The organism is Algoriphagus algorifonticola (assembly GCF_007655305.1).
Lineage (GTDB): Bacteria > Bacteroidota > Bacteroidia > Cytophagales > Cyclobacteriaceae > Algoriphagus > Algoriphagus algorifonticola.
In genome coordinates this window covers 1-57671 of sequence record NZ_VLOG01000041.1, presented here as the reverse complement: position 1 = coordinate 57671, position 57671 = coordinate 1, and the positions used below count along the sequence as shown (strand labels likewise).

At 40.2% G+C, this 57671-nt stretch carries 57 protein-coding genes (1 of these 57 running past the window's edge); 32 read left to right on the top strand and 25 right to left on the bottom strand.

Going from position 1 to position 57671, the window contains the following annotated elements:
* The 7 genes from dinB (FL972_RS10455) to FL972_RS10425 form a co-directional block, all read left to right on the top strand.
* Nucleotides 1-528 carry the final stretch of a DNA polymerase IV gene (dinB, locus tag FL972_RS10455; RefSeq protein ID WP_262710899.1) on the top strand. The gene continues 573 nt to the left of window position 1, outside the view, so the window shows 528 of its 1101 coding nt (coding positions 574-1101); its start codon lies beyond the left edge, outside the window; the stop codon is at nucleotides 526-528.
* Between the two features lie 85 nt (nucleotides 529-613).
* Entirely contained in the window at nucleotides 614-2092 is a 1479-nt protein-coding gene (gene miaB / locus FL972_RS10450) for a tRNA (N6-isopentenyl adenosine(37)-C2)-methylthiotransferase MiaB (protein ID WP_144605340.1), read from the top strand.
* Nucleotides 2089-3384 (top strand): sigma-54 interaction domain-containing protein, encoded by a 1296-nt coding sequence (locus tag FL972_RS10445; protein ID WP_144605339.1) that lies wholly within the window; start codon nucleotides 2089-2091, stop codon nucleotides 3382-3384. The genes miaB and FL972_RS10445 overlap by 4 nt, the downstream gene beginning before the upstream one ends.
* Complete coding sequence (gene lptE / locus FL972_RS10440; RefSeq protein WP_144605338.1) at nucleotides 3368-3907, top strand: LPS assembly lipoprotein LptE; 540 nt, start codon at nucleotides 3368-3370, stop codon at nucleotides 3905-3907. Before FL972_RS10445 ends, lptE begins: the two co-directional genes overlap by 17 nt.
* Before the next feature lie 31 nt (nucleotides 3908-3938).
* Entirely contained in the window at nucleotides 3939-4685 is a 747-nt protein-coding gene (locus tag FL972_RS10435; RefSeq protein WP_144605337.1) for a hypothetical protein, read from the top strand.
* 10 nt (nucleotides 4686-4695) lie between these two features.
* On the top strand, nucleotides 4696-5055 hold the full coding sequence (gene secG, locus FL972_RS10430) for a preprotein translocase subunit SecG (RefSeq protein ID WP_144605336.1): 360 nt from the start codon (nucleotides 4696-4698) through the stop codon (nucleotides 5053-5055).
* Between the two features lie 144 nt (nucleotides 5056-5199).
* The gene (locus FL972_RS10425) at nucleotides 5200-6129 is read left to right on the top strand and encodes a sterol desaturase family protein (RefSeq protein WP_144605335.1); all 930 of its coding nucleotides are present in this window, start codon (nucleotides 5200-5202) and stop codon (nucleotides 6127-6129) included.
* 11 nt (nucleotides 6130-6140) lie between these two features.
* On the opposite strand, the gene FL972_RS10420 is transcribed toward FL972_RS10425, so the two are convergent.
* Nucleotides 6141-6851 (bottom strand): hypothetical protein, encoded by a 711-nt coding sequence (locus FL972_RS10420; RefSeq protein WP_091655180.1) that lies wholly within the window; start codon nucleotides 6849-6851, stop codon nucleotides 6141-6143.
* A 426-nt stretch (nucleotides 6852-7277) separates the two neighbouring features.
* On the opposite strand from FL972_RS10420, the gene FL972_RS10415 reads away from it, so the two are divergent.
* From FL972_RS10415 to FL972_RS10405, 3 genes are all read left to right on the top strand, one after another.
* The gene (locus FL972_RS10415; protein WP_091655179.1) at nucleotides 7278-7556 is read left to right on the top strand and encodes a co-chaperone GroES; all 279 of its coding nucleotides are present in this window, start codon (nucleotides 7278-7280) and stop codon (nucleotides 7554-7556) included.
* A gap of 36 nt (nucleotides 7557-7592) precedes the next feature.
* Nucleotides 7593-9221, top strand: a complete 1629-nt coding sequence (groL, locus tag FL972_RS10410; protein WP_144605334.1) for a chaperonin GroEL — start codon at nucleotides 7593-7595, stop codon at nucleotides 9219-9221.
* Nucleotides 9222-9386: 165 nt separating this feature from the next.
* A complete protein-coding gene (locus FL972_RS10405) occupies nucleotides 9387-9782 on the top strand; it encodes a response regulator (RefSeq protein ID WP_144605333.1) in 396 nt (131 codons plus the stop codon).
* Between the two features lie 4 nt (nucleotides 9783-9786).
* Here the strand turns inward: FL972_RS10405 and FL972_RS10400 are convergent, their stop codons facing one another.
* From FL972_RS10400 to FL972_RS10385, 4 genes are all read right to left on the bottom strand, one after another.
* Entirely contained in the window at nucleotides 9787-10878 is a 1092-nt protein-coding gene (locus FL972_RS10400) for a serine hydrolase domain-containing protein (protein WP_144605332.1), read from the bottom strand.
* Between the two features lie 13 nt (nucleotides 10879-10891).
* Nucleotides 10892-12409, bottom strand: coding sequence for a S10 family peptidase (locus FL972_RS10395; RefSeq protein ID WP_144605331.1), 1518 nt, complete (start codon nucleotides 12407-12409; stop codon nucleotides 10892-10894).
* A gap of 178 nt (nucleotides 12410-12587) precedes the next feature.
* Nucleotides 12588-13871 (bottom strand): metal-dependent hydrolase family protein, encoded by a 1284-nt coding sequence (locus tag FL972_RS10390; RefSeq protein ID WP_144605330.1) that lies wholly within the window; start codon nucleotides 13869-13871, stop codon nucleotides 12588-12590.
* Between the two features lie 47 nt (nucleotides 13872-13918).
* Nucleotides 13919-14326: a GNAT family N-acetyltransferase gene (locus FL972_RS10385; protein WP_144605329.1), complete on the bottom strand. Its 408-nt coding sequence runs from the start codon at nucleotides 14324-14326 to the stop codon at nucleotides 13919-13921.
* Nucleotides 14327-14355: 29 nt separating this feature from the next.
* On the opposite strand from FL972_RS10385, the gene FL972_RS10380 reads away from it, so the two are divergent.
* Nucleotides 14356-14613 carry a hypothetical protein gene (locus tag FL972_RS10380; protein ID WP_144605328.1) on the top strand — a complete coding sequence of 86 codons (258 nt, stop codon included), beginning with the start codon at nucleotides 14356-14358 and terminating at the stop codon, nucleotides 14611-14613.
* On the opposite strand, the gene FL972_RS10375 is transcribed toward FL972_RS10380, so the two are convergent.
* The 6 genes from FL972_RS10375 to FL972_RS10350 form a co-directional block, all read right to left on the bottom strand.
* On the bottom strand, nucleotides 14610-14891 hold the full coding sequence (locus FL972_RS10375) for a GNAT family N-acetyltransferase (RefSeq protein WP_144605327.1): 282 nt from the start codon (nucleotides 14889-14891) through the stop codon (nucleotides 14610-14612). The genes FL972_RS10380 and FL972_RS10375 overlap by 4 nt on opposite strands.
* 1 nt (nucleotide 14892) lies before the next feature.
* Entirely contained in the window at nucleotides 14893-15312 is a 420-nt protein-coding gene (locus tag FL972_RS10370; protein ID WP_144605326.1) for a VOC family protein, read from the bottom strand.
* Between the two features lie 45 nt (nucleotides 15313-15357).
* Nucleotides 15358-15717 carry a DUF2116 family Zn-ribbon domain-containing protein gene (locus FL972_RS10365; protein WP_144605325.1) on the bottom strand — a complete coding sequence of 120 codons (360 nt, stop codon included), beginning with the start codon at nucleotides 15715-15717 and terminating at the stop codon, nucleotides 15358-15360.
* 139 nt (nucleotides 15718-15856) lie between these two features.
* Entirely contained in the window at nucleotides 15857-18508 is a 2652-nt protein-coding gene (locus tag FL972_RS10360; RefSeq protein ID WP_144605324.1) for a PQQ-dependent sugar dehydrogenase, read from the bottom strand.
* Nucleotides 18509-18608: 100 nt separating this feature from the next.
* Nucleotides 18609-19307 (bottom strand): XRE family transcriptional regulator, encoded by a 699-nt coding sequence (locus tag FL972_RS10355; RefSeq protein WP_144605323.1) that lies wholly within the window; start codon nucleotides 19305-19307, stop codon nucleotides 18609-18611.
* Nucleotides 19308-19509: 202 nt separating this feature from the next.
* Complete coding sequence (locus tag FL972_RS10350; RefSeq protein ID WP_144605322.1) at nucleotides 19510-19809, bottom strand: four helix bundle protein; 300 nt, start codon at nucleotides 19807-19809, stop codon at nucleotides 19510-19512.
* Between the two features lie 264 nt (nucleotides 19810-20073).
* On the opposite strand from FL972_RS10350, the gene dinB (FL972_RS10345) reads away from it, so the two are divergent.
* The gene (gene dinB, locus FL972_RS10345) at nucleotides 20074-21264 is read left to right on the top strand and encodes a DNA polymerase IV (RefSeq protein ID WP_144605321.1); all 1191 of its coding nucleotides are present in this window, start codon (nucleotides 20074-20076) and stop codon (nucleotides 21262-21264) included.
* A 198-nt stretch (nucleotides 21265-21462) separates the two neighbouring features.
* Here the strand turns inward: dinB (FL972_RS10345) and FL972_RS10340 are convergent, their stop codons facing one another.
* The 8 genes from FL972_RS10340 to FL972_RS10305 form a co-directional block, all read right to left on the bottom strand.
* Nucleotides 21463-22134 (bottom strand): hypothetical protein, encoded by a 672-nt coding sequence (locus FL972_RS10340; RefSeq protein WP_186300101.1) that lies wholly within the window; start codon nucleotides 22132-22134, stop codon nucleotides 21463-21465.
* A gap of 456 nt (nucleotides 22135-22590) precedes the next feature.
* On the bottom strand, nucleotides 22591-22872 hold the full coding sequence (locus FL972_RS10335; RefSeq protein ID WP_144605319.1) for a hypothetical protein: 282 nt from the start codon (nucleotides 22870-22872) through the stop codon (nucleotides 22591-22593).
* 28 nt (nucleotides 22873-22900) lie between these two features.
* The gene (locus FL972_RS10330) at nucleotides 22901-23284 is read right to left on the bottom strand and encodes a DUF4174 domain-containing protein (protein WP_186300100.1); all 384 of its coding nucleotides are present in this window, start codon (nucleotides 23282-23284) and stop codon (nucleotides 22901-22903) included.
* A gap of 105 nt (nucleotides 23285-23389) precedes the next feature.
* Nucleotides 23390-24016 carry a hypothetical protein gene (locus tag FL972_RS10325; RefSeq protein ID WP_144605317.1) on the bottom strand — a complete coding sequence of 209 codons (627 nt, stop codon included), beginning with the start codon at nucleotides 24014-24016 and terminating at the stop codon, nucleotides 23390-23392.
* Nucleotides 24000-24380: a GntR family transcriptional regulator gene (locus tag FL972_RS10320; RefSeq protein ID WP_144605316.1), complete on the bottom strand. Its 381-nt coding sequence runs from the start codon at nucleotides 24378-24380 to the stop codon at nucleotides 24000-24002. Before FL972_RS10320 ends, FL972_RS10325 begins: the two co-directional genes overlap by 17 nt.
* 1 nt (nucleotide 24381) lies before the next feature.
* The gene (locus FL972_RS10315; RefSeq protein WP_144605315.1) at nucleotides 24382-25224 is read right to left on the bottom strand and encodes a hypothetical protein; all 843 of its coding nucleotides are present in this window, start codon (nucleotides 25222-25224) and stop codon (nucleotides 24382-24384) included.
* The gene (locus tag FL972_RS10310; RefSeq protein ID WP_144605314.1) at nucleotides 25221-26069 is read right to left on the bottom strand and encodes an ABC transporter ATP-binding protein; all 849 of its coding nucleotides are present in this window, start codon (nucleotides 26067-26069) and stop codon (nucleotides 25221-25223) included. Before FL972_RS10310 ends, FL972_RS10315 begins: the two co-directional genes overlap by 4 nt.
* 80 nt (nucleotides 26070-26149) lie before the next feature.
* The gene (locus FL972_RS10305) at nucleotides 26150-26986 is read right to left on the bottom strand and encodes an alpha/beta hydrolase (RefSeq protein ID WP_144605313.1); all 837 of its coding nucleotides are present in this window, start codon (nucleotides 26984-26986) and stop codon (nucleotides 26150-26152) included.
* A gap of 443 nt (nucleotides 26987-27429) precedes the next feature.
* Here FL972_RS10305 and FL972_RS10300 point away from each other — a divergent pair, with 443 nt between their 5' ends.
* On the top strand, nucleotides 27430-27873 hold the full coding sequence (locus FL972_RS10300; RefSeq protein ID WP_144605312.1) for a DoxX family protein: 444 nt from the start codon (nucleotides 27430-27432) through the stop codon (nucleotides 27871-27873).
* A gap of 152 nt (nucleotides 27874-28025) precedes the next feature.
* Here the strand turns inward: FL972_RS10300 and FL972_RS10295 are convergent, their stop codons facing one another.
* The 3 genes from FL972_RS10295 to FL972_RS10285 all read right to left on the bottom strand — a co-directional run bounded on the left by FL972_RS10295 (nucleotide 28026) and on the right by FL972_RS10285 (nucleotide 29317).
* On the bottom strand, nucleotides 28026-28274 hold the full coding sequence (locus tag FL972_RS10295) for a GIY-YIG nuclease family protein (protein ID WP_144605311.1): 249 nt from the start codon (nucleotides 28272-28274) through the stop codon (nucleotides 28026-28028).
* Nucleotides 28275-28615: 341 nt separating this feature from the next.
* Complete coding sequence (locus FL972_RS10290; RefSeq protein ID WP_144605310.1) at nucleotides 28616-28846, bottom strand: hypothetical protein; 231 nt, start codon at nucleotides 28844-28846, stop codon at nucleotides 28616-28618.
* A gap of 192 nt (nucleotides 28847-29038) precedes the next feature.
* On the bottom strand, nucleotides 29039-29317 hold the full coding sequence (locus FL972_RS10285; protein WP_144605309.1) for a hypothetical protein: 279 nt from the start codon (nucleotides 29315-29317) through the stop codon (nucleotides 29039-29041).
* A gap of 357 nt (nucleotides 29318-29674) precedes the next feature.
* On the opposite strand from FL972_RS10285, the gene FL972_RS10280 reads away from it, so the two are divergent.
* The 12 genes from FL972_RS10280 to FL972_RS10225 all read left to right on the top strand — a co-directional run bounded on the left by FL972_RS10280 (nucleotide 29675) and on the right by FL972_RS10225 (nucleotide 48275).
* Nucleotides 29675-31882 (top strand): sodium-translocating pyrophosphatase, encoded by a 2208-nt coding sequence (locus FL972_RS10280; RefSeq protein ID WP_144605308.1) that lies wholly within the window; start codon nucleotides 29675-29677, stop codon nucleotides 31880-31882.
* Between the two features lie 427 nt (nucleotides 31883-32309).
* Nucleotides 32310-35396 carry a SusC/RagA family TonB-linked outer membrane protein gene (locus FL972_RS10275; protein ID WP_144605307.1) on the top strand — a complete coding sequence of 1029 codons (3087 nt, stop codon included), beginning with the start codon at nucleotides 32310-32312 and terminating at the stop codon, nucleotides 35394-35396.
* Nucleotides 35397-35415: 19 nt separating this feature from the next.
* The gene (locus FL972_RS10270) at nucleotides 35416-36825 is read left to right on the top strand and encodes a SusD/RagB family nutrient-binding outer membrane lipoprotein (protein ID WP_144605306.1); all 1410 of its coding nucleotides are present in this window, start codon (nucleotides 35416-35418) and stop codon (nucleotides 36823-36825) included.
* A 61-nt stretch (nucleotides 36826-36886) separates the two neighbouring features.
* The gene (locus tag FL972_RS10265; RefSeq protein WP_144605305.1) at nucleotides 36887-38194 is read left to right on the top strand and encodes a D-alanyl-D-alanine carboxypeptidase; all 1308 of its coding nucleotides are present in this window, start codon (nucleotides 36887-36889) and stop codon (nucleotides 38192-38194) included.
* 1 nt (nucleotide 38195) lies between these two features.
* Nucleotides 38196-40271 carry a S9 family peptidase gene (locus FL972_RS10260; RefSeq protein WP_144605304.1) on the top strand — a complete coding sequence of 692 codons (2076 nt, stop codon included), beginning with the start codon at nucleotides 38196-38198 and terminating at the stop codon, nucleotides 40269-40271.
* 2 nt (nucleotides 40272-40273) lie between these two features.
* Nucleotides 40274-40699 carry a DUF1801 domain-containing protein gene (locus tag FL972_RS10255; RefSeq protein WP_144605303.1) on the top strand — a complete coding sequence of 142 codons (426 nt, stop codon included), beginning with the start codon at nucleotides 40274-40276 and terminating at the stop codon, nucleotides 40697-40699.
* Nucleotides 40696-41409 (top strand): DUF1835 domain-containing protein, encoded by a 714-nt coding sequence (locus FL972_RS10250; protein ID WP_144605302.1) that lies wholly within the window; start codon nucleotides 40696-40698, stop codon nucleotides 41407-41409. The genes FL972_RS10255 and FL972_RS10250 overlap by 4 nt, the downstream gene beginning before the upstream one ends.
* A gap of 475 nt (nucleotides 41410-41884) precedes the next feature.
* A complete protein-coding gene (locus tag FL972_RS10245; RefSeq protein WP_222116023.1) occupies nucleotides 41885-42793 on the top strand; it encodes a GSCFA domain-containing protein in 909 nt (302 codons plus the stop codon).
* A 203-nt stretch (nucleotides 42794-42996) separates the two neighbouring features.
* On the top strand, nucleotides 42997-45021 hold the full coding sequence (locus tag FL972_RS10240; RefSeq protein ID WP_144605300.1) for a thioredoxin domain-containing protein: 2025 nt from the start codon (nucleotides 42997-42999) through the stop codon (nucleotides 45019-45021).
* A gap of 4 nt (nucleotides 45022-45025) precedes the next feature.
* Nucleotides 45026-47545 (top strand): replication restart helicase PriA, encoded by a 2520-nt coding sequence (gene priA, locus FL972_RS10235; RefSeq protein ID WP_144605299.1) that lies wholly within the window; start codon nucleotides 45026-45028, stop codon nucleotides 47543-47545.
* A gap of 63 nt (nucleotides 47546-47608) precedes the next feature.
* Nucleotides 47609-47875, top strand: a complete 267-nt coding sequence (locus FL972_RS10230; protein WP_144605298.1) for a DUF6364 family protein — start codon at nucleotides 47609-47611, stop codon at nucleotides 47873-47875.
* Complete coding sequence (locus FL972_RS10225; protein WP_144605297.1) at nucleotides 47859-48275, top strand: type II toxin-antitoxin system VapC family toxin; 417 nt, start codon at nucleotides 47859-47861, stop codon at nucleotides 48273-48275. Before FL972_RS10230 ends, FL972_RS10225 begins: the two co-directional genes overlap by 17 nt.
* Here the strand turns inward: FL972_RS10225 and FL972_RS10220 are convergent.
* Nucleotides 48227-49114: an alpha/beta hydrolase gene (locus FL972_RS10220; protein WP_144605296.1), complete on the bottom strand. Its 888-nt coding sequence runs from the start codon at nucleotides 49112-49114 to the stop codon at nucleotides 48227-48229. The genes FL972_RS10225 and FL972_RS10220 overlap by 49 nt on opposite strands.
* A gap of 133 nt (nucleotides 49115-49247) precedes the next feature.
* On the opposite strand from FL972_RS10220, the gene FL972_RS10215 reads away from it, so the two are divergent.
* The 4 genes from FL972_RS10215 to FL972_RS10200 are packed head-to-tail and all read left to right on the top strand — an operon-like array spanning nucleotide 49248 to nucleotide 53499.
* The gene (locus FL972_RS10215) at nucleotides 49248-50336 is read left to right on the top strand and encodes an efflux RND transporter periplasmic adaptor subunit (protein WP_144605295.1); all 1089 of its coding nucleotides are present in this window, start codon (nucleotides 49248-49250) and stop codon (nucleotides 50334-50336) included.
* Entirely contained in the window at nucleotides 50333-51589 is a 1257-nt protein-coding gene (locus FL972_RS10210; protein WP_144605294.1) for an ABC transporter permease, read from the top strand. Before FL972_RS10215 ends, FL972_RS10210 begins: the two co-directional genes overlap by 4 nt.
* Nucleotides 51586-52275, top strand: coding sequence for an ABC transporter ATP-binding protein (locus tag FL972_RS10205; RefSeq protein WP_144605293.1), 690 nt, complete (start codon nucleotides 51586-51588; stop codon nucleotides 52273-52275). Before FL972_RS10210 ends, FL972_RS10205 begins: the two co-directional genes overlap by 4 nt.
* Before the next feature lie 21 nt (nucleotides 52276-52296).
* Nucleotides 52297-53499, top strand: a complete 1203-nt coding sequence (locus tag FL972_RS10200; RefSeq protein ID WP_144605292.1) for a serine hydrolase domain-containing protein — start codon at nucleotides 52297-52299, stop codon at nucleotides 53497-53499.
* Nucleotides 53500-53637: 138 nt separating this feature from the next.
* Here FL972_RS10200 and FL972_RS10195 read toward each other — a convergent pair whose 3' ends face one another.
* Together FL972_RS10195 and FL972_RS10190 are read right to left on the bottom strand one after the other, a co-directional pair.
* Nucleotides 53638-54633, bottom strand: coding sequence for a fasciclin domain-containing protein (locus FL972_RS10195; RefSeq protein ID WP_144605291.1), 996 nt, complete (start codon nucleotides 54631-54633; stop codon nucleotides 53638-53640).
* A gap of 70 nt (nucleotides 54634-54703) precedes the next feature.
* Complete coding sequence (locus FL972_RS10190) at nucleotides 54704-55579, bottom strand: hypothetical protein (protein ID WP_144605290.1); 876 nt, start codon at nucleotides 55577-55579, stop codon at nucleotides 54704-54706.
* Between the two features lie 229 nt (nucleotides 55580-55808).
* Between FL972_RS10190 and FL972_RS10185 the strand changes: the two genes are divergently transcribed.
* From FL972_RS10185 to FL972_RS19580, 3 genes are all read left to right on the top strand, one after another.
* Nucleotides 55809-56615 carry a metallophosphoesterase family protein gene (locus FL972_RS10185; protein ID WP_250161334.1) on the top strand — a complete coding sequence of 269 codons (807 nt, stop codon included), beginning with the start codon at nucleotides 55809-55811 and terminating at the stop codon, nucleotides 56613-56615.
* Nucleotides 56616-56723: 108 nt separating this feature from the next.
* Nucleotides 56724-57329, top strand: coding sequence for a mercuric transport protein MerTP (merTP, locus tag FL972_RS10180; protein WP_144605289.1), 606 nt, complete (start codon nucleotides 56724-56726; stop codon nucleotides 57327-57329).
* Nucleotides 57326-57535, top strand: a complete 210-nt coding sequence (locus FL972_RS19580) for a GDCCVxC domain-containing (seleno)protein (RefSeq protein ID WP_144605288.1) — start codon at nucleotides 57326-57328, stop codon at nucleotides 57533-57535. The genes merTP and FL972_RS19580 overlap by 4 nt, the downstream gene beginning before the upstream one ends.
* Nucleotides 57536-57671 lie beyond the last annotated feature (136 nt).

The following is a 57671-nucleotide window of genomic DNA, read 5'->3' as shown; positions in this document are numbered from 1 at the left end:
TTCGGAATTGGGAAGGTCACCACCGAAAAGATGCAAAAACTCGGGATTCATAACGGCAAAGATCTCAAGGACTTTTCCTTGCAGTTTTTAACCAAAAAATTCGGAAAATCAGGCTTACATTATTATAACATTGTGAGAGGAATCCATCTCTCCGAGGTTCAGCCTCATAGAATCCGAAAATCTCTAAGCGCAGAAAATACATTTGACCGGGATTTGATTACGGTTCAGGAAATGGAAGAACAATTTTTTCCAATTTTTGAAGAAGTTATACGAAGGCTGGAGAAGTCCGGAGTCAAAGGCAGAACGATTACTTTGAAACTGAAATATTCTGATTTTACCCAGCAAACCCGAAGTAAAACTTTGGAACAATATCCTGAAAAAGAACTGATTTGGGAGATAGCAAAGGAATTACTTTATCAGGAAGAAATCCCCAAAGCGGTGCGCTTACTGGGCTTGGGAGTTTCCAACCTCAATATTACAGAAGAACAGACGCATTTTGGAGAGCAATTGAGGATTCCTTTTGAATAAACACTTATGAATAAATATCGTTAAGAAATCTGCCATTTTGTCCGCTTTTTGTTAATTTCGCATCCCTTAAGATTCAAAATACTACATGGACCAACTGATCAAAGATATCGACATTATCACTGGAGAAGAGGCGCAAGCAGTCGATTATAAAACCACCGTTGAGGAAAATACCGGTAAATCCAAGAAAATCTACATTGAGAGCTATGGCTGTCAGATGAATTTTTCTGACTCAGAAATCGTGGCTTCCATCATGAAAGAGAATGGATACGATACAACTTCGGATTTTCAGCAGGCTGATGTGGTCTTTTTGAATACCTGCTCTATCCGTGAAAAAGCCGAGCAAACAGTCCGAAACAGATTGAATCACTTCAATGCTGTAAAAAAGCATAAGCCTGAGATGACTATTGGCGTCTTAGGCTGTATGGCTGAGCGTCTGAAGGATAAATTACTTGAGGAAGAAAAAATAGTAGACGTAGTTGTCGGTCCGGATGCTTACCGGGACCTGCCTAACTTGGTCAATGCTGCTGAGGATGGAAGAAAAGGGGTAAATACCTTTTTATCCAGGGAAGAAACCTATGCGGATATTGCTCCAGTAAGGTTAAATTCCAACGGAGTGACGGCCTTCATCTCTATCATGAGAGGTTGTGACAACATGTGTTCCTTTTGTGTGGTTCCATTTACTCGTGGAAGAGAAAGAAGCAGGGATCCACATTCTATTGTTGCAGAAGCTCAGGATCTATTTAATAAGGGTTATAAAGAAGTCACACTTTTAGGTCAAAATGTGGACTCTTACAAATGGTCTCCTGAAGAAAATAACAAAGCGCGTCTCAATAAAAAAGAAGGTGATGTCACAGAAGTGGTCAATTTTGCTAATTTGTTGGAGATGGTCGCCAAAGTGAGTCCTCTTTTGAGAGTAAGATTTTCTACCTCCCACCCTAAGGATATTACTGATGAGGTGTTGTATACCATTAAAAAGTACGACAATATCTGTAAATACATTCACTTGCCTGTTCAATCAGGAAACAGCCGGGTTCTTGAACTTATGAACAGAACCTACGATAGAGAATGGTATTTGAATAGAGTGCAGGCTATCCGTGAAATCCTTGGTGAAGAGTGTGGCATATCTTCTGATATGATCGCAGGTTTCTGTACCGAAACTGAAGAAGAGCATCAGGATACCCTGACCATGATGGATATTGTGAAATATGACTTTTCCTACATGTTCTATTATTCTGAGAGACCGGGAACTCTAGCAGCCAAGAAATATGAAGATGACATTCCTTTGGATGTCAAGAAAAGAAGGTTGGCAGAAATCATTTCTAAGCAAAGTCAGATTTCATTTGAAAGAAACAAGCTGGATTTAGGGAAAGAACAAATCATTTTGATAGAAGGAACTTCCAAAAAGTCTCAGGATGAGCTAAAGGGAAGAAATTCCGCAAATAAGGTAGTCATTGTGCCAGCTTCAGGATTGAAAATGGGTGACTATGTCAAAGTAAAAATTACAGACTGCTCGCCTGCAACACTGTTTGGAGAAGTTTTGGAAGTAAATCCAAGCTTTGCATGATCACAGCCCAAGAGATACATAGCGTCAAACTCCGGTTTGGAATCATTGGTAATAGTCCCCTACTGAACCATGCCATTCAAGTAGCAATGCAGGCTGCCCCTACAGATATGACGGTCTTGATTACCGGAGAAAGTGGGAGCGGTAAGGAGAGTTTTTCAAAAATCATCCATTCCATTTCTACCAGAAAGCATGGAAAGTTTATCGCGATCAACTGCGGAGCGATTCCGGAAGGAACTATTGATTCTGAATTATTTGGTCATGAAAAAGGATCATTTACCGGAGCTCATGAAGCTAGAAAAGGCTATTTCGAGGTAACAGACGGAGGATCTATTTTCTTGGATGAAATCGGAGAAATGCCATTGGGAACACAGGCGAGATTACTTCGGGTTTTAGAAAATGGAGAATTCATTAAAGTGGGTTCTTCCAAAGTTCAGAAGACGAATGTCCGCGTCATCACTGCCACCAATGTCAATTTATTAAAGGCAGTAGAAAAAGGAAAATTCCGGGAAGACCTTTACTACAGGTTAAATACAGTTCCAATTTATGTCCCCCCTTTGAGAGAGCGTGGCGAGGACGTGGTTTTACTTTTTAGAAAATTCACCTCTGACTTTTCTGAAAAATACCATGTTAAGCCTATTTCTCTGGACGAGCAGGCACAAACCTTATTGATGCGCTATCCTTTCCCTGGAAATATCAGGCAGTTGAAAAATATTGCTGAACAAATTTCTCTCTTGGAAGAGCAAAGAGAGGTAGATGCAGAAACTTTATCCAGGTATTTACCAGCAGAAAATTCCCGCCTCCCAATGACCCTCCCAAATAATCAGGGCAAAAGCGAAGGGATGGACTTTTCAGAAAGAGATATTCTGTACAAGGTTCTTTTTGATATGAAAAAGGACATGAATGAGCTCAAAAAATTGGTATTAGAGTCTTATCAAAGCGGTGGTTTAAACCAAAGTATAATTCAAAAACACAGCGGACTATTTGAGGATATGGAGAGCAATTTAGCTCCTGCTGAAAACAAAAGCGACAACAGTCCCAATTACAATGTTCCTCTGGTACTAGAATCTCAGAAGCCTTCTTCTGTAGATACCGATGAATACGAGGAAGAAGCAATTGAAGATATCATTCACGAAGAAGATGACAATTCACTTTCTTTGGAGAAAAAGGAAAAGGAAATGATTCTTCGGGCGTTAAGAAAGCATAACAATAAAAGAAAGTATGCGGCAAGCGATTTGGGAATATCTGAAAGGACCCTTTACAGAAAAATCAAGCAATATGAAATTGATCAATAAGAATCTTGGCCTAGTACTAGGATTGATTTTTCTATTATTCCAAAGCTGCTCGGTCAAATACAGTTTTACCGGAACCAACATTAATTATGAATTGGTGAAGACATTCTCTGTTGATAATTTTTTCAATGATTCTGGTGGTGGTCCGGCAAATATGGAGCAGCTATTTACAGAAAGTCTGAAAGAATATTATCAGAGAAATACCCAACTGGAATTAGTAAGGAGCAATGGAGATCTTCAGTTTTCCGGTGCAATTAAGCGCTACACCTTGACGCCACAATCGGCTGTTTCGAGTGGCAACCCAAATCTACCAGATAGAGCGGGGCAAATGCGATTAACCATTGCTGTGGAAGTAGATTATATCAACTTGACCAATGAAGAGGAAAACCTCAAAAGAAGTTTTTCCTTTTTTCAGGATTATGACCCGAGAACTACTACCCTATTGGATGTAGAAAGTCAGTTAATCGAGGAAATTTTCAAAAACATCATACAGGATGTATTCACTGCAACTGTAGCAAATTGGTAAATTTTCTATATTTTCACCCAAAAGCCAGAAAGTGAACGCCAGCCAATTTCAAGAAATAATCCAAAAAGCCGACTCCTTGGAGAAGAGTGATATCCTCCAATTGAAGAAGGTGCAGGAAAACTTTCCTTATTTTCAAATCCCTCATGTTTTGATAGCCAGGTATGAATTTCAAAAGAAATCCAAATCCAGCGCTTTGGGAATGGCTGCAATCACCAGTCCGGATAGGATTTGGTTGAAAAAACTAATAGAGCAAAAAATAAGTGCAAACGATATAGGCTCCAGAAAAGACGATCTTCTTCCGGAAGACCAGCCTGAAAAACCTGATCAAGCGAGCAGAACCCAGTCTTTAAAAGCATTGGGTGATCAATTGAAAGGTACTGTCCCCCAACCTGAGAAGCCAAAAAGCCCTGAAAAGCCTAAAAAGCGAGTAAAAAGACCGGGAGCGGGAGAAGATTTGATCGAAACGATCAAAAAGAAAGAGAAGAAGCAAATTCTCGATTCCAAAAAGCAGGAACAAATTGACCTGATCAAGGCGTTCAGCAAAAAGGATATCAAGCTGGCTACCATTAAAGAAATCGAGGCCAATCAAAATACAGAAAACCTTGCTGCAGAAAGCACTAAAATTAATGACAATCTGATTTCAGAATCTTTTGCCAAACTCTTGGTAAAGCAAGATAAACAGGCAAAAGCCATTGAAATTTATAAGAAATTGAGTTTGAAGTTTCCGGATAAAAGGGCTTACTTTGCGGACTTGATTGAAAATCTGAAAAAATCTTAATTAAAAACATATGTTTACCTTATTAATCACCATTATCCTAATCTTAGCTGTTCTTTTGATCCTTGTGATTTTAGGACAAAATTCTAAAGGTGGAGTTGGGGCAGCTTTCGGTGGAAGTGCTTCCCAAATCATGGGTGTAACTCGTACAGGAAATGTACTTGAAAAAGCCACTTGGGTATTGGCAATGGCAATTTTGGTTCTTTCCTTGGCATCTTCAGCTTTCTATACTGGAAGCCAGCCAAATCAGTTTGCATCACCAAATATTGAAAGTGCAAAGCAGCAAGTAGTTGCTCCGGCATTTGGAGATACCGAGGGTGAAAGCGTTCTTCCAGCAGAGACTACCACTCCGGACAGCAGTTCCAACCAATAATGGAAAATTAAGACCATTTAAGAATATATTTAGAGTCCGCCTTTACAAGGCGGACTTTTTTATTTAATTTAGTAGATAAGCGTTTTTTCAGCGGATAGCTAATCACCGTTCTTTAAATCTGCTGCTTCAACCAAATTATCCTTTATGAATAATCAAACACTCCGAGTGGAGGATCTTAATCTAGAAAGCTGGCCTAATCTCATTTTATGGGCGGCTCCGATCATGTTTTTTCTGGTATTCTTAGAATGGGGAATTAGCTGGTATCAAAAGAAAGATTCATACGATGCCAAAGATTTCTTTGCGGCAGCCACTATTGGTTTTGTAAATGTGGGCATCAGCGCAATGATAAAATTGGCCACTTTTGGTTCTGCTTTGTTCTTCTACAACATCTCCCCTTTCAAAATCCCAGCGACTTGGTGGTCTTTTATCCTTTGCTTTATCGCAATTGACTTTGCCAGGTATTGGGCGCATAGAGTTGCGCATGAGCAGAGATTCTGGTGGGCCACACATATTACCCATCACAATTCATCCAAGTATAACTTATCCGTTTCCTTCCGTTTGGGATGGACACAGCATATTAAAATCATTTTCTTTTTCCCTGTGATGTTCATGGGTTTTGATCCATTTGTATTCTTCATTTGCCACCAGATAGCCGTTCTCTATCAGTTCTGGATCCATACAGAATACATCAAAAAACTTCACCCGGTAATTGAATTCATTTTCACCACTCCTTCCCATCACCGAGTTCACCACGCCAGTGACGAGCATTATTTGGATAAAAACTACGGTTCAACCTTCATTATTTGGGACAGAATGTTTGGCACTTTCATGCCGGAAGGCGAAAGACCTAATTATGGAATTACCAAGCCGGTAACTTCTTACAATCCCATTTATTTAGTATTTCATGAATGGAGAGATATTTTCTCAGACTTAAGAAAAGCTCAAAGCTTTAAAGAAGCCTGGAGAATATTATTTGACAAGCCTGGCGCTGAGGTAATTGCCAATAGGGAGAAAAAGTTGGTTCCCGTGGAAAAGAAAATAGACAAAAAAGAAGAATTAGTGGAGGCCAGTTAGGCCTCCTTTTTTTATGAATTGACTTTTTGAAGCAATAGCCTTTTACTGATAGGTATCAACGTTTCATCAATGGGAAAAGCCTGGTGGGAGTGCATTCTCCAAGTAGCTGGATTGGGCAATTCTTTTACCTCCCGGATTAATTCAAGTTTGAGCATTTCCAATGTCTTGACAAGGGTTTTCTGAAAAACACCCAAAAGCCATAAGCTGATACTTCGGAATTTTTCTCCTGCAAGTTGGAGCAAACTGGATTTATACCTGTATGCATAGACATCAGAGTCTTTCTCTCTTGTCAGAAAAACAAAGCCTTCCCTGTTGTAAATCGGCTGAATTCCTACTGGTTCAAACTCCACTTGATCCTCTACATAATCATAGATATTTCTTCCTTCCACGATTTTTTTCTCAATGCTGGGCAATGCGAAATCCGCAATTTGGTTAACCTCCTGCAGCACCTGATCTTCTTTTTCCAGGTCCTTGTAGTGAAGTTTAACTTGCTTCAAATCCACATGTGAAAGAGCCTTGGGAAAGAAGTCAGAGATAGACTTTTTCCCGGATTTAAACTCATTGAGGTTTCGATGATGCTCAATCAACTCCCCTAGATGCGGATACAGGCGAACCGCTTTAAACTGCTTTTCTGTTTCCTGCAAATAGGCTAACAATTGATACTTCTTATACTCGAAATCAATCAGCCCTTCTGTCATCCAGTTTTTCGACAATGTTTTCATCTGTTTATAATTTGTTTTTTAGAGGTCAGATGGAATCTTCGCATTAATTATAATCGTCTCTCTGTGTGTCACTTTGGGTCGTGCTCGATTTCATCTGTTTATAATTTGTTTTTTAGAGGTCAGATGGAATGCCCAGGATAATCATCCCTCTCCCGAAACAAGTTCGGGACAAGTTGTGTGAGATTTTTCCTCATGGGCATTTCATAGGCAACATAGGTTTACCAAAATTTACAGAATTCTGACATTTTATCCAGCATTTTTGGAAATTTTGGCAGACAAAAAGTAGCTCAAAATTCGAATTGGCAGTCCTCTACCTGACAGGATGTAGCCGATTTGTCAGACTTTTCATGAAAAACTCCCTTGGCACAGGAATCGCTCATTAGGGAGTATAGAATTTTAATCTAACCTTTAAACAATTTCATAACTATGTCAAAAGTGAACATCAAACCTCTTGCGGACAGAGTTCTAGTAGAACCTGCTGCAGCTGAAGAGAAAACCGCATCCGGTCTTTACATCCCGGACACTGCCAAGGAAAAGCCTCAAAGAGGAACCGTAGTAGCAGTTGGCAATGGTAAAAAAGATGAGCCCTTGACTGTAAAAGTTGGAGACACTGTTTTGTACGGAAAGTATTCCGGAACTGAACTCAACGTAGATGGTGCAGATTATCTTATCATGAGAGAATCTGACATTTTCGCGATCCTTTAATCATTCAACAAGAACAAACACTAAAAAATCAAGAAAATGGCTAAAGAACTATTTTTCGATACAGACGCAAGAGACAGACTGAAAAAAGGCGTTGATGCTTTGGCAGACGCTGTGAAAGTTACGCTTGGTCCAAAAGGAAGAAACGTAATCATTGATAAAAAATTCGGTGCACCTACCATTACTAAAGATGGTGTATCTGTAGCAAAAGAAATCGAATTGGAAGAGCCTATCGAAAATATGGGCGCTCAGTTGGTGAAAGAAGTAGCTTCCAAAACTGCTGATAACGCAGGTGACGGTACTACGACTGCAACTGTTTTGGCTCAGTCAATTTTCAACGTAGGTATCAAAAACGTTGCTGCGGGTGCCAACCCAATGGATTTGAAAAGAGGTATTGACAAGGCGGTAGCTGCTGTGGTTGCCAGATTGAAAGAAAACTCCAAAGAGATTTCTACCTCTAAAGAAATTGCTCAGGTAGCTACTGTATCCGCTAACAACGACGAAGAAATCGGTCAGATGATTTCTGATGCGATGGACAAAGTTGGAAAAGACGGTGTAATCACTGTAGAAGAAGCAAAAGGAACTGAAACTGAAGTTAAAACTGTAGAAGGTATGCAGTTTGACAGAGGTTACCTTTCTCCATACTTTGTGACCAACACTGAGAAAATGGAAGCTGAATTGGAATCTCCTTATATCTTGATTTATGATAAGAAGATTTCTTCCATGAAAGAATTGCTTCCAGTATTGGAGCCAGTTGCACAGTCCGGTAAACCTTTGGTTATTATTTCTGAAGATGTAGACGGAGAAGCATTGGCAACTCTAGTAGTAAACAAAATCAGAGGTGCTCTGAAAGTGGCTGCTGTTAAAGCTCCTGGTTTCGGTGACAGAAGAAAAGCAATGTTGGAAGACATCGCTATCCTTACTGGCGGTACTGTAATCTCTGAAGAGAGAGGTTTCAAATTGGAAAATGCTACTGTTGATATGTTGGGTCGTGCTGAGAAAATCAACATCGACAAGGACAACACTACTGTAGTAAACGGTGCTGGTGATCCAAATGCAATCAAGGGTAGAATCGCTGAGATCAAAGCTCAAATTGAAAAAACTACTTCTGACTATGACAGAGAGAAGTTGCAGGAAAGACTTGCTAAACTTTCTGGTGGTGTAGCTATCCTATATATCGGTGCTGCAACAGAAGTAGAAATGAAAGAGAAGAAAGACCGTGTAGATGATGCATTGCATGCTACCAGAGCTGCTGTACAAGAAGGTGTAGTAGTAGGTGGTGGTGTAGCTCTTGTGAGAGCTATTGATGCTTTGGCAGATTTGAAAGGATCCAACGAAGACCAAGACACTGGTATCAATATCATCAGACAAGCAATTGAGTCTCCTTTGAGAACTATCGTATTGAACGCAGGTGGCGAGCCGTCTGTAGTAATCAATAAGATCAGAGAAAACAAAGGAAACTATGGTTACAATGCTAGAACTGATCAATATGAAGATCTATTCGCAGCGGGTGTTATCGACCCAACTAAGGTAACCAGACTTGCTTTGGAAAATGCGGCTTCTATCGCAGCATTGCTTTTGACTACCGAATGTGTAGTAGCAGACGTAAAAGAAGATGGTCCTGCAATGCCTCCAATGGGCGGCGGAGGAATGGGTGGAATGATGTAATTCAACCCCAAATAATTGAAAAGGAGGCTGAAGCCTCCTTTTTTATTGTCCTGATTTTGAGTGCCTGTAAAATCATTTTTGAAAAAAGGCTCCTAAAGTTTTTTCTGACAGTAGGAATAATTGTATTTTGGGCTATATACAGCCTGATTAGTTACTTTTGCCAACATGATCCATTTCGAAGCGATTTTTCTTGTGGACGATGATCCGATAAACAATCTGATCAATAAACGGCTGTTAGGAAAGACGGATCTATCAAAGCACATTTACCAGTTTCTAGAAGGTGAAGAAGCTTTAATTGCAATAGCCGAACTCCCAACAGACCAACAAATCATGATTTTTTTGGACATTAACATGCCCGTTATGAACGGATGGGAGTTTTTGAATTTTTATCTTGAAAAATTTCCGGAAAGAAAAGATAAAATAGTCATCCTTTCCAGCTCCATTGATTTTCAGGATAGGCAAAAGGCTATGGATTATGAAGTAGTTAGTGGATTTATCGAAAAACCACTAACCATGGAGAAAATCAACTATCAACTTTCAAGAAACGATTCCAAAGACTAAGCTTTTACTTTAATATAGGTCCTAGCCTATCCCAAATTTGTCTTGCCAATAAAAAAGGGACAGGAAGGTTGCCTGGGGCCCCACCCATTCTGACAATCACCAAGTTTTTTGATGGAACAACCATCAGAAACTGACCATTTTTCCCCATTGCCTGATACATGTCATCAGGAGCACTTTTGATCAAACTTCCCGGTAATCTAGACTGACCTCCGGGTAATAAATATGATTTTTGACCATTCAGCCAAGTTAGGTATCCATAACTGGGGTTCATCTGCTGAGAAGATTGGGTCATGTCTTGGAAATATTTACTACTCCAAAATATCTTTCCATCCCAATTACCTTCAGCTAAAAGCAAAAGACCAAATCTTGCCATGCTCCTAGGTGTACTAAAGAAAACATTATTTTGACCGTTTTTTTGCCAAAACCCCCTCATCCCAATTTTATCTCCAATATTTATCCGAAAGTATTCTTGCATATCCATTCCCGCAGCTTCATTTATCACCTTTTCCAAAACAGTATAGCTAGCATTATGATAAGCCCAACGCTTACCGGGATCTGCCAAATACTGGAAAGAGGAAGGAGAAGTATCATCTAAATTTGAAACTTGATCATTCAAGCCTGTAGTCATAGTAAGGTGATGAATCAAACGTATTTTCTTTTCCTGTTTTTGACTTAATGAGGTCCAGCCTGTCCCCAAGTATTTTTGAGACCTATCTTTGAGTTTTATTAGTTTTTGTTCTTCAGCTATTCCGATCAAAGTAGCAGTAAGAGTTTTGCCGGCAGAAGCCCAATACCAATAAGAGTTAGCATCCATCTGACCCAATCCTGTCAGTTTATTGCCCCAATACTCTTCTATGACAATCCTTCCATCTTTTAAAATCAGAAAAGCTCTGGTATCTGTTTCACTCAGCCAATTCAAAAATTCACCCATTTCACCTTGATCAAGACCTGCTTGCTGAAGGGAAATTTTCTCCCAATCATCAGAATCGATCGGTGGAAAATATAGAGATGATGACTGTGCCTGAACCAAGCCAGTTACCAATTGAAAAAAAGCCCCGCTCAGTAACAGGGCTTTGAAAAACTTGAATTTTATCATGTGGAAATCTACTTTATTTTCTCAAAGTATCTTCAATAAATGCCTTCAAATCTTCTCTAAATTTCTTCGCAGATGGCAAATGGGTATACATCATATGTCCGGCTTCATAGTATTCCATGATAATTCTGTCAGTTGCTGACTTCGGGAGATCTATATGAGAAATACTATGCTCCACACCATAGAAGACAGTTGCTAAATCATAATATCCATTCATGATTAATATCTTCACATTTGGATCCTTGCTCAGAGCCTCTGTCATATCAGGAACTGTGGTAACGGCTGCATCTGCTCCCCAAAAGTTATTGCCCTGATGCTTCCAGTCCCATTTGAAGCCTTCTTTGGAATAAGCTGAGGTAGCATAGAGTAAATCCTTACTTACTCCCAAAGCTCCATGAAAGTAGTCCAGGAATCCCATAGTATAAGCCGGAGAAATGGCATCACTTTGAGGATCTGTAAAGGAATCCATAGACATAGGATCGATGTTGATCCCTTTGTATCTGGAATCCAGTCGTCCCACTGTGTTCTTTTCATCGCGCAATAATTCCTGGAAAAATTCACCGGCTGTAATTTTCAAATCAGCTCTTTTCCAAATAGCTGCAGAGACTCCAGTATAGGATTCAAGACTGGCAGCAACCTGATTTTTTTCAGTATCAGATATTCTGTTTCCTTTAAATAAGGCTGGCGTATAATGATTTTCTGTAAACCCTCTCACTTCTTCCACAAAGGCATCCAAGTCCGAGTGTTTCCTTTCTATCTTATTATGATACCAAGCAGTAGCGGCCATAGTTGGCAAATACACGATATAGGATAAATCCTCATTAGGAGCGAAAAACAGTGATCTCAAGTCAAATACGGCTGAAACCATAATCACACCATTCAAGGCATATCCCCTATTTAGCAGGTAATTCATCACGCCTGCATTTCTGAAAGTCCCATAACTCTCACCAAGGATATATTTAGGAGAATTCAGCCTATCATGAGCCTTCAAAAATTGCATGATAAACAAGCTGACAGATCGGATATCTTGATCCACTCCCCAAAAATCCTTCCCTGTTGCATCTCCAATGGGTACGGAAAGACCTGTGCCAACAGGATCCATCATGACCACGTCTGCTACATCCAGTATGGAGAATTCATTATTGACTAGTTGATAGGGAGCGCCTTGGTTGTAATTCGGATCGTCGACAACAATTCTTTTGGGTCCCATGATACCCATGTGCAACCAGTAAGACGATGAACCCGGTCCTCCGTTGTAGGCGAAAACGATGGGTCTATTTTTTCCTCCATTTTCTTTGAAGTAAGCAGTAAAACCAAAAAGGGCGATAGGCTTATTATTTTCGTCCTTCAGTTCCATGGTCCCTGCCTTTGCTTGAAGGTTGATGACCTTGCCGTCAATGGTGACGGTCTGTTTACTTTCAAACACCTGAGCTTTGGGAAGCTCTTTGGATTCATGAGCCTTCTCCTGGGCAAAAGTGAAGGTTGAAATCAAGGTAAAAAGGAAAACTAGTCTTAATCTGGATACTAAGTACATGATTATGGATTATTGAGTTATTGGTTATTAGTTATTGAGTTAATGGTTATTGTCTGTTGAAAATTGGTGATTGATAATTTTTAGTATTCTCAAGAACCGCCTCACCATTAAGATTTATGACTTCATCTTTCTCAATCCGAAGCTCCATACTGGGTACCGCCTTTTCAGCCTTCTAATTTTATAATTCAGTCTTATAAACCTTTCCTTCCTTCATCACAAATACCACATTTTTCATGACAGAGATATCCTGATCAGGATTACCTTTCACGGCAATGATATCGGCAATTTTCCCAGTCTCAATTGAGCCTAATTTGTCTTCAATTTTCATGAAAACCGCATTGGTATGGGTCGCTGATTTCAGAGCTTCCATTGCAGGCATTCCTGCCTCAACCATGTAGATAAATTCCCGATAATTTTCACCATGTGGGTACACTCCTGCATCAGATCCAAAGGCAATTTTCACCCCATTTTTATAGGCCTTTCCGAATGTTTCCTGAATCTGAGCTCCAATTCTTCTCGCTTTTTCTGCTACAACAGGCGGATAATATCCGGGGATTTCTGCAAAAGCAGCAGCTGACATTCCTGCCGTAATTGTTGGCACGTACCAAGTTCCTTTTTCCTTCATCAACTTCATGGTAGCTTCAGACATTAAAGTACCATGTTCAATCGAATAAACTCCAGCTTTTACCGCACGTTGCATTCCTTCGTCCCCATGGGCATGAGCTGCCACATGAATTCCAAAGTCTTTAGCAGTTTGCACCACTGCTTCCAATTCATCCAATTGAAACTGAGGAGCAGAACCGTCCCGCGCAACAGAAAGCACACCACCCGTAGCCGTTACTTTAATCACATCTGCTCCGTATTTCACCATTTGCCTTACCGCTTTCCTAGCTTCATAAGGTCCATTAATCACCCCCCAATCCGGTCCTGGATCTTCCATCAAATCCCTTTTCATTCCATTGGTTGGATCAGCATGCCCCCCTGTAGGTGAAATGGCTTTTCCGGCTGTAAAAATTCTTGGTCCATTGACTCTTCCGGCTGCAATGGCATCCCGAAGGGCTATATTGACTCCGGAGCCTCCCAAGTCCCGAACGGTAGTAAATCCCGCCATCAGGGTTCTTTCCGCCAATGGAACAGACTTAAAAGCCACATCTGCTTCATTATCCCGAAAACCGTCTACATATCTCGTAGGACTCGTCTCCCCTTCGATATGTACATGCATATCCATCAATCCTGGCAAAACAGTGGCATTTTTCAGATCAATTGCTTGGTCAGAATTTCCTGGAGTTTGATAACCCTTCATAACAGCAGTGATTTTGCCATTTTCAACTATGATGGTTTGCTCAGTCAAAACCCTCATTTCTTTCACATCGATCAGCCTTCCGGCATGAATGAAAGTCTTTTGGGCTAATGCATAAGAGGAAATCAAACAGGCAATTCCTAATAAAATTTGTTTACTCATAAGGTGGGATATTTTTGGGTATGGGAATATAGCAATTTCGGACTAAATCAACTCAAATCATCTTCTGGTCTCAACTGGTAGCAATGGTCATGTAATTGAAAGCCAAGCTTCTCATAAAAGGTAACAGCTCCCTCTGCCGCAAATAAAAAAAGTCTGGCATCTGCTGATGTGGATCGAGCCAGTTGGATTAATTTTTTTCCTACTCCCTGATTTTGGTGAGCTTTATTCACAGCCAAATCGGCAATAAAGCATCGATAAGAAAAGTCTGTTAATGCTCTTAAAATCCCCACCAGCTTTCCAGATTCCCTTGCTGTAACAATCAAATTGGACCCAATTAGCATTTTGTGCAAGACATTAGGTTGATCCATAGGCCTCCTTTCTGCAAGACCTGAACTGTTCAACACAGCAATAAACTCTTCAAGTGAAACTATTTTTTCAATTTGATAAGAAACCATTATCTTATAAGAAATTAAGTGATAAACTTATGGCTGGCGGTGCTGGATTTATGAAACAAGCAATCCATTCTCTGAAAGATAATCGGGAATTGAGAAAAATCCGCCCTACCAGAAAAGAAGAAACTCCTTCTAGAAGTGGAAATAACGCAAGCCAAAAGTCTATCAAAGAGGCAATTAGTCATCGATTTTCCAAACGAGATGAGTCCTTTTTTCTTAGTAGGATTATTTGGATTGGAATGATTAGTTTACTCCTACTGATCTGTTTAGTACTTTATTTGATGATTTAAGAAAGAACCTCCCGAAGGTCTTCTCGCTTCCGAAATGTCGCCTTTGCAAAAGGACATAATGGAATTACCCTGATATTTTTCTTCCTGACATATTCAACTAATTCCTCCAACAACTTTTCTCCTATGCCTTGCCCCTGCAGAGATGGATCCACCTCAGTATGCTCAATGATCAATTTTGATTCGCCCGCCATGACATAAACCATTTCAGCAAACCTTTTAGCATCTTCCTCTATAAAAAAGGCTCCTCTTTTTCCATCAAATTGATGTTGAATTTCCATGTTAACTTTTTACTCTTACCTGAATGATTGAATTATAAACCTCATCCTTTGGCTCCCAAAGCTCAATGCTGTGACCATCGGGATCAAGAATATGAACGAATTTACCATAGTCAAATTCCTCAATTTCATCTAAGACCTGGACTCCATTAGCCTTTAATTCCTCCACCAGTTCTTTGAGGTTTTCTACCCGATAGTTGATCATAAAATCCTTTTCGGAAGGCTTAAAATAATCTGTGGAATCACTCATAGGTGACCACTGAGTAAACCCTTTTTTCTCAGGTTTATCAGCACTAATCCATTCAAATGTCGTCCCATATTGATCTGTTGGCATACCTAAATGCTTTTCATACCAAGCTTTAGTCTGCTCGGGATTATTCACTTTGAAAAACACTCCACCTATTCCGGTCACTTTCTTTTTCATGATTATTGTATTTGGGTAGAAGTTAACCAAAATGCCAGAGAGCGCCTATTCTTTTACCCGAACGATCAAAAACCAATCTCCTTCCAAAGGGAGATAACCATAATCGTAGCAATAAGTATAGACACTCCCCTTCTTGGTTGCATAAGAATGAGTGGAATACTTAAAATTAAAGCCCTCCCGAACCAACTTCTCTTTAGGTGCTTTTCCAAGATCTTCTCCTTGGGGAATCAATGACTCCAGGACATTTCTGTTCTTTTTAAGGGTATGATTTATCCTTCGCATCAGATTATTGGCATCTGCATATTGATGGTAATTGTAATTATTTCGGCATTGATCATCGCAGAACTTTTTGTCAACTCGTCCACGAATGGGCTCTCCGCAATTGAGACAGGTTTTATTTTCCATGGTTTCTATTAAAAAGCTAATTGAATTTAGAAAATTAGTTTGAAAAAGCCCAAAAATACAGCCCCTATTTAATAGAAATCCTCATCGCGATAAGCAAAATGGAATCACGATGAGGAAATATTTAGGATGAGTCATTAAGTCATTCCATAAACCGAATAGTATCCAGGTTGAAAGTATTCCAAATGGAAATACCTGATTCTGTTCGCAAAATCAGATATAGATTAGCAATTTCGTCAGTTGGCTTAATAGGTACCTTTATAGAGAAATACCCCTTTTTATCTCCTTGTTTAAGAAGTGCTGAAGACCCAATTAAAGGTCCAGAAACAGAGCCTTGTCTCAACTCCAACAAGCCTGTAATACCGGCAGGGTTCACCAATAATTCTACTTGCTTGATCCTCCTTAAATCCAAATCTTCAAATGCAATCCAGGAATTATTTTGGGTGAACCTCACAAAATTCAACCCATTGGCATTGGCCTTTGCAGTATGCTCAAAAAGATCAGCTTCCACCGCCTTGACTAATGGATTCCTCAACAAAAGCTGAGCCGCCCCCATCAAAGGTTGAATGCCATTAGCTCCCTGATCCGTGTAGGATGCTTGAATTAAGTAGTAGCCTTCTGGATTGGATTGTTTTTGGACAGCAAATTCCCCTTTCAATGGCAGGCTTACTTTTCCATAAGAAGGATCCTCAAGCCTTAGAATAAAGTCTACCATAGCTTTCACCTGATCAACTGGAATATGCGTATGGCCCGGCATGATGCGTTCACTCCAAACACCTCCCCCACCATTTCTGATTTTGTTAACGAGGTAGGATTTCGCATCCTTTTGCCCTTTATATTTCGAAGACACATCTCTATAGGTAGGTCCCACGGATTCATTTTCAATTGCGTGGCAAGCTTTGCAACCCGCTTGGGTGATGTAATTCTCTCCCACACTGACTTTCTCTTCCTGATGACCAGCCTGAATCAAATCATAACCACCGGCAATAAAGTCAATGGAGAAATTCACTTTCTCATCGGAGATAGCTCCATCTTCTGAATCCTTTACTGAAACATCATAAGCCACTTTCCCCGGAAAATAAAAACTTTGATTTCCATTCCAGTTGATCTTCACATTGGGTCTAGCATTTCCAGCTCTAATTTCCACTGAAGCTTTGCTTTGCTCCCCCTCTGTATCCCTCACAGTCAATGTCGCCTGATAAACTCCTGCTCTTTCATACACATGGATAGGATTTACCTCCTTGGAATTTGGACTTCCATCTCCGAAATCCCACTCATAGCTCAATTGATCTTCCGGATCGAAATCCAAGCTTTGATCCCCTTGGAATTGCACTTTCAAAGGTAATGCTCCAGTAGTATTTTCGGCAGAAGCCTTCGCCACAGGCTTTCTATTTCCAGCCGCAAACTCTATTCTATAGAGACCCGAATCATCATTTTGTGCTCTCCAATAGGTCCCATATTCTAGGACGTACAGCGATCCATCTTTCGCAAACTGCATATCTATGGGCTTATCAAAAACCGTGGAAGGCATGAAGCGTTCCATAGTATCATATTCGTAGTTTTCAGTTAAGGATACTGTGAAAATCCAATTTCGCATCCAGTCGAATATGAAAAGCTTTCCATTATAATAGCCTGGAAAGCGAACTTCTGACTTGTCAAAATCCTCCCGGTAATACACCGGTCCCGCCATGGCATTTCTTCCGCCTGTTTCCAGCATAGGAAACTCTATAGACTCATCATAAGGATACCAAATTAAAGCTGGCTGAGCTGGAGGCAACTTTTCCAATCCCGTATTATTGGGAGAGGTATTGACAGGAGCACTTGGATCAAATTCAAACAGGCTTTCCTGGCTTGCAAAATCATATTTCCAATACGGTTTATTATTTCCTACGAAAAATGGCCAGCCATAAAATCCAGGCTTTCTTGCCAAATTGATTTCATCATGTCCTTTTGGACCCCTTCGCATAGAATCAACTGAAGCATCAGGTCCAACCTCTCCCCAAAAAAGATTACCATTATGCTGATCCAAGGATATTCTGTAGGGATTTCTGTTACCCATCACATAGATCTCTGGCCGAGTATTGGGAGTTCCGGGAGGAAATAAGTTTCCTTCTGGGATGCTATAAGATCCATCGGCTTCTGGCTTGATCCGAATGATGGCCCCTCTTAAGTCGTTGGAATTGCCAGAGGTTTTTTGAGCATCAACATTAGCAGGCCTGTCCTGTCGCTCATCAATGGGATTGTAATTATCCGATTCAAAAGGAGTGGAATCATCCCCGGTAGAGAGGAACAAATGGCCATTGGCATCAAACTCTATGGAACCACCAGAATGACAACACCCTCTGAATACAGGGATTTCCAGCATTATTTTTTCAGAAGCCAGGTCGAGACGATTTTCTTTGAACTCAAAGCGGGAAAGCCTATTCACATCAGGACTGTAATCATTGGGCGCATAATACAAGTAAATCCAATAATTTTGATTGAAATTCGGGTCTTTGGCCAATCCCAAAAGTCCATCTTCTCCTTCCAGATAAACGTTCAGCTCTCCAACCACCGTAGTTTCTCCAGTCGCAGCCTCATACAGTTTGAGCTTACCGGCTCGCTCAATAAATAGCACATCCCCATTATCAAGAACTTCCAACTCCATGGGTTCATCCAATTTTTCCACTAGGGGAATTTTGGTGAATCGGCTTTCATCAGGTTTTACTGTAGCAAAAGGGTCTATATCTTTTTCTGCACATGCCCAGAGCGTACTTCCCAAAAGTAAGAGGGCGGCAAGGAATCTAAAATTCATGAAATAGGTCTTTGAGGTTTATTGAGCCATTAAGATAAAAAGGACTCGTCAAAAGGCTAGGACCGATGGTGGAAATGAATGGAAACGATTCCGTAAAATCTTACTCACTCATTAACAGTCTATACCTCCAAACCTCTCTCACCTGCTCAATTTCCACTTCGAAAGGCGGATAGATGGGATTGGATGAACAAAGCAGGAGTTTCTGTTCGGATTGAATTCGATTATAGGCGATTTTAAAGGTCACTCCATCCTGTTCGGTGACAATGACATAGCGCTCTCCATCTTTGATATTCAGCCAATCGTCTATGTATTCACAGATAATCCAGGAACCGTCCGGAATAGGAAGCATGGAGTCCCCGTCAACTTGAAAAACGCGGTGTTTTTTATCTGTGGGCAAAAAGGGCAAAGAAAATCGAGGGAGTTCTGAGATAAACTCGGGATCTGCAAAACCAGCTAAGTAACTTGCTTTTGCCCGCTGGGAAACCACCTCTATCAATTCCCGACCATCCGCGTCTACTGTGGTAGAAAGAATCCGGAGTTTTCTTCCCCGGAGAAACTGATCTGTCTCCAGCAATTCCCGGAGCTTATATTCAGAATAAGAAGACAAATCCTCTTTAATCAGGATATCCAAGGAAACTCCAAAATACTCGGAGATTTTCACCAAAATATCCAAAGGAGGAGTAATGGTGAGTTCGTATCCTGCCAGTTTGGAGCGGGAAATACCTAAAGCTTCAGATAAGGACTCTTGGGTGAGCGCTTTTTTCTTTCGGAGGAATTTGATGTTTGTATTTAAAGTCATAGAAATACAGTGGAAATACGATGGAAATAAGCCCCGCAAGCGGGGCGAAATATTGGTGCGTCGTCCGTTCTTCTGCTAGTCATGGCCAAGAAACACTGGGTTAATTATCACTTTTAGATTGATTTTTGGCAGAATTTGTGGCTTTGATCATGTTATTTAATTTGACTTGGACATCAAACCTGAGCTTTTCAAAGTCTTGAAATTACTGATCTGTTATAATATTTCTTTCAAAGCCCAGATCAATCCAATGCTCTATGCCTTCAGATAAAGATGCTCTTGAAATGATGAAGAATCGATTTTTATCTGAAAAGTGAAATCGTCCATACCCTTCCGCAATATTTGCTCCCACAGAATCTACAGCTTCCAGCATTTGATCACCCCAAACCTTCCGCTGTTGGAATGTCAACCTCTCATAAACTCTCCATGCCATGGATGATAGCTTTCTAGCCAATCTGTAGACTTCCAAGTCTCTAAGCGGAATAAATTTCTTTTTAGCTTCCATAGCTTTAACATCTAGTGAAAATCAATTGTATTTCGTCGGGCGAATCGAGACGTATTTCTACAGTATTTCGTGGAGCATATTTCGACTTTATTTCACCGACCGAAGGGAGGTATATTTCCACCGTATTTCTTGAAGCATATCTTATCGAAACCATATCTTTCATTGATTGACAATTCCCGCCACTTCCCCCATCAATCATTCTCAAATTTAATAAAAATGATTAAATTATAAACATTAAAATGTCAATAAAATTAACAAAAAGCAATGGAAGGGAAGCGGAGTATTGCGCATATGGATTTGGATACGTTTTTCGTGTCGGTGGAGCGGCTTTTTGACAGTAGGCTCAAGGACAAGCCTATATTAATCGGAGGATCCAGTGACCGGGGAGTGGTGGCTTCCTGCAGCTACGAGGCCAGGAGATTTGGCGTACACTCGGCTATGCCTATGCGGACAGCAAGACAACTCTGTCCCGAGGCCATCATCGTCAAGGGAGATTTTGAAAAATACAGCCAAAAATCCCATGAGGTCACCGAAATTATCCAAGAGTCTGTTCCACTTTTTGAAAAGTCCTCCATCGATGAGTTTTACATCGACCTGACGGGGATGGATCGGTTTTTCGGTTGCTTCAAGCTCGCTCACGAACTCCGGCAGCGTATCATCAAAGAGAGCGGGCTGAATATTTCTATGGGACTATCGGAAAACAAGACGGTTTCCAAGGTGGCCACTGGCGAAGCCAAGCCCAACAATGAAAAGCAGGTGCCCAATGGAGAGGAAAAACCCTTCCTTGCTCCCCTATCCGTGCGGAAAATCCCCATGATTGGGGAGAAAACCTCCCAAACCCTCTACAATATGGGCGTCAAAAAGGTCCATACGCTCCAGCAAATGCCTTCCCAATTGCTGGAAGCAACGTTTGGAAAAAATGGCAAGATGATCTGGGAAAAAGCGAATGGTATCGATCGAAACCCGGTCATCCCCTACTCCGAAGCCAAGTCCGTTTCTTCTGAAAATACCTTTGAAGAAGATACCATCGATGTCAAGATGCTGGAAGCCACACTGGTGGCTATGACGGAGCAACTCGCTACCAAACTTCGCCAAAAAGGGCAACTCACTGCCTGTGTGAGTGTGAAGATCCGCTATTCTGACTTTGAGACGCATACCATGCAGCAGCGGATTCCCTACACTTCGGCAGATCATAGCATCCTGCCTGTGGTGAAGGAGCTATTCAAAAAACTGTATAGCCGTCGCCTCCTCATCCGTCTGATCGGCGTACGCTTCAGCAGCCTTGTCTATGGCAACTATCAGATCAAGCTTTTCGAAGACAGCCAAGAGCAGATCAACCTCTACCAGGCCCTCGACCGACTCAATGTCAAGTATGGCGACAAAACCGTCTGCCGAGCCGTGGCCATGGGTGTGGGAAGGAGACGGTTTAATCCTTTTAATGGGATGGAGGTGTGAGAGGCATGTAATTATGCCTCTCAGAACCTAACATCAGAGAAATCTTTCCAAAATTAGAGCAAGAAATAATACAATCAGCACCAATGATCGAAAAGAAAATTTGTTTTTTTCCTTTCTCTTTTCGTAGAAATCAAATATAGCAAGCAGAAAACCTACTATAAATAAGAATAATTTTATACTCTCCCAGTTCATAATTTATCAAATCCAGCCCATACACTTAGAAAAATCATATACTGCTAAAGCACCTCCAACTACACCCAAACTTCTACTAACAACTTTCCGAATCGCCTTTTTTATAGCCTTCTTCTTCATCTTCTTTTGCGCACCACCGTCAATAAGTGCGAATACTGCAGAAATTCCAACAGCATCAGCTAAACATCCACCAATAGTATCTGTTTGTGCATAGGAACTTGAGATCCCGAAAATACCAGCAGTATAAACATCTGTTTCATCCATGAAATAAATTAACCTATTATTATCAAGTTCTTCTTCTAATAGTACAACCGCTTGAGCTGCTAAGGAGATATCGGGAGATTTTAAGCTTCCAAACTCCTCAAGAATTTCACTTGTAGTAAAACCATAACTATAAAAAATATCCAATGCCGTAGGTCTAATTTCATCTTCAAACAAAATAGCTTCATCAACTTGGGTCAATCTTGCTCCCTTGGAAGAGGACTTTGAATTCAACTCATTCGATACTTTTCTCATTTTATTCTTAAACAACTCAAATAATTCTTGTCTTTCTTGCTTTTCTATTAAGCCTACAGGTTCAATAGAGTCAGATATCGAACAAGAATTTAATATTGAAAAACCCATAACTAAACCAAAATAAACAATCACAATAGCCGAAATTTTTCTTAATGAATTCATTTTAGTAAAATTTAAGTCAAACCTACTCTTTCCCTTTTCGGTATCCGGGGCTACTCTCGGATTTTTTAAGTCGTTTTTCGCTTTCACATCCCCGACTTGATTGGGTTGCCAGCCCTATAATAGCCTTTTTTCAAACTAAAATATGGTGTGTGTGTGTGTGAAAGTCAAGAGCTTAGCTGAAAAAACTTTTAAATCCTTAATGAGTGGAAAAATTATGTAAACGAACAGTTGAATTTTATTATTCAATGACTAGTAATTATTCTTTAAATCACTGCTTTTGAAAGGCGAAGACAGAGTATTAAACCAATTAATTTTCTGAACTACTAATTCTGTCTGGGCTGGCCGTCGCCATGGGTGTAGGAAGACGGCGGTTTAATCCTTTTAATGGGATGGAAATTTGAAAATCCAAAAAAGTTGCCTCAAAAAATTGAGGCAACTTCTAGCTGATATACCTATCTAAGATCTTAAAATAAAAATGATGAAGATCAAGATATTAAGTATGTATTGGCTGATGATTTTTGATTTGAAAGAAGCATCCAAGTCAAAAAAAGAAGATGGATTTATGGCTCGCCTAAACTGGAATGTCATAAATACTAGATTAAAGCAAACCAAAACTCCGAGCACTATTCCAGAAAAATCAAATTTTTTAAATATCCAGAAAAGAACACCAGAAATAATGTAAGCCAATACAGTCAAAACAGAGGCTCTGGCTAAAGCTTTTTTTAGAAGAATTTCCATATTTTTTTACTTAACACAATCGTAGGCATTACATCTCCTCTTTTCCATTTTTCCTTCGAATCTCGGACTGCCGCATAGGCATGGAGTCTATTTGACGCATCAGGGATTCCATTGGAACTGCCCCAGCACCCTGATTTTTGATTCCGCCATCAAGTCCGATCAGCAACCAGTTTTCTTCAGATTTCAGGTTTTGCGATAGTTTCACAAAGCTTTTTTCGGCCAATTCCTCTTCCAGATTTTTCCAAAGGATCTTTCCTTCCGAAACATGCACCAAGAGTAATTTTCGCTCTTCCAATTCCTTTTGATGATTTTTTATCCAGGTTTGATCAAAGCCGGAAGAATCAAAAACCACGACAATCCGCTTTTCCCAACGGAAATCATCCAAGGACTTGGGCTGTTGCAAAAAACTCATACAAACTATACTTAAAAGGATCCAATACATACTTAAGTAACTTAAGCAGAGGCCATTTGGTTTGATCCAATTCAAGTTCGAGTATTTAAGATTTTGTTATTCTATTCACTCCACAAAAATGGTGGCATTGGGATCCTTTTGGATATCAAGCTTTTCAACTTTCGAAGGAACCTTCATCCATTTTCCAGGACCTATCTTCCCTGATATCTGAGTTATTTCTCCATTTAGAAATAGTTGCTCATTCCGGAATTCGAGCATGAATTCATTCATTCCACCAAGTAAAAAGTCATATCCTTGGGCAGAAAAATAAAGGGCATCTTGTTTCACTTTTTCGAATTCAACATTGCTTTTATCTAAAATAATCAGCTGATTCAATCGATTTACTTTCAAAACAAATCCACCATTGGGTGCCTGCTGAAGCTGGTCTATAAACAAGGTGTCATTGGAAACACGAAAATTCTGAATTGGCTTGGTTTGGTTCGGATTAACATTTCCTCCATAAATCGATACATATTCCAAAGCAGAAGAGTCAGCCTGGACAATTTTTAGAAAACTGGCATTTTGAACTACCAAAACCGAAAATTCATCCAAGGCTATTTTTTCAGTTTTGATTTCCTTTGCCACTTTAAATGGGAGCTGATCTGAGGCTTTGAAAGAAATAAATAAGGTCAAAACCAAAGAAACCCAGACAAAGCTGAGAAATCCGACTATAATTTTATTGCTTGTTTTCATGATCATTGGATTTTATGACTTGAAGTAATTCGGCTAAATCTTGAGAATTCAATTTTAGAACCTCGACTTTGTGAATGATACCAGGAAGTTCCTGCTCAAAAAACTCCCTCTTTTGGATTCGCTGGAGTTGAGTTGTTGCATCGGAAGCGATGAAAAAACCGATCCCCCGCTTATTCTCAATTATCCCCTCTTCCTCCATCAAACTATAGCTGCGCATCACCGTGTTTCGATTCACTTCTATATCCGCTGCCAGCTCGCGGACTGACGGAATTTTTTCTCCAGGCTGTAGCTTCCCGGTGAGGATTTGATCGATTAACCAATCCCGGATTTGTAGAAAGATGTTTTTGTGTTCGCTAAAATCCATCTTATACCTGCTTTTCTTTCAGCTTAAAATAGGCTACGACATAGGATAAAACCACCGCTAGCCAAATCCAGAAGGCTGACATGATTATTATCAAAGGCGTATCAGGAAGCAATTCAGGCTGATCAACCTTGAGGATTTCATATTTCACTTGTCCATTTAGAGTTAAAGTCCCTGGATCCATTATCCATGATAATGCGATAGAAGTCGCGCTAATTGCCAAGTAGGCGACTATCAAACTGAATGGCATCCAGATAAAATTATACTTTCCAAAAATCAAACTTCCCGCCCAACTCAAAGATGGAATCAAAGCAAAAAGACCCAATAAAATTAATTTGATAAAGAGTAATTGTTGTCCAAAATTTTCAATTAACCAAATACCCTTCCACTCCAAAACCCCTACATAATCTATAGTGACATTTTTGAATACAATTGGACCAAACAATTGGAATAAGCCCAATCCCAAATTGGAAGCAATCCAAAAGATAAGGGGATAAATGAATAACAAGCCGGCCATTTTAATTGAAAGTTCGACTATATATTTCTCTGCGATGCTTGCTGGCAGCATCAAATAGCTTTTTGCATTTTGAGGGTTTCGAAGAGCTAAGAAGCTTTGCCCCAACCAAAGCAAGCAAATGACAAAATACCCAATGAAAAAAATTTCTTTTACATATCCTGTTTCAAAAGTGAGATAGCCTTGATTGGAAAATAAAACCACTTGGAAAGCAAGAATAATCATTCCAATTAACCCCAAGAAGGCAGTCAAATAAGTCTTTTTAGAGAATGCCCAATAATATTGGAGAAGCCAGCCCATTCTGGTCAAGCTGATTGTGTTAGCCGTTTTCATGTTGTAAGGGAATTAGTTTTTGAAAGAAAAGAAGCTATTGGAACACCTGAGGTGACCCCTTCGAAGAGTAATTCGAGGTTTACTACCGTTTGGGCTTGAGTAGTTCGCTCCTGAATGAATTGGACCCCAAGTGCCGTAGGATGAGAAAAAATTGCATCTGGTACATCCGATTGACTGACTCCAAAATGAAGCGAATCAGCCAATTCGCTAAGGTCTGCATGCAGTTTGATATGCCCTTGATCCAAAATCATAACACGATCGAGTGTGTTCTCCAAATCCCGAATCAAATGGGTGGCAATCAAAACAGTCTGATCTTCACCGAGCAGTGAGATTAATTCTTTCCGAAATATAGACTTGCTCGAAATGTCTAGCCCATTGGTAGGCTCATCCAATAATATCAGCGAGCAACCCGAACTCAAGGCTATCGCTAAACCAACCTTTTTCTGTTGACCAAAGGATAGGTCTTTTATTTTTTCTTGAGAATTAACTTCAAACCGTTGAAGCAGTCTTTCGAAAGTCGAAGTATCGAATCGCGGGTAAAAAGGCTGCAAAACCTTTCGGTAGCTGTGAGCGGATAAATGTCCCGGAAGAAAATTTTCATCGGGGACAAAGAAGACTTCCTGAAGAAAGTTAGCCTCCCTCAATTGGGGCGAAAACCCCAAAACAGACAGTTCCCCCTTTTTTGGGAACAATAAGCCAGCTAGGATTCGAAGAAAGCTGGACTTCCCCACCCCATTCTTTCCCAGGATCCCCACGATATTTCCTGGCTGGCACTCCCAAAAAAGATCCTTAAAAAGTGGCTTCTCTTTCAGATAGGAAAAAGCAAGATTTTGAATAGCAATCATATCAATTGTATTAGTGTCATAATATACTATGACACTAAACTACAAATTAATTTTGAAAAAGCTATTTCTGGGAAAAATTTTCAGATTCTTTTTTTTACCCACGCCAAAATCATCTCTAAAACCTTATCTCTATCCAAATCATTGAGTAATTCATGATAAGCTCCATCGATTATTTCAATTGTCTTATCTTTTGAAGCAGATTTTTCAAAAAGCAATTTAGAGCCTTCCGGATTTGTTAAGCGGTCGGCAGTGCCATGCATGACCAAAAAAGGGAAATTAAATTTTTCAGCATTATCCTGGATAAACCGCATCATTTGAAGCAGTTCGTAACCTGTCCGAACAGGGATTTTTCTCTGAAATACCAAGGGATCATTTTTATATTTTTCCACTTCCTCAGGAATTCTGGATATCCCACTGATATCCAAAGCAAGTGCTGGAAGTTTAGGAGTTATTTTATTGAGAATTCCAGAAATAGCAATCAGAATAGCAGAAGTCCCCTCGGCTTCTTTGATTGCAGGAGCAGAAAGGATTATTCCCTGGGTTTCCGGTTGATATTTAAGCGCATAAGCAACTGCCAATCCCCCACCCATACTGTGCCCAAAAATAAAGGAAGGCACTCCAGGCACATAGGCTTTCACTTTTCCATACAAAGCATGAATATCTTCCAGATAACTTTCATAGGAATCAAAATAAGCAGTCGGTTTATCCTGCGAGGACTGTCCATGCCCTCTTCCATCAAATGTAAAAACAGAGACACCCAACTCTACCAAACCTTCTACTAGGCTATAATATCTTCCGCTATGCTCTCCCAAACCATGGATCAAAAGCAAGGAAGCTTTAGGGGCTCCCGACATCCAGGCTTGTAAATAGAGTTGAACTCCATCAGGAGCAGTGTAAGATGTTTCAAGATGCTGCATATACCAAAGGATATTAGGACTTAGGAATAAAAGGTAATTAAAATACCTTTGAAAACAACGAATGATAAAATTAAATACCTTTAAAAACCTGATTTAAACAGGATTAAGGACATTTTTACAATTGAACTAAATAGTATTTTAATCCTGAAAAATGACCGATAAACAGGTAATTTATCCAAAGATCACAAAGCTGAAACTAAACTAAACCCTCACCCCGAATCTCGTGTATGAGAATGGGTAATGTCAAAGAAAAATCCTACTGCTCATACGGAGAGTAAGGCTTTTCTCTTAGTTTAGTTGATCCCGACATTACTATAGAAAGCCCTGTGGTGGGGCTTTCTTTTTTTTGTTTTAAAGCCAATTCAAAAGTTCATATCTTCTTATTTTTCAATTGCTTATGTTTCTATTTTTTTGTAAATTTTATTACACAAACCCAAAAAGCTATGGAAACTTCAGGCAAAATTCAGCATTGGGCTGACACACATCACCCCAGCTGGCTAGACTTCATTAGAATCGCTCTTGGACTTTTTATTCTTTATAAAGGAATTTTATTTATCTCTAATACTGGAGCTTTGTTAGAGATTATGAAAAATAGTGAACTACAGTTTTTCAATCTTGCGCTGGCTCATTATGTAGCTTTTGCACATTTGGTTGGTGGCTTATTGATTGCGCTTGGTTTGGTAACTCGATTTGCGATTATTTTCCAGTTACCCATTCTCTTTGTAGCCGTCTTTTTCGTCAATATAGAGCAGGGGTTTCTCTCTGTTTCTAACAACCTGGAGTTTGAACTTTCCCTAATTGTATTGATTCTTCTTTTTGTTTTCCTTTTTTACGGATCAGGAAGAGTATCTCTGGATTATTGGATGAAAAAGCATCCGAATTGGTAAAAAAATTTCTTTTAATGTTTATCGAGAAAAGAAGGCAGCCAGAACGACTGCCTTTTTTGATTCTTTGCATTTTTTAGAAAAATTGTACTAAAGCTAATTGTAGGGGTGACAGGATTTGAAACTAGGACCATCCTGACCATAGTCAGGATACGCTAACCGTCCCTTTTCATCAATTCCAAATATCTCTTCGCACCCAAATTTTTGATTTTCTTTTCTAATTTCATTGCTTCAGCTCTTGAATTAGTCAATTCAGAGTGAACCAAAACCCAAGGAGTACCTAACCGGGTAAATCGCTCTCTTCCAGAATTGTGCCTTTCTAATCGTTTATCAAGATCAGATGTCTGCCCAACATAATATTTACCGAGCCTTTCTGAAAAAAGTATGTAGACTACAAACTCCATAAACAAAAAATATTTGAAAGAGAGACTTTTGAAATTGCCAAGGTGAACCTGACTTTGTTAGCACGACCATCCTGACCACAGTCAGGACATGCTAATCATCGACTTTCTAATTATTATGTAGGGGTGATCCTGACTTGGTCAGGACGACCTCTCAGACCAGAATCAGGACATGCTAACCGTAACACTTCTAATTATTATGTAGGGATGATCCTGACTTTGTCAGGACGACCACACGCCCCCCAGACGTGCACGCTAACCGGACTGCGCCACACCCCGAATTGAAGAGCGAATTTACATGATTCTGATTTTTTGCCAGTCGAATTAACTTTAAAAAATGTCGACTATCCGTTTTTTTCTTTAAAAAAAACAGGTTGACTGACAATTTTGCAACAAACTTCGCACAAGCTGACTTTGGGATTGATTTTTTCGGCTTTACGAATGGCTTCTAATCCATTGTTAAAAGGGCCTAAATAATCTCTGTTTAAAGAATCCGGAATTAACTCACAATCTCTGTGGTGCACCTCATGACTCCCCTCTGAATTTGCCACGGAAGATAAATAAAAGAATTTCATGTGTTTGGCTGAAAGTTGAACATCAAAAATACGCCCCAAAAAAACGCAAAAAAATACCCTATACAGGGTATTTTTAGGGGTAAAACCTTCACTTTTAAACTAATTTATTAACAGAAAGGAAATTTTAACCTGAAAGTTTCGCTATTCTCCAAAGAATATTTTAGTGCCTATTTTTCAGAAATCAGTAAAAAATTACTGAGAATACCTTTGATACAAGTGTTGCCATTCTTCATCCAAACTTAACTCAGGCCTCCGCTCTCCTGCCCTTGTATACCAATAATCAGCATTCCATAAATCCCCTTCTTTTCTATGCAAGTAAGCATGGACTCTAGCCGCGGATTTCCCACCCAATTGATCTACCTGTTCATGAGCCTTGTCCCAATCCCCATGGAAATCGTACCAAAGCGCTTTCAACTCAGGAGAAAAACTGGAATCTGGTTCTGTAGTATTTTTAAATGATTCTAAATCCATGGCTTAAAGTTGTGTAAATATTAAACTCTCACCAAAAGACGGTTTCTGATTTTTGCCTGCATAGAGTCCAAAATTCCTAAGTAAGCGATCTCTTGAAATAATCTATTTTAGGATTCAAGGGATTTATTTTACCGAAAATCATAAATCCATCAAATCAAAGCACTTAGACTTATCCTCAGTAAATTCAGAGTTTCTGTAAAGAATTAACAGTAGATATTTAAAATCTTTGAGATTTTTTCAATAAACATTGGAAATATAGGGCTTTACCCAAAATTTCTTTGGAGTTGGCAGGTAAGAGAGAAATTCTATATTTGCCCAATTATTTATTAACCAAACACAACAGCGTAAACAAACTTTATGGAACAAGCGGTGATTTATTTGGTCCCGGCACTGGGGATACTAGGCTTGATCGTCATGGCAATCAAGTCAGCCTGGGTAAACAAACAGGAAACAGGTGACAAAAACATGGTGGAATTGGCAGGATATATTGCTGATGGAGCCATGGCCTTTCTCAAAGCAGAATGGAAAGTTTTATCCTATTTTGCGGTCATCGCAGGAATTCTGTTGGCCTATTCAGGGACAACAGTTGAAACCTCCAGCCCACTTATTGCCGGTTCTTTTCTAATCGGAGCAGTATTCTCTGCTTTTGCAGGATACATAGGAATGAATATCGCTACCAAGGCGAACGTTCGAACCACTCAAGCTGCAAGAACTAGCTTGAAGCAAGCACTGAAAGTTTCCTTTACCGGAGGTTCAGTAATGGGGCTGGGCGTGGCAGGATTAGCCGTGCTAGGATTAGGTTCTTTGTTTATCCTTTTCTACCAAATGTATGTAGTCAGCGCAGGTGCTGGAGTCAACGGAGTAGAAATGGAAAAAGCCCTCGAAGTATTGGCTGGTTTCTCATTGGGTGCAGAATCCATTGCTCTTTTTGCAAGAGTTGGTGGTGGTATTTATACTAAAGCCGCTGACGTAGGTGCTGACTTGGTAGGAAAAGTTGAAGCTGGAATCCCGGAAGATGACGTAAGAAACCCGGCAACTATTGCGGATAATGTGGGTGATAATGTAGGTGACGTGGCTGGTATGGGTGCTGACTTATTCGGTTCCTATGTAGCGACTATCTTGGCAACCATGGTTTTGGGAAGAGAAATTGTTTCCGATGATCAGTTTGGAGGAATTGCTCCAATTCTTTTGCCAATGGTACTTGCAGGTTTGGGGATCGTATTCTCTATTATGGGAATGGCCTTTGTAACAGTAAAAGATGACAAAGGAGATGTGCAAAAAGCGCTCAATATGGGCAACTGGTCTTCTATCATATTCACGGGTATAGCATCCTTTTTCGTTGTTAAACACATGCTTCCTGAGACTTTGGAAATCCGAGGATATGAATTCACTAATATGGATGTTTTTTATGCCATCATTCTTGGTTTAGTTGTAGGTACATTAATGTCCATCATCACCGAATACTATACAGCAATGGGCAAGCGACCTGTGATGTCAATAGTCAGACAATCGGCAACCGGTCACGCAACCAATATTATTGGTGGACTATCTGTAGGTATGGAATCAACTGTTTTACCAATTTTGGTTTTAGCTGGTGGTATATATGGTGCTTACGAATTTGCGGGGCTTTATGGTGTGGCAATCGCAGCGGCCGGTATGATGGCTACTACTGCCATGCAATTAGCAATTGACGCTTTTGGGCCTATTGCTGATAATGCAGGTGGTATCGCAGAGATGAGCCAGCTTCCGGAAGAAGTGAGAGGAAGAACAGATATTTTGGATGCTGTAGGAAATACAACTGCTGCCACAGGAAAAGGCTTTGCAATTGCATCTGCAGCTTTGACTTCTTTAGCCTTATTCGCTGCCTTCGTTGGAATTGCCGGCATTGATGCAATTGATATCTATAAAGCACCAGTATTGGCGGGCTTGTTTGTTGGAGGAATGATTCCATTCATCTTCTCCTCATTAGCTATTGCTGCAGTAGGTAGAGCTGCCATGGATATGGTAAATGAGGTAAGAAGACAGTTTAGAGAGATTCCAGGAATCATGGAATACAAGTCCAAACCTGAATATGATAAGTGTGTGGAAATCTCTACCAAAGCTTCTATCCGAGAAATGATTGCTCCAGGAGCTATTGCATTGATTACTCCAATTATTGTAGGATTTGCCTTTGGCCCAGAAGTTTTGGGTGGATTATTAGCGGGGGTAACTGTTTCCGGTGTATTAATGGGTATGTTCCAATCCAATGCAGGCGGTGCATGGGATAACGCGAAAAAATCCTTTGAAAAAGGAGTGGAAATCAACGGAGAAACTTTCTACAAAAAATCAGAACCTCATAAAGCTTCAGTAACAGGTGATACAGTAGGTGATCCTTTTAAAGATACTTCTGGTCCCTCCATGAACATTTTGATCAAGCTGATGTCAATTGTGGCTTTGGTTATTGCTCCTCATATTAGTGAGCGTCCACACGGAGAACCAATGGCTGAGCGTGTGGAAGTGAAAAAAGAAATAAAATACGAAGACGGAAAGAAGATTGTCACCGAGACAAAAACCATAGTGAAATAAAGAATTTCATTGACTGCGAAAAGGCTGTTCGATTACCGAGCAGCCTTTTTTTTATCCTTAAAATCAGTTTATTGCATTTTTTAAATATCTATAAATGCAAAATTTTGCAAAAAAACTTGCAAGATTTATTACGCCATTTTTTAGCATCCGCTAAAATAAATTATTAAATATTGTTGATTTTACACTCTATAAATTTTTAAATTAAGCTTTCAACCAAAATAGAGGATAATATTTTCTCTTAAAATTTCAAAAAAGATCTTTTCACGAGAGTTCTTATCAAGCAATCAACCCAAAGTAAGGTATTAGAATCTGGCATTTTTATGCGGTTTTTAAAGAAAATACTGATAACTACAGACTTTAAAACGGTAAAAAAATGCATAATTCTAGTTTTTGTAGAACCAATTTTAAACTCATAACATAAAATCACATGAAAAACAGCTACAAATCAGCGTTGCTTTTTCTGATAGGTTTTTTGGCTTGCATTCCTTTGTATGCCCAACAGACTGTTTCGGGAACTGTCACCGCTAAAGAAGATGGAGCGCCTCTACCAGGTGTCAGCATCGTCATTCAGGGAACCTCCACGGGAGTGGTATCTGATATCGACGGGAAATACAGCATTTCAGTTCCCAATGCCCAAGCGGTCTTGGTATTCTCCTTTATTGGCTTTGAAACACAACGAGTTTCTGTAGGCAACAGGAGCACACTTGACGTAAGTCTTGCAACAGAAACGTCCAATCTCGACGAGTTTATAGTAACCGCATTTGGTATTTCGCAGGAGAAAAAAGCTTTAGGTTATGCGGCTCAAAGCATCAATGCTGATGAGATCACCAAAACAAGACAGCCAAATGTGGTCAATGCACTTCAGGGTCAGGTAGCTGGTGTTCAGGTAACCAATTCTGGTGGTGCACCAGGGCAATCCGCCAGAATCATTATTCGAGGTATCAACTCCTTGGACCCTTCCGCAGACAATCAACCATTATTTGTGGTAGATGGAGTTCCTGTAGACAACTCGACTATTGAATCCAATGGAACGCCTCGCGGTATGTCCAACCGTATCGCTGACATCAACCCAAATGACATTGAGTCCATGTCCGTATTAAAAGGGGCGGCTGCTACAGCGCTTTATGGTGTTCGTGCTGCCAACGGCGCAGTAATCATAACCACCAAAAAAGGGAAGTCAGGACAGATTCGTGTAGATTTTAATTCTTCTTTAGGCTTCGATAATTTGGCAAAGCTACCTGAGCTACAGGATCAATTTGGTCAAGGTTTTAGCGGGGTTAGAAATGATTCCAGCTTCTGGCCTTCCTGGGGTGCCAATATTGCTGAGGAAAATGATCCGAATTATGTTTATCAGGATAACTGGAACAGAGCATTCAATACAGGAATGCAGTTCGATAATAGTTTAAGTGTATCAGGAGGTAATGAAGTAGCAACTTTTTACGGATCCTTTGGCAGACTGGATCAAGAAGGAATTATACCATTCTCTACTTGGGATAGAACCAGTGCAAAATTATCCGGTACAGTAAAGGCCAGTGAGAAATTTAACTTTTCCGGCTCATTTAACTACACCAACTCTGGAGGAAACAGAGTGCCTCATGATAGATTTTTGGAGCGGATGATGTATTGGTCAGAAACCACCGATGTGCGGGATTACATCAATCCGGATGGCACCATGAGAACTTATGGCAACACCAATCCGATCTATGATGCCCGATTTGCTACTTACGAAGACAATGTCAATCGTATCATAGGAAATATCAACTTGAATTACAGCCCAACAGAATGGCTGACTTTTTCATATAGATTAGGTATGGACAATTATTCGGATTCCAGAACTGAAATCACACCTGGTCCTATGGGTATTGATGGTGAGGTTCCATTAAGTTCTACAGGGTTTTTAGAAGAAACCAGAATTAACAGCAGGGACATCACTTCCAACTTTTACATCACCTTGAAGAAACAATGGAATTCTGATTGGAATACCAGTCTAAGATTAGGAAATGATGTGTTTGAAAGAAAGTTTGACAGGGTAACCGCTACTGGTACCAACTTCGTGATTCCAGGATTCTACAATTTGAATAATACGACTCAAATTTTTGCCTCTCAGGGTAAAAGCATCCGAAGATTGGTTGGTTTCTACGGAGATTTGATGGTTGATTACAAAAATTTCCTTTTCCTAAATATTACCGGAAGAAATGATATCTCCTCTACCCTACCTAAGAATAACAATTCCTTCTTCTATCCTTCAGTTAATTTAGGGTATGTATTCAGTGAGAATTTTGATCTACCATCATGGGTCACCTTCGGTAAACTGAGAGCATCATGGGCTCAGGTAGGTAAGGACACCAACCCTCATATTTTGGGAGCAACTTTTGTTTCTCCGGGAGTATTCCCTCTGAATGGGCAAGTTGGTTTCTCGAGAAACTCAACATTTGGCGATCCTAATCTAAGACCTGAAACGACTACTTCTGTTGAGTTTGGTACACAGTTCGCATTTTTTAATAACCGCGCAAGTTTGGATGTAACCTATTACAAATCCAATGCTGCAGATCAGATTATTCCAGTGCCGATTTCTGACGCAACTGGCTTCTCTTCCTACATTACAAATGCAGGAGAAATTGAGAACCGAGGATTTGAAATCGTTTTGGGAGGTACTCCAATTGAAAGAGGGGATTTCCGCTGGGACGTTACAGCTAACTTAACGACCAACCAGAATGAAATCAAGGCAATCAGAGAAGGTATTGATCAGATCGTTGTAGGCTCTCAATTCGGATATGCCGGAAGTAGAGTTACGATGATCTTGAAAGAAGGGCAGGCTTATGGAAATATTTATGGAAGTAGCTATATCCGACCTGGGGCTCCAGAAGGAACTGAAGAATTAAACAGAGATTTACCGGTACTTATTGGGGCAAATGGATTCCCAGTGAGAACAGGTAATCAGCTAATCTTGGGAAATGCAGTTCCAAAATTCTTTGGAGGCTTGAGAAACAACTTTTCTTACAAAGGACTAGAGTTTTCCTTCTTAATTGATTTCAGAGCAGGACTGGAGCAATATGACCAGTTTGGCAACTTCCTTTCTGCTTTTGGTAAACAAAAAGATTCAGAGAGAAGAAATGATTTCGTGGTTTTCCCAGGCGTTTTGGCTGATGGATCTCAAAACACGAAGGAAGTATGGCTGGGTCAGGGAGTTGGACCTGACGGAGTTAATTATGGAGCAGGTTATTGGAGAAATTATTACAGAACCACTTCCGAAAACTTTGTCAAAGATGCCAGCTTCATCAAACTGAGAAATGTGACTTTGGCTTATAATTTACAGCCAAACCTTCTGGAAAGAACTCCTTTTAGAACAGCCAGAATCTCCGTTGCAGCAAACAACATCATTCTTTACACTCCTTGGGATGGGTTTGATCCTGAATCTTTCTCTGCAGGAGCTGGTGGCAATGCTGTCGGATTCACCGGATTGGGATTCCCGGGGGTTCAAAGCCTATTCTTCACTTTGAATTTGGGATTGTAAACCTTTAACCACGAAAAAGATGAAATTTAAAAATAAACTATCAGCGATTTTAGCATCCGTGGTATTGATGGCTTCAGCCTGCGATTCCTTTTTGGATGTCAATGAAAATCCTAATAACCCTGAAGATGCACCTATCTCAGGTTTGATGACAAACAGTACTTATGAAACCGCACTCAATATTTTCAGGGGCGGTAGTGCTACAAGTAATTACGTGCAATACTTAGCTTCTCCAAATCCCGGCAGTTCATCCGACGTAATGGATCCTTCGGACTTTAGTGGCACTTGGTTCAGTCTTTATAATGTGATGACTGATTTGGATGTAATCATCAAAAAAAGTGAGGAAAATGGAGCAAATCATTACAAAGGAGCTGCTCAAATCCTTATGGCTCTGAATCTGGGAATGACCGTTGACTTCTTTGGAGATGTACCATTTTCCCAAAGTTTCAATTTTGAGACAGTGACTCCGGCTTATGATGATGATCAAGAACTCTATGGAAGAGTCTTGGATCTCTTGGATGAAGGAATTGCAAACCTCCAAGGCCAAACTTCCATTTCCATGGGGAATGATGACTTCATTTATCAGGGCAATGTTGCCAATTGGATAAAATTTGGCAATAGTCTAAAAGCAAGATTCATATTACACACCAAAGGCACTTCTGCCTACAGTGAATCTGAATTGTTAGCAGCAGTCAATGCTGGCTTTTCTTCTTCAAATGATGATGCAAGCGTAAGCTTTTTCGAGCAAAGGTTTAATCCTTGGGCTCAGGTTGCCATCAACAATTCTAACCTTCTTTTAGGTGGATGGATCTCAGAGCAATTTGTAGAAGCACTGGATGGTACTTCCTACCCTACGGTTGATCCAAGATTGCCATTGATGATCGGAACCACTGACGAAGGGGAATTTGTAGGTACGGTAAACGGAGCAGGAAGAGGAAATGCACCAGAGCAAGGTGCTAGATCCACTTTGATCCCAGGTCAGTTTTACACCTCCACTCAATCTCCTATTTTGATTGCGACTTTTGCCGAACTCAAATTTATTGAAGCGGAAGCTGCTTTACAGAATGATAGAGCCAGAGCCTATTCGGCCTATTTAGCAGGAATCGAGGCGCATATGGATATGCTGGGTGTTTCTGATACAGAAAAAGCATCTTATTTGGCTGATCCTAGCGTAAGCATGGGAGCCGCCAATTTGACTTTGGCTGATATCATGAAAGAAAAATGGGTAGCTCTATTCTTACATCCTGAAACCTGGAATGATGCAAGGAGATTTGATTATAGCTATAAGGATATGACTCTTCCGGAAAATTTAAACCCAGATTTGAATGGACAGTATATCCGAAGACTTGCCTATCCAGATAGTGAGGTCAGTAGAAATGGCGACAATGTCCCTTCTGTTACTTTGCTGGATAGAATCTGGTGGAATCAATAATTAATCAGTAAACCTTTAAGTCTCCTGCCAAAATGCAGGAGACTTTTTTTATTTTAAGAGAATGAAAAAAATTCTTTTCGCAATCCTGCTACTCGGTAGTTCATGTACCGTTCAGAAAATCAACCGCTCCATTAAAAAATCTGAGGTTTTCAATCAGGGGCATATGGGAATGATGGTAGTTGACCCTATCAAGGACAAAACCTTGATAGATATCAATTCCGCCAAATATTTCATTCCTGCCTCCAATACCAAACTTTTCACCTTTTACACCTCTTACACGGTTTTGGGTGACAGCTTGATTAATGGCCTCAATTATCTGGAAAAAGGAGACTCCTTAATTTTTTGGGGGACCGGTGATCCAAGTCTTTTGCATCCCGATCTGAAAAACGAGAAAGCGATTGAGTTTTTAAAAAACAGTAAAAAGGATTTATATCTCCTAGATAATTTTGAACAAGTAGATGCTTTTGGTCCAGGATGGTCTTGGGATTGGTACAATGCTTACTATGCCACAGAGCGCTCAGCCTTCCCAATTTATGGAAATGTCCTTCGCTTCAAATATGAAATCGGAGATCCTAATTTTACAATCAATCCAACTTGGTTTAAGCCCTTTCTTTCCGCTCAAAAAACAGAAAATTGGACTGGGTATAATTTCAAGAGAGATAGATATCAAAACTTATTTTCCTACCAATTTACTGATAAGCCCGAACAAAAAAGTTTCGAAAGAGACATCCCTTTTGTGACTTCTGCCGAGCTCACGGCCCTGATGCTTTCCGATATTTTAGGTAAAAAGATCACTTTGATAAAAGATCAAGCCTACTTTTCCGAAGAGCCAAAAAAATTACTCAGTACGCCGGCAGACAGCATTTATGCACAGATGATGAAAATCTCGGATAATTTTCTGGCAGAGCAATTATTGCTGTTGGTTTCTGATCAACTCAGCAATAAACTAAGTACTCGGGATGCCATTGCTTATGCAAAGGAAAATTTATTAGGCGACTTACCGGATGAACCGGTATGGTACGATGGCTCCGGTCTTTCAGCCCGAAATATGTTTACGCCCCGTTCCATAATTGCACTCTTGGCTAAAATCAGAGCTGAAGTTCCTTTGGAAAAAATCAAAGCCTACTTCCCTGCCGGAGGAGAGTCAGGCACAATCCGCAACTGGTATCCTTCCGATCCTGGGCAGGCGCCCTACATCTATGCTAAAACAGGAACTCTCAGCATGAGTAATGCCCTAAGTGGGTATTTGATCACAAAAAGTGGGAAAATCCTTCACTTTTCCTGCCTTTTTAACAATTACACCATTTCATCTAACGATTTAAAAACCGAACTTCAAAAGATACTTTATCGCCTCCACGACCAATACTAACATGAAGAAGACCACATCGCTTTTATTCATTCTATTTCTATCTTTTTGTTTTCTGGCAAAAGCCCAAAACTTTAGCATGGAACAGGTGGGAAAATTCAGCTTTCCCTCCGAACTAACTTCCTCACCTTCCGGTGAAAAGATCGCCTGGGCTATGAACGAACAAGGAAAACGCAATGTGTATTTCGCTGAAGGCCCTGATTTCAAACCCACAAAACTCACTTCTTTCAATGAAGATGATGGGCAAGAAATCAGCAGTCTTCGATTTACTCCTGATGGAAATTGGTTGGTTTTTGTAAGAGGAGGCGACCATGGAGGAGGAAATGCATCCTCAACTGTCAATGCACAAAATTTACCTAAGCTTCCCAAGGTAGAAATCTGGAAAATCAACCTTCAAACAAAGGTCGCAGCAGTGGTAACCGAAGGAGATGATTTCTTTTTGGGTGCAGGACAACAATTAGTTTTTTTGAAAAATGGCCAAGTATGGAAAGCTGATTTATCCGGGAAAGAAAAAACCACCCAATTATTTGAAGTCAAAGGTTCTGTTAATTCATTGGAATTTTCACCTGATGGAAAAAAGATAGCATTTACAGTAAATCGGGGTGGACATCAGCTCTTAGGTATATTCGAAAACACCCAAACACCCATACATTGGATTGCCCCTTCTTTTCATCGCTATTCCCAGCCTAAATGGTCTCCGGATGGAAATAAGCTAGCTTTTATAAAGACATTGGGTGGTGAAGGAGCAGCCTTTTCTCTTTTGGAACCAAGACATGTCCCTTGGGAAATTTGGATAGCAGATGTGAGTTCAGGCGAAGGGAAAATGCTTTGGAAGGCTCCCGAAACATTGAGAGGGTCCTACCGCTATCCATTTTTTGCTTTTCCCAATACAAATGAGTTGATTTTCGAGTCTTACCAAGATGGGTGGCAACACTTATACTCCTTAGACATCAACTCGGGGACCACTACCTTACTGACTCCGGGAGATTATATGGTGGAACAAATCAAACTAAGCACAGACAACAAGAAATTGGTCTTTTCGGCTAATACTGGTCCTGAAAAAGAAGATATGGATAGAAGGCATATTGGTTCTATTGATCTTTCCAGCAAAAAGCTTAATTGGGAAACAACAGGAACTGGAATTGAGGCCTATCCGGTTACCATTGGACAAGGGAATACGCTGGCATATTTTTCTGCAACCGCTCAAAGGCCTCATTTAGTCACCTTGAAAAAGGGAGCGGAAATACGAGTTTTACAGGAAAATTTGATCCCCTCTGATTTTCCTCAAACAAGCTTAATCACGCCCAAACAAGTCAGTTTTACTGCTCCAGATGGCACGATAGTCTATGGACAGCTTTTTGAAAAAGCCGGAGGGCCTCCTCAAAAGCCAGGAGTAGTATTTGTTCATGGAGGTCCGCAAAGGCAAATGCTTCTAGGCTGGAGCTACATGGATTATTATTCTAATACTTATTCACTCAACCAATATCTGGCAGAATTAGGTTTTGTTGTCCTTTCAGTCAATTTCAGATTGGGAATTGGTTATGGCTATGAATTTCACCGGCCTGCTTATGGATACTATCAGGGAGCTGTAGAATATCAGGATGTAAAAGCTGGAGGAGAATTCTTGGCAGATTTACCGCAAGTTGACTCGGATAAAATAGGGATTTACGGGGGCAGTTACGGCGGATTTTTGACTGCTTTGGCTTTGGCCAGAGACTCGGATTTATTTAAGGTTGGGGTGGACATCCATGGAGTTCATGACATGGACGGAAGGTATGATTTACCGGATGGTTATGAAGTAGCTCCAGACTATGAAAAAGCTTTGGAAATCGCATGGAAATCCTCCCCAATAGCAGATTTGGACACTTGGACATCACCTGTGCTCTTTATTCATTCCGATGATGACAGAAATGTCAACGTGAGCCAAACCACAGATCTAATTCGAAGATTTGAAGAATTGAATAAGCCCTACGAATCCATCTTGATACCCGGAGACACACATCATTGGATGAAATGGAGAAACATGATTCGGGTAGATAAATCAACCGCAGATTTCTTGAAAAAACACTTAATGAACTGATTTTGGCTGAAAATAAAACCCAAGCAACCGATGCCTCTGTGGACGAGTTTATCGAGGCAGTAGAATCTCCTAAAAAGAAGGAAGACGCCTTTGCCTTAAAGAAGATGATGGAAGAAGTGACCGGTGAAAAAGCAGTTATGTGGGGACCATCTATAGTAGGCTTTGGTCAATATCATTATAAGTATGATTCAGGAAGAGAGGGAGACTTTCTAATTGTTGGATTTTCTCCCAGAAAAGCTTCGATTTCAGTTTATTTACTCGGATGCATGGAGAATAACTTTGATGAGTTATTATCCAAATTGGGAAAGCATAAAATGAGTGTTTCCTGCTTATATATCAATAAGTTGGCAGATATAAATGAATCCGTTCTACGAGAATTGATTAAAAAATCTTACGATTTTATGAAGGAAAAATATCCTTCCAGATGATTTACCACATACTCAATGGAGATGCATTGAAGGATCAGTTTCCGAAGGACATTATAGGTGAAAAGATCATATTCAGAGAATGCTTAATTGACGGTCCGATTGAATCTGATTCTGATGAAGCATTTTGGAAAACAAGAAAAAACTTCATTTCAGAGGAATATCAAGATCTAAACTACGACACCTATTCCAAGGCCGAAATCGAGAAAATCACCAAAATCCCGGATAAGTCGGAGGTTTATTTTTGGTTTGAGGAAGATTGCTTCTGTCAAGTAAATTTCTGGAAGGCTGTCAGTTTATTAGCTGCAAAAAATCATAAATCCTATCTAGTACTTCCCGATGAGAAGTCTCCTTACAGTTTTGCAAATCTTTATCAAAAGGATTTACAGGATCAATTTCAAAATGCCCAGTTGCTTACAGATTCGGATTTACTACTTTTTAGAAAGCTTTGGGATCATTACAAAGGAGGGAACTTCGAAATGCTTACAAACGAAATTTCCGGATATGAAGGTAGATTTTCCTTTTTATCCAAAGCAATCAAAGGAATAGAGGAGATCAAAATGCAAAATCTACCAGCTAAAATTTTGGTCAAATTCAAGCAACAACACCCCGACTCCACTTTTCAGGATGCCTTTCGGCACTTTTGCCAAATATCTCCTCACTATGGTTTAGGTGATTTACAGGTATTGAGAATTTGGGAGAAAATAGGCTGAAGAAATAGGCAAAATTAAAGTTTGACCCCCTCAGGGTCAGGAATTGCTAGCCGTAAAATTTTTCATTCCACGGATTACACCTGCCAACTAGCAAAAGCAGGCCCGTGACTATTATAAGGTTAAATCCTTTCAGGGTTGGTTAGACCTCAAATCGCTTCGGTCATGAAAATAACCACGAAGTGGTTGAACTCCTCAATAGCCACCAGTGAAACTGGTGGAAATAATGCAGCATTATCCACCCCTTCCCAACTCTGAAGGAGTTGAACTCATCAAAACAAATTTGACCCTTTCAAAGTCCGGATAGTATATGTTATTCCTATTGACTAGGGGTTTCACATGGGATTATAGAAAATTTAGTAGCCCATTAGCAGCTTAAAAAGCTCCAATTCCTTAATTTCACAGAATGCAATGGATGACTAATTTTTCGATTCCCGAAAGCCTTTCCCCTATCACTTATCAGTCTAAAATTTTAAGCATGGGCTCCTGCTTTGCTGATTCTATGGGAAGGCGGATGAAAGAAGCCAAGTTTGATATGCTAGTCAACCCTTTTGGCACCATTTTCCACCCCAGTATCTTGGCGGAATTGATAGATCATGCCTTATTCAAGAACAAATTAGATGAAGGGGGGATTCTGCAACGGGAAGATCTATTTTTCCATTATTCCTGTCATTCAGATTTGAATGCGAAATCAAAAGAAGAGCTCAGAACAAAATGGACTCACCAGATCGAACAAACCCATCAATATCTCAAAGAAGGGTCCCACTTAATCCTGACTTTTGGTACTGCCTGGATTTATGAGCATCAGGATTTTGGGAAAGTAGCCAACTGCCATAAACAACCTCAAAATTTGTTTGAAAAGAAAATCACTGAGCTGGACAAAATGGTATTCGACCTATCCCATGTTTTGGATAACATGTCAAGTGAATTCCCGAATCTTAAAATCATCTTAACTGTCAGCCCCGTTCGTCACATCAAAGATGGAATTCCCGAAAATCAACTAAGTAAAAGCCTTTTGAGGGTGCTTTGCGAGAAATTGGAAAGAAAGTACAATTCAGTGTCCTATTTTCCTTCCTATGAAATCATGATTGATGAGTTAAGGGATTATAGATTTTACAAAGAAGATAGAATCCACCCCACAGAAGAGGCCGAGAACTATATCTGGGAAAAGTGGATAAAAAGTCAATTCACCCAAGAAACGCTGGTTACCTATCAGGAAATTCAAAAGGTAAATCGTGAACTTGCTCATCGTCCACTTAATCCTGAAAGCAATTCGCATCAGAAATTCTTACAGAACTTAAAAAGTAAACTGGAACGATTAAACGAGGAATTTGATTTTTCCAATGAAATCGAAACTGTTTCAAAAACGCTCCAAGGGTTTCATTAATATAATCTGATTATCCTCAATGATGCCAATTGCCAAATTTTCTTTTCTTGACCTTTGGGAAGACCGAAGACCGAAGACCGAAGCACCCAAATTCCGATCCTTTGAGCTGATGATAAGCAGTAATTTCCTAGACGCAGGAAAGCGGATAAATTTCAATCAAATTCAATTGATCCTTCAAGGGTTCTCCATAAATTATCAAATCAATGAATCGACTCATTCATAGTCAAAGTCCCTATCTTCTCCAGCACGCTCATAATCCAGTAGACTGGTATCCATGGGGAGAAGAAGCACTGGAAAAAGCTAAGAAAGAGAACAAGCCCATATTGGTTTCTATAGGCTACTCAGCATGCCATTGGTGTCATGTAATGGAAAGAGAGAGCTTTGAAGATAAGGTCACAGCAGATTTGATGAATGAGTACTTTATATGCATCAAGATTGACCGGGAAGAGCGACCTGATTTGGATAATATCTATATGGATGCGGTTCAGGCCATGGGATTACAGGGAGGATGGCCATTGAATGTTTTTTTGATGCCTAACCAAAAACCATTTTACGGGGGAACCTATTTCAAGAATCACCAATGGAAGGGCCTTTTGGCTAATATCGCAGATGCTTTCGCAAAGCACGAGGATCAATTGGCTGAAAGCGCAGAAGGTTTTGGAAAAAGTCTGGCCCGACGAGAAACAGAAAAATATGGGATTTCAGCAGGAGAACTTGATTTTGATCCGGATGATTTGGCAGAAATAAGCTTAAAACTCAACTCTCAGTTTGATATGGAATGGGGCGGAATGAATCGTGTTCCCAAATTTCCCATGCCAGCCATCTGGCTTTTCACACTTGATTACGCCTTACTTTCCAAAAATGAAGAGTTGAAGGATAAAGTGTTTTTTACTTTGAAGAAAATCGGCATGGGTGGTATTTATGATCATTTGAGAGGTGGTTTTGCCAGATATTCTGTAGATGGAGAATGGTTTGCTCCCCATTTCGAAAAGATGCTCTATGATAATGGGCAGTTGGTCGAACTTTATGCCAAGGCATACCAAGTTAGCGGTGATCATTTTTTCTTGGAAAAAGTTGAAGAAACCATCGCCTGGCTTGAAGCGGAAATGCTACAGGAAGAAGGTGGCTTTCATGCAGCACAAGATGCAGATAGCGATGGAGTAGAAGGGAAATTTTATACCTGGACCTATGCTGAATTACAGGAGTTGGTTGGAGATGAACTGCCCTGGCTCAAAAAATTATACAATCTCAAACCCAATGGAAATTGGGAAGATGGGGTAAACATCTTATTCCAAACAGACAGCTATTCCCAAATTGCTTCAGAATTTGGTATGAGCGAAGAGGAAATAAAAAAGAAAATCAAACAAATTAAAAAGAGCCTGCTTGAGGTCCGAAATCAAAGGATTTTTCCAGGCAAAGATGATAAAATTCTATCCGGATGGAATGCTTTGATGAGTTCAGGCTTACTCCAAGCCTATCATGCCACTGGCAATCATCATTACTTGCAGCTTGCATTGAATAATTTAGATTTCATCAAAGAAAAGCTCTACCAAAAAGATTTGCTCTATAGATCTTACAAAAACGGTCATTACTACACCCCCGCATTTTTGGAAGACTACGCTCAGGTGATCAAAGCTAATATGATGGCTTTTGAAGCCAGTGGAAAATTGACCTATTTGGAGTTTGCACAAAAATTAAGCGATTATTGTCTAGAGGCTTTTTACGATAAAAGCGACGGGTTCTTCTTTTTCAACAATCCCAAAGCAGAAAAGCTTATTGCAGACAAAAAAGAACTCTTTGACAATGTCATTCCTGCCTCCAATTCTGTCATGGCCCGAAACCTACACAGACTTTCGATATTTACTTATGAAGAGAAATACGGTGAAGTCGCTTCTAAAATGCTGGGAGGAATGAAAAGCTTAATTTTAAAAGAACCCGGATTTCTCTGTAATTGGGCCTCTTTTTTATTAGAGTCGCTCGTTCCCACGGCTGAAATCGGGGTTGTTGGTCAAGGTGCTCAAGAGAAAGCCTTAGAGATTCAGCGAAGCTATCAACCTAATGCAGTTATAGCTTGGTCAGAAAACATGACAGAAACTGCCCCTATTCTTTCCGACAAAAAGCCTGATTCGGATGGAAATGCCTTAATTTATGTCTGCTTTGACCATACTTGTCAAAAACCGGTCTCAAGCATAGAAGAAACTATTTCACAACTACCCTATCTAGCCTGATTCAGTGCAAAGCCTTTTTGGAGAAGAAGATAATATGATGATGGAATCCGGGAAAAATTTCGCGGATATCATACTTCCTGTGCCCATTCCAAGGATGTTCACTTATAAAATTCCAAAAAATCTGGCTTCTGAAATTCAGATTGGCGCCCGGGTAATTGTTCAATTTGGCCGAAAAAAGATCCTGACTGGAATCATTGGCAAAGTTCATAATAAGCCTCCTCAAGCATATGATGCCAAGCCTATTTTGGAAGTATTGGATGATCAACCATCCGTAAATCCACTTCAAATCAGATTTTGGGTTTGGATGGCCAGCTATTATTGCTGCCATATCGGTGAAGTAATGCATGCGGCATTGCCTTCAGGCTTGCGTCTATCCTCAGAGTCTAAGGTTCAGGCGAACCCAAATTTTGACCGGGAAAATGCTGCCTATCCTATGGATGAAAGGGAAGATAAAATCCTGGACGCCTTGGAAAATCAAGCAGAATTGAGCTATGAAGACTGTGAAAAAATTCTTGGCGTCAAGACTATACACCCCATATTGAAGAGTTTGGTTGCCAAAGAGGCAGTATTGATTTTTGAAAAAGTACAGGAAAAATATAGCCCAAAAATTGAAACTAGAGTCCGGATCAAAGCAGAAATCGCCTCTGATAAAAATGCATTGGAAGCAGTTTTTGATGGATTGGCAGGAAAAGCCAAACAAGAGTCCATTCTACTAAAATACCTTAGGGATGTTCCTGTTTTCAAAAACATCAAACTCAATGAAAAGGGAGTTGATAAGGCTACCTTGTTGGAAGAGGGGGATTCCGAAAGCTCTTTGAAAACCCTGATCAAAAATGGTGTTTTTGAAAGTTTCAAAGTGGTAGTCAACCGCATTGAAGAAATGGAGCCTGAAAAAGAACCGGCCAAACTTTCGGATTCACAGGAGCTAGCCGTTGGAGAAATCCACAAACACTTTGAGGAGAAGCAATGCGTCTTACTCCATGGGATTACCGGAAGCGGTAAAACCGAAATTTATATCAGACTGATTCAGGAAGTTTTGGAAAGTGGTTCGCAGGTTCTCATGCTGCTTCCTGAAATCGCGCTTACCACACAAATAGTTAGCAGATTGCAGCAGGTTTTTGGGTCCAAGATGGGAGTCTACCATTCCAAATACTCTGATAATGAACGGGTGGAAGTTTGGAATGGGGTTCTTTCAGGCCGGTTCTCATTTGTAGTGGGGGTTCGTTCCTCCATTTTTCTCCCCTTCGATTCCCTGGGCTTAATCATTGTCGATGAGGAGCACGAATCTAGTTTCAAGCAATTTGATCCTGCACCCAGATTTCAGGCAAGGGATTCCGCCATTATGCTCGCTTATTTTCATCAAGCCAAAACGCTGTTGGGTTCTGCCACCCCTTCTTTTGAATCTTATTTCAATGCACTTCAGGAAAAATATGGCTATGTGCAGCTACACCAGCGCTATGGAGAAGCCCAACTCCCGCAATATCATCTCGCCAATCTGAGTGCAGACCGGAAAAAGAATCTCCTAAAATTGGATTCAACCCGCTTGATGCGAGAAAAAATCCAGGATGCCCTCAGCAAAAATGAACAAGTGCTGATTTTCCAGAATAGGCGAGGATATTCACCCTACATTCAGTGTGAAGATTGTGGCTGGACAGGTCAATGTGTACAATGTGATGTGAGCTTAACTTACCACCAATTTGCGGAAGAAATGCGCTGTCATTATTGCGGTTATAAGGAGAAAGTTCCCAGCTCCTGCCCTGCTTGTGGCAGTACCCAACTTTCCACCATGGGAATGGGCACAGAGCGGATAGAAGAATCTTTAAGCATGCTTTTCCCGGAAGCAAGAATGGGCCGGATGGACTTGGATACAACCCGGAATAAATATGGGTATCAGCGATTGTTGGAGGAATTCGGGGCTGGTCAGATCGATATTTTAGTAGGGACCCAAATGATCACAAAAGGACTGGACTTTGGAAGAGTCACCGTAGTCGGCATATGGGATGGAGATAGGATTTTAAACTTCCCCGATTTCAGAGCTGGAGAAAGAGCTTATCAGCAAATCACCCAAGTTGCAGGGCGAGCGGGAAGAAGAGCTACTCAGGGAGAGGTAATTATTCAAACCCGAAATCCCGATAATGATATTTTTGAGAAGGTAATCAAGGGAGATTATTATGAATTTTTCCGTCAGGAAATGATGGAAAGGAAAAAGTTTTACTATCCACCCTATGTCAAGTTGGTTAAAATTACCACCAGGCATGCTGATTTTAAAACTACCGAAAAAGCTGCCAATGCACTTCATCGGGAAATGGCACAGATTCCTGTAAAGAAAATCGTTTTAGGCCCAGAAAAAGCCCTAATTGGTCGCATCAAAAATCAATTCCAATTTGAAAGTTTAATTAAGCTTGACCGGTCTGGCTCCACCCAAACAAGCTTCAAAGAAAGGCTGGCTGAAATACTGGAAGACTTACAGTCCAGACCGGAATTTCGCTCAGTAAGATGGATTGTAGATGTAGATCCATCTTAAAACCAGCTTCTTATGGAACGAATAGTTAAATAATGCGTATATTTAAATATTAATACGCATCAAATGAAAAAGCGCCTAAATATTACCATTGATGCAGAGCTGCTTGATAAAATCAAGCGGTATGCAGACAAAGAGGAGAAAAGCATTTCCAGCCTAGTGGAAGAGCATTTTGAAAAACTCATTAGTCGCAAAACCGGATTGCCCAAAGGAATGTCTCTGGTGGAGTATATGCAGTCATTACCTAAATTCGATTTCCCCGAAGATTTCGATTACAAAGAAGAATACTACAAGGCTAAGGCTAAAAAATTAGGGTATGAAGATCTTTTTTGATGTGAATGTGGTTTTGGACATAGCCATAAAAAGGACAAAAAATCCCGAAAATTTTAACAAAATTTCTTTTGCTTTAGAAAGCGGAAAAATCAAAGGCTATGTAACAACTGGGTTAATTCAAACAGTTTCCTACTTCCTTCTTAAGTACCTTGATTATAACAAAACCAGAGAAATATTAACCATTATTGTTCCTATGTTTCATTTTTTGGATGGAGACGAAAAAGATATACTTAATGCACTTCGGATGGATTCTAAAGATATCGAAGATGCTATTTTTTATCAAATCTCATTTTCAAATCAAATCGATGCTATAGTCACATCTGACAGACATTTTTTGAGGCTATCTAACACCTATTTACCTGTGCTTACTCCGGAGGAACTCGTCCGAAGACTTGATTGAGAGTTGATAAAGTCCAACACATCCTCATACCCCTTACTCCAAGTCCAAAAAAACTGAGTAATCATGGGAATATGCTTGGTTTTTGGGTAAAAGGAATAAGTTAAATTAATCCCTTTTTGCTCGGCAGCTCTACGAAACCGCTCCACGGTCAGCCGAATACCCGGATATGTTTCTTCTCCTTCCAAAATCAGGATAGGTATTTCACTTCCTTCCAAATAATAAATGGGAGAATATGCTTTCCAAACTTCAGGATCATCTGTAAAGGCATCATAATTTTCAGTCCCATTGGGTCTTCCTTTCATTTCGCTCAAAAACCAAAACCAATCTAAGCCTGCCGGATCATTCAAAATCGCTCCTTTAAGAGGATTTTCTAGCCCCAATTTCTGAAATGCCTCCTCCTTGATCGCAACCAAAGCAGCTAAATGACCTCCTGCAGAATGCCCGGAAATATAAATCTGATCAGGATCTCCTCCGTATTTGGAAATATTTTCAAAAACCCACTTAACTGCTAAAGCGCTTGCTTTTTCCATAGCAGGAACTTGATAATCAGGGGCCAAAGGGTAATCGATAATGACTGTCACCACTTTTCTCCTGGCTAATCTACTACCCAAAAAGTCATAAATCTCTTTCTTCCCCTTATTCCAGCTTCCTCCATGAATGAAAATTAAAACAGGTAAGCCCTCTCCTTTTCTGGGAGCAAAAACATTAAGATCCTTAGCCGGTAGTTCCGACTCATTTTGATCCGAGATGTAAGTAATATTTTTACTTCTCCGGATTGGCTGAAAAGCACAGGATTGCAGAATTAAGGCAAGAATAAAAAGGCTGTATATTTTTTGCATTGGAATAATCATTCGATCTAATTAACTGAGCTTCAAACTCAATGTTTTTATAAAATTTATGGACCGGGTGACTTTTATCATGAAAAAAGCTGGACTACTTTCCTTAATTTGAAACGAATCAAAGACCTAACGGATGAAATTTATCCTTCGTGTATTTCTTTTCCTAGCAATTTGCCTAAGTATTTATTCCTGCTTTCCCTCTGATCAGGAATCTACCTATCCTGAGATTACATCAATCACAGAATCGGTCTATGCTTCCGGCTTGATTAAGGCAGTGAACCAATATGAGGCTTTTGCCAATAATACAGGGCCGATTCAGGAAATTTTTGTAAAAGAAGGTGATTTAGTCGAGGAAGGCGCTCCTATTCTTGCCATTTATAATGAAAGAGAAAGGCTAAACAGAGAAAATGCTGAACTGGCTCAGGCTTTTGCAGACTACCAACAAAATCAATCCAAACTGAGAGATCTCCAGCTCACCATAGATTTAGCAAAGAGTAAAATGCAAAATGACTCCATACTCTATTCTAGACAGAAAAATCTATGGGATAAAAATATCGGAACTGCAGTGGATTTAGAGCAGAGACGATTAAGCTATGAAAATTCCCAAACCGCATACGAATCAGCTCTTATCCGATACGAGGACCTGAAAAGAGAAATAGAGTTCAATTCCAAAAGCGCATCAAAAAGCCTGGCAATCAGTAGAGCTTTGGAAAGTGAATTTGTTTTGAAAAGCAGGATCAAAGGCAAGGTTTATGCCCTTCCCAAAGAAAAAGGGGAAATGGTAAATCCTCAAACCCCAGTGGCCATTCTGGGAAGTGAAGATAACTTCCTGATGGAGCTACAGATTGATGAATATGATATTTCCAAAATAGTGGTTGGGCAGCAAGTGATAGTAACCATGGATAGTTACAAGGGAAATACTTTTGAGGGAAAAGTAAGTAGGATATTTCCCTTGATGGATAGCAAGTCCAAAAGCTTTACGGTTGAAGCCACTTTTACCAAAGAACCTCAAGTTCTCTATCCGAACTTGAGTTTGGAAGCAAATATTATTACAGCCACAGCCGAAAACTCCCTAGTCATACCCCGAAACTTCCTGATTAATGATGAATGGATCATCAAATCTGATGGAGATACCATACCGGTGAAAATTGGCATAAGAAACTTTCAATTCGCCCAGGTATTAGAAGGTATTGATAAAGAAACTCAACTGATCAAGCCATGAAGTGGTCCCTGATCATAGAGCTTTCGAAAGCCTTGATGTTTGCCAGAATCAAGCAAACAGGGATAGCAGCTGTCGGTGTGATGTTTAGTATCACCATGTTTGTAGCCTTATTAGGATTTATGAATGGGCTGAACACCATGCTGGATGGATTGGTACTGAATAGAACACCCCATATCCGATTTTATAATGAGATCAAGCCTAATCCCAATCAGCCCATAGACCAAACGCTGGAGTTTTCTGAATCGCTCAATATCATCCGATCCATCAAGCCCAGTACAAGCAGGTTGGCCATTCATGATGCAGAAAAAATCATTCAAACCCTTCAGGCTGACCAGCGAGTATTGGGAGTAAGTCCAAAAATTTCTTCCCAGGTATTCTTCAATGTTGGCACAATTGACCTCACAGGAATTGTAAATGGGATTGATGTAGAAAAAGAAGCTCAGCTATTTTCCTTTACCGATTACATTACCTCTGGAGACTATGCAGCATTGGCTCAGACCAATACCATTATTTTGGGAAAAGGGGCTGCAGACCGGATGTTGGCAGATGTTGGGGATGTGATTCAAGTAACCACAGCACAAGGGAACAGAATCCAACTGAAGGTAGTGGGCTATTATCAATCTGGACTGGGAGATTTCGATAACAGTAACAGCTTTGCTTCTCTCACCACAGTACAAAAAATGCTGGGCGAATCACCTTCCTACGTAACAGATATTCAAGTGAAGCTAAAAGATCTGGACTTGGCCCCTGATATGGCTAAAGAAATGGAGCAAATTTTTGGCATTGACGCTGATGACATTCAGACTGTCAATGCACAGTTTGAAACAGGGACACAGATCAGAACTTTGATTTCCTATGCAGTGGGAATCACTTTATTGGTGGTGTCAGGTTTTGGGATATACAATATCCTCAACATGATGATTTACGAAAAATTGGATACCATTGCTATTTTGAAAGCTATCGGGTTCAATAGCACTGATGTCAATCGGATTTTTATCACTATTGCGCTTAGTATAGGATTGATTGGCGGTGCTGTTGGATTGATTTTAGGCTTTTTAGCATGTCTTGGAATAGATCAAGTACCCTTTGAAACAGATGCTTTACCCACTATTAAAACATTTCCGGTAGATTATAACCCAAAGTATTACCTGATCGGGGGTTATTTCAGTTTGATCACCACTTATCTGGCGGGCTTTTTTCCGGCCAGAAAAGCAAGTGGTGTTGACCCGGTAGATATAATCAGAGGAAAATGAGCAAACAAGGCAAACCGGTACTTCAGGCAGTGGAAATCGATAAATACTTCTACAACCCTACCAAGATTCAGGTACTTAAAAAAGTCTCATTTACAGTCAATAGAGGAGAATTCGTCTCGGTGGTCGGCAAATCGGGCTGTGGAAAATCTACCTTGCTCTACATCCTTTCTACCATGGACACAGACTACCAGGGCAAGCTTCACCTGGATCAAGAGCCGATTAGCGGTAAGCCGCATGATTATTTGGCTCGCATACGAAACGAAAAAATAGGCTTTGTCTTTCAGTTTCACTACTTATTAAATGAATTTTCAACCTTGGAAAATGTCATGATCCCTGCATTGAAATTAGGGAAATTTTCAAGAGAAGAACTGGAGTACCGGGCTATGGAAAAGCTAAAAATCTTCGACATGCAAGATCATGCCCTCAAAAAAGCTAATCAGCTATCCGGCGGACAAAAGCAGCGGGTAGCCATAGCCCGGGCACTTATTAATGATCCCTTACTAATCATGGGAGACGAGCCTACGGGTAATTTAGACAAGAAAAATTCCGATATTGTATTCAACAAGTTTAAAGAACTTGCCGAAGAGTTTAATCAGACCATGTTGATCGTTACCCATGATCCGGAATTTGCAGCAGGTACGCACCGGATTATAGAAATGGAGGACGGGAGAATTATCAAATCATAAAATCACAAACACCAAATCACTATGAAAAAATTAGGACTTTTTCTTCTTTTAATCACTTTCAGCACTTCCGCCCTTTTGGCGCAAAGTCAATTGTCACAGGAGCGGCTCAAGCGTTACGATGCATTCTTAGAGGCAGAGATTTCTTCAGGTAAAATCCCCGGTGCTGTAGTGTTGATATACAAAGATGGAGAAAAGGCTTATGAAAAAGCCTTTGGCATGAGCGATATAAAAGCTCAGGAACCCATGCAAACCGATCAGATTTTTTTCATCCAATCCATGACTAAGCCCATTGCAACAGTGGCACTGATGATGCTCTACGAGGAAGGCAAGTTTTTCCTAACAGATCCTGTTGAAAATTACCTTCCTGAATTCCAAAACCTGAGGGTTCTCGTCAACCCCAAAGATGGAAAAGATGGGCTTACCGCACCCGCAAAGCAAAAAATTACTATTTCCCAAATCTTAAGTCACACTGCTGGATTTACGCACGGTCTGGGCAACTCCAAACAGGAAGAGGCTGTCCGAGAAGCACTTTATATGCAGAAGCATGAATCTATCGAATCCCGAGTTAAAAGCCTGGCAAGTATCCCTTTACTTGGACAGCCCGGTCAACAGTGGCATTATTCTGCATCTCCGGATATTGCTGCCCGTTTGGTGGAAGTTTTTTCCGGGATGAGTTTTGACCAATTCTTGCAAACAAGGTTATTTGATCCGCTGGGAATGAAGGATACGGGCTATAATCTAACAGAGGAACAATCTAAGAGAATGGTGGCACTTCATGGCTATTCCAAGGAGGGGAAATTAATTAAAATGCCCAATCAGACTCCTACTCAAGGAAACAAAGTCTTTGGAGGAACCCACGGACTATTCTCCACTGCTCAAGACTATTCCATTTTTGCCAGAATGTTATTGAATGGTGGTGAATGGAATGGCAAACAATATCTAAGCCCCAAGACTATTGAACTGATGACTCAAAATCACATCGAGGGACTACCCTATGATCCGGGATATGGATTTGGTTTGGGATTTGGTATAATGGTCGATTTAGCCGATGCAGACCTCTTAGGATCAGAAGGACAATATTTCTGGAGTGGTGCTTATTGCACCTACTTCTTTATTGATCCCAAGGAAAATATGGTCTCCTTTCTGATGACTCAAAACAATCAATACACCAACTACTACAGTAACAAGATGCGTCAAATGGTCTATCAGGCTATTGTTCAGTAACTAAAGGGCATTTTCCCACTCCCCGGAATGAAAGACACTCGTCAGGAGTAATTCCAAGGCCTGGTGGTAGGATTTTAAATTCAAAAAAAAAGCCGATCTGAAATACATCAGACCGGCTTTTTCAATTCAAAACAACTATTACAAATTAGGCAATAGAACTCTATCAATTACGTGTACAATTCCATTGGTAGTCTGTACATCAGGAATCACCATGTTTGCAGGGGTATTGTTTCCTACACCTCTTACCGTTAGTGTTCCTTCAGTGAAAGCACCTAAAGTCAATGGATCTCCACCCAATGGACTTACATTTCCTGCACTCAACTCACTTGTAAATTTTTCTCCTACAAAAACGTGGTTCAATAATACCTGACCTACGACTTCAGCAGGCAATTGTCTGATATCTGAAGGCTGATTGAATGTCAATCCCAAAGCAGATCCCAAGTCTTTAAAAGCCTGATCAGTTGGAGCAAAGACAGTAAACTTAGGACTACCTGGACTAGCTGTTAACGCTTCCGCAAGACCAGCGTACACTACTGCTTCCACCAAGAAACTTAATTCAGGGTTGATAAACACATTGGCAGACTGAAGTGCGATGGCAGACTGTACGATATCTACACCAGTGGCAATCATTACTTTGTCGATTACATGGACTGTACCATTGCTTGCATCTACGTCAGTTGCAAGGATCTTGGAACCATTGATATACAAGTCACTACCTCTTTGGATAAATCTTCTTTGTGGACCCAAAGCAGATGCAGACATTCCACCTGCAGTGATATTGGAAGACAGTAAATTACCATTGGATACGTGATACAAAAGCGTATTTGTCAAAAATGGAACCTGCAATACTCCAAGTGTCTCCTCATTCAACCCCAATCTTGCAAAAGCAGTATTGGTAGGTGCGAAAACGGTATAAGCTCCTGAAGGGTCATTTGGATTTGAATTACTCAAAACACCGGCTACTCCCCCTCTAACTGCTGCAGCTTCCAATACGCTGAAATCAGCATTGGCTACTGCCACAAATGCGATAGATGGGCTTTCATCTTCATAGGATGAAACTGATTCACAAGCTGTGAACGTGATGACTGCAAAAAGTGCAATCAATGTGGATTTTATATTTATAATATTTTTCATGTCAGTATTTGATTGAATTTTAACTGGATCGGATGACTTTTGTCAAGATCTGGTTTGAAGGATGAGTTGATTAAAAAGAAAATGCTAAACCAGCATAGTAACCTGTAGATTTACCAATATTTCTACCGGCGATATAAGAGTTAACACCTCCTACGATCCCTGCAAATTTGGCAACAGGCACATAACCGTTAAGTCCGATTCTTGTGAAATTCACTCTTGTAGCAGGGAAGAAACCTGTAAATCCTTCACCCAAAATATCCACTCCATCTTTGCTGGAAAGCTGACTGGATACGAAGGCATCCAAGTAAAAAGCTGAACCTGCATAACCTAGTTTGAACTCACTTAGCAGAGCATTTGGCACCTGATTGCTTCTCAAGCTATACCCCAATTGTCCTGTAGCAAATAAGCCAAAGTCAGTCATAAATTGAGCAATACCGAAACCCGTGAATCTGGTAGACTCGTTTCCGATTGCAATAATGGATTGAAGTCCTTCGTCTGCAGAATAATTCCCCAGTGGAGTCTCAATACCCACAGACCCTAAAATGTCTAGCTGGTTTGTCCCAACTGCTTTTGACAAGAAGCTGTACTTACCATAGATTTTGATGTCCTGGATACCGGATCTCTCATTTTCAAATCCGTTATTCTGCAAAACAGCTGCGGAAGCGTTTCCCTCACTCTTAATATATGGTAGATTAACGATCACATTGAAACGATCAGAAATACCATATTCTCCATAAAGTGAAGTACTTGAAATAGTCACTTCATTAAAAACCGGTACCCCATCTACTTCGGTAGGAACCAAAAAGACTCTATCGTATGATTCCCTAAACTGGGTCAATACAACAGAACCTTCACCTTTTTTCTTCATAAACCCACTAACGGGACTTTGGGCCAGGGCAAAACCTGAGACCAACAACATCAAACTGGTAAGTAATGGAATTCTCATAATTCAGTAATTAAATAGTATTTGTTTTGAGCTAAAATTTTTCAGAGTCTCATTCGAACTAAAAACTTTAATAATCACCTCATTAAAATTGCTAAAAGCTGATTATTTGATTTTAGGTCTTTATCAACACCTGAACACACTTACGAGGCGGAGTTGAAAGCTGGATTGAGTGAGTGATAAAAATTTAGATGGAATATCAAGATTGGATAGAAATCCATAAATTCAGGGAATGCTAAGACGACCTTTTCTTCAAAAAATCAGCCTGTTTGGCACTTCTCTTATGACCATGCCTTTTATGCTTTATGGGAAAATGGACTTCCCGAAAAAGACCCGATTGAAATTTATCACTGCATCAGACGGACATTTTGGACAAGCAGAAACTGATTTTAAGCAATCTCACCAAAACTTAATTGAGGCCATTCACAGGGAGCAAGAAGTAGACATTGTTTTGTTCAACGGCGATTTAATACATGATGATCCCAAATGGCTACCGGAGGTAAAGAAGGTGTTTAATCAACTTCAAGTGCCTCATTATGTAACTCGTGGAAATCACGACCGGGTTAGCGCCGATACCTTTCTGGAAGTGATGGGGCAGCCAAGCAATTTTTCATTCGAAATGAAAGGAGAGTATGGATTTATTTTATTGGATTGCTCCAATGAAAAGGGAGAATACCTATGCGCTGATTTAGACTTTTTGAGAATCCATCTGGAAAAATATCAAGAACTAGCCAATGTGTTTGTATTTGTCCATATATCTCAAAATGATTGGACAAGACATGGAATTGACTGCAAGCCATTTTTAGATCTAGTTACCAGTTATCCAAATGTGAAAGCTACTTTTCATGGGCACGATCACGATGTAGATGGACAAATGCTTTATAATAAAAAGCCTTTTTTATGGTCCGGGCATTTTGGAGGTTCATGGGGAAACCCATTTCCTAGCTACCGTGTGGTAGAGGTTGGGGAGGATGGAAAAGTCATTACCTATCTAAAAACAGTGAAAGAAGGGATGATCTTGAATGGGCATAATCTATGAAAAAGGTAAATCGAATGGAATCCTGAACTTTTCATTATTCATTTTGACTTCTTTATTGTGTTAAAAAGATCTTAACTTCACTCCCTTAGTCATTTATTACCCCCCAAAATGAAATCAGAGAAAACAATCTTAAAGGTTAGTATTTTAACTGCATTTTCAGCCTCACTTTGTTGCATTACTCCATTGCTAGCGCTTATCGCAGGTACTGGTAGTTTCGCTTCTTCATTCAGTTGGTTAGATCCCCTGCGACCCTTCTTTGTTTTTATCACACTGGGTGTTCTTGGTTTTGCATGGTTTCAAAAACTTAAGCCCAATCAGCCGATAGATTGCGATTGTGAGGAAGAGGGGCCAATCGATTTTCTCCAAGGCAAAAAATTCTTAAGCCTCGTTACCATTATAGCATGTTTTTTATTGGCATTCCCTCTATTCGCAGATCGGTTCTATCCTGAGAATAATCAGAGCAATCAGCTATTTACGGATCAGAAAAATCTTCAAATGATAGAATTTTCAGTGGATGGGATGACCTGTTCTGGTTGTGAGCAACATGTGGATGTAAAGGTTAAGCAGCTTCCGGGAATTATTCAAATCAATACTTCTTACAGCCAAAGTAATACGGTGATTCAATTTGACCCAAACCAAACAGAAGTTTCTGAAATTGAAAAAGCTATACTTTCTACAGGTTATAAAGCAAGTTTAAAGTCGACAAAGCCATGAGTATAACTCTTGAATCTACCCTCACCTGTCCTCATTGTGGACATCAAAAAGAAGAAACTATGCCCACAGATTCCTGTCAGTTTTTCTATGAATGTGAGAATTGCCATACTGTATTGAAGCCTAAACCTGGAGATTGTTGCGTTTATTGTAGCTATGGGACTGTCAAATGTCCTCCTATTCAAAAGAATAAAAATTGTTGTGGCTAATAGAATCTATTGGAGAGTTAAATGACCATTACCCGTCTTGCTGGCACCAAGGCTCATTTCCAAAAATAAAAATAGGGCCAGCGCTGGGGTAGTTATCGTCACTTGATCCAGGGGTTAAAACCCCTGGCTATTTTTT

Bases quoted from the DNA above. Each gene is read 5' to 3' on its own strand.
- FL972_RS10310 (WP_144605314.1), bottom strand. From the start codon at position 26,069: ATGATTGCTATTCAAAATCTTGCTTTTTCCTATCTGAAAGAGAAGCCA.
- FL972_RS10355 (WP_144605323.1), bottom strand. From the start codon at position 19,307: ATGACTTTAAATACAAACATCAAATTCCTCCGAAAGAAAAAAGCGCTC.
- FL972_RS10220 (WP_144605296.1), bottom strand. From the start codon at position 49,114: ATGCAAAAAATATACAGCCTTTTTATTCTTGCCTTAATTCTGCAATCC.
- FL972_RS10250 (WP_144605302.1), top strand. From the start codon at position 40,696: ATGATTTACCACATACTCAATGGAGATGCATTGAAGGATCAGTTTCCG.
- FL972_RS10360 (WP_144605324.1), bottom strand. From the start codon at position 18,508: ATGAATTTTAGATTCCTTGCCGCCCTCTTACTTTTGGGAAGTACGCTC.
- FL972_RS10300 (WP_144605312.1), top strand. From the start codon at position 27,430: ATGGAAACTTCAGGCAAAATTCAGCATTGGGCTGACACACATCACCCC.
- FL972_RS10320 (WP_144605316.1), bottom strand. From the start codon at position 24,380: ATGGATTTTAGCGAACACAAAAACATCTTTCTACAAATCCGGGATTGG.
- FL972_RS10225 (WP_144605297.1), top strand. From the start codon at position 47,859: ATGAAGATCTTTTTTGATGTGAATGTGGTTTTGGACATAGCCATAAAA.
- FL972_RS10260 (WP_144605304.1), top strand. From the start codon at position 38,196: ATGAAGAAGACCACATCGCTTTTATTCATTCTATTTCTATCTTTTTGT.
- FL972_RS10230 (WP_144605298.1), top strand. From the start codon at position 47,609: ATGAAAAAGCGCCTAAATATTACCATTGATGCAGAGCTGCTTGATAAA.
- FL972_RS10265 (WP_144605305.1), top strand. From the start codon at position 36,887: ATGAAAAAAATTCTTTTCGCAATCCTGCTACTCGGTAGTTCATGTACC.
- FL972_RS10350 (WP_144605322.1), bottom strand. From the start codon at position 19,809: ATGGAAGCTAAAAAGAAATTTATTCCGCTTAGAGACTTGGAAGTCTAC.
- FL972_RS10285 (WP_144605309.1), bottom strand. From the start codon at position 29,317: ATGGATTTAGAATCATTTAAAAATACTACAGAACCAGATTCCAGTTTT.
- FL972_RS10380 (WP_144605328.1), top strand. From the start codon at position 14,356: ATGGCTGGCGGTGCTGGATTTATGAAACAAGCAATCCATTCTCTGAAA.
- FL972_RS10395 (WP_144605331.1), bottom strand. From the start codon at position 12,409: ATGTACTTAGTATCCAGATTAAGACTAGTTTTCCTTTTTACCTTGATT.
- FL972_RS10420 (WP_091655180.1), bottom strand. From the start codon at position 6,851: ATGAAAACATTGTCGAAAAACTGGATGACAGAAGGGCTGATTGATTTC.
- lptE (WP_144605338.1), top strand. From the start codon at position 3,368: ATGAAATTGATCAATAAGAATCTTGGCCTAGTACTAGGATTGATTTTT.
- FL972_RS10315 (WP_144605315.1), bottom strand. From the start codon at position 25,224: ATGAAAACGGCTAACACAATCAGCTTGACCAGAATGGGCTGGCTTCTC.
- miaB (WP_144605340.1), top strand. From the start codon at position 614: ATGGACCAACTGATCAAAGATATCGACATTATCACTGGAGAAGAGGCG.
- FL972_RS10340 (WP_186300101.1), bottom strand. From the start codon at position 22,134: ATGAATTCATTAAGAAAAATTTCGGCTATTGTGATTGTTTATTTTGGT.
- FL972_RS19580 (WP_144605288.1), top strand. From the start codon at position 57,326: ATGAGTATAACTCTTGAATCTACCCTCACCTGTCCTCATTGTGGACAT.
- FL972_RS10415 (WP_091655179.1), top strand. From the start codon at position 7,278: ATGTCAAAAGTGAACATCAAACCTCTTGCGGACAGAGTTCTAGTAGAA.
- FL972_RS10280 (WP_144605308.1), top strand. From the start codon at position 29,675: ATGGAACAAGCGGTGATTTATTTGGTCCCGGCACTGGGGATACTAGGC.
- FL972_RS10275 (WP_144605307.1), top strand. From the start codon at position 32,310: ATGAAAAACAGCTACAAATCAGCGTTGCTTTTTCTGATAGGTTTTTTG.
- merTP (WP_144605289.1), top strand. From the start codon at position 56,724: ATGAAATCAGAGAAAACAATCTTAAAGGTTAGTATTTTAACTGCATTT.
- FL972_RS10370 (WP_144605326.1), bottom strand. From the start codon at position 15,312: ATGAAAAAGAAAGTGACCGGAATAGGTGGAGTGTTTTTCAAAGTGAAT.
- FL972_RS10305 (WP_144605313.1), bottom strand. From the start codon at position 26,986: ATGCAGCATCTTGAAACATCTTACACTGCTCCTGATGGAGTTCAACTC.
- FL972_RS10335 (WP_144605319.1), bottom strand. From the start codon at position 22,872: ATGGAAATTCTTCTAAAAAAAGCTTTAGCCAGAGCCTCTGTTTTGACT.
- FL972_RS10330 (WP_186300100.1), bottom strand. From the start codon at position 23,284: ATGAGTTTTTTGCAACAGCCCAAGTCCTTGGATGATTTCCGTTGGGAA.
- FL972_RS10190 (WP_144605290.1), bottom strand. From the start codon at position 55,579: ATGAGAATTCCATTACTTACCAGTTTGATGTTGTTGGTCTCAGGTTTT.
- FL972_RS10325 (WP_144605317.1), bottom strand. From the start codon at position 24,016: ATGAAAACAAGCAATAAAATTATAGTCGGATTTCTCAGCTTTGTCTGG.
- FL972_RS10445 (WP_144605339.1), top strand. From the start codon at position 2,089: ATGATCACAGCCCAAGAGATACATAGCGTCAAACTCCGGTTTGGAATC.
- FL972_RS10215 (WP_144605295.1), top strand. From the start codon at position 49,248: ATGAAATTTATCCTTCGTGTATTTCTTTTCCTAGCAATTTGCCTAAGT.
- FL972_RS10195 (WP_144605291.1), bottom strand. From the start codon at position 54,633: ATGAAAAATATTATAAATATAAAATCCACATTGATTGCACTTTTTGCA.
- FL972_RS10240 (WP_144605300.1), top strand. From the start codon at position 42,997: ATGAATCGACTCATTCATAGTCAAAGTCCCTATCTTCTCCAGCACGCT.
- FL972_RS10365 (WP_144605325.1), bottom strand. From the start codon at position 15,717: ATGGAAAATAAAACCTGTCTCAATTGCGGAGAGCCCATTCGTGGACGA.
- FL972_RS10245 (WP_222116023.1), top strand. From the start codon at position 41,885: ATGGGCTCCTGCTTTGCTGATTCTATGGGAAGGCGGATGAAAGAAGCC.
- groL (WP_144605334.1), top strand. From the start codon at position 7,593: ATGGCTAAAGAACTATTTTTCGATACAGACGCAAGAGACAGACTGAAA.
- FL972_RS10210 (WP_144605294.1), top strand. From the start codon at position 50,333: ATGAAGTGGTCCCTGATCATAGAGCTTTCGAAAGCCTTGATGTTTGCC.
- FL972_RS10200 (WP_144605292.1), top strand. From the start codon at position 52,297: ATGAAAAAATTAGGACTTTTTCTTCTTTTAATCACTTTCAGCACTTCC.
- FL972_RS10390 (WP_144605330.1), bottom strand. From the start codon at position 13,871: ATGAGTAAACAAATTTTATTAGGAATTGCCTGTTTGATTTCCTCTTAT.
- FL972_RS10385 (WP_144605329.1), bottom strand. From the start codon at position 14,326: ATGGTTTCTTATCAAATTGAAAAAATAGTTTCACTTGAAGAGTTTATT.
- secG (WP_144605336.1), top strand. From the start codon at position 4,696: ATGTTTACCTTATTAATCACCATTATCCTAATCTTAGCTGTTCTTTTG.
- FL972_RS10375 (WP_144605327.1), bottom strand. From the start codon at position 14,891: ATGGAAATTCAACATCAATTTGATGGAAAAAGAGGAGCCTTTTTTATA.
- dinB (WP_144605321.1), top strand. From the start codon at position 20,074: ATGGAAGGGAAGCGGAGTATTGCGCATATGGATTTGGATACGTTTTTC.
- FL972_RS10400 (WP_144605332.1), bottom strand. From the start codon at position 10,878: ATGATAAAATTCAAGTTTTTCAAAGCCCTGTTACTGAGCGGGGCTTTT.
- FL972_RS10290 (WP_144605310.1), bottom strand. From the start codon at position 28,846: ATGAAATTCTTTTATTTATCTTCCGTGGCAAATTCAGAGGGGAGTCAT.
- FL972_RS10405 (WP_144605333.1), top strand. From the start codon at position 9,387: ATGATCCATTTCGAAGCGATTTTTCTTGTGGACGATGATCCGATAAAC.
- FL972_RS10270 (WP_144605306.1), top strand. From the start codon at position 35,416: ATGAAATTTAAAAATAAACTATCAGCGATTTTAGCATCCGTGGTATTG.
- FL972_RS10205 (WP_144605293.1), top strand. From the start codon at position 51,586: ATGAGCAAACAAGGCAAACCGGTACTTCAGGCAGTGGAAATCGATAAA.
- FL972_RS10425 (WP_144605335.1), top strand. From the start codon at position 5,200: ATGAATAATCAAACACTCCGAGTGGAGGATCTTAATCTAGAAAGCTGG.
- FL972_RS10295 (WP_144605311.1), bottom strand. From the start codon at position 28,274: ATGGAGTTTGTAGTCTACATACTTTTTTCAGAAAGGCTCGGTAAATAT.
- FL972_RS10185 (WP_250161334.1), top strand. From the start codon at position 55,809: ATGCTAAGACGACCTTTTCTTCAAAAAATCAGCCTGTTTGGCACTTCT.